Source organism: Rhodophyticola porphyridii (assembly GCF_003688285.1).
Lineage (GTDB): Bacteria > Pseudomonadota > Alphaproteobacteria > Rhodobacterales > Rhodobacteraceae > Rhodophyticola > Rhodophyticola porphyridii.
Window position 1 is genome coordinate 1 of sequence record NZ_RCNT01000006.1, and the last position, 54,873, is coordinate 54,873.

The 54,873-nt window shown below is 65.2% G+C and carries 57 protein-coding genes (1 of these 57 only partly in view); 38 read left to right on the forward strand and 19 right to left on the reverse strand.

Annotated features, from left to right (window positions below):
* Positions 1-303: 303 nt before the first annotated feature.
* Positions 304-612, forward strand: a complete 309-nt coding sequence (locus tag D9R08_RS12105; RefSeq protein ID WP_121898332.1) for a DUF4389 domain-containing protein — start codon at positions 304-306, stop codon at positions 610-612.
* A gap of 106 nt (positions 613-718) precedes the next feature.
* Here D9R08_RS12105 and D9R08_RS12110 read toward each other — a convergent pair whose 3' ends face one another.
* The 7 genes from D9R08_RS12110 to D9R08_RS12140 all read right to left on the reverse strand — a co-directional run bounded on the left by D9R08_RS12110 (position 719) and on the right by D9R08_RS12140 (position 6,237).
* Positions 719-970, reverse strand: coding sequence for a hypothetical protein (locus D9R08_RS12110; protein ID WP_121898333.1), 252 nt, complete (start codon positions 968-970; stop codon positions 719-721).
* 60 nt (positions 971-1,030) lie between these two features.
* A complete protein-coding gene (locus D9R08_RS12115) occupies positions 1,031-2,857 on the reverse strand; it encodes a M3 family oligoendopeptidase (protein ID WP_121898334.1) in 1,827 nt (608 codons plus the stop codon).
* 133 nt (positions 2,858-2,990) lie between these two features.
* Complete coding sequence (locus D9R08_RS12120) at positions 2,991-3,353, reverse strand: hypothetical protein (RefSeq protein WP_121898335.1); 363 nt, start codon at positions 3,351-3,353, stop codon at positions 2,991-2,993.
* A 31-nt stretch (positions 3,354-3,384) separates the two neighbouring features.
* The gene (locus D9R08_RS12125; protein WP_121898336.1) at positions 3,385-4,431 is read right to left on the reverse strand and encodes an endonuclease/exonuclease/phosphatase family protein; all 1,047 of its coding nucleotides are present in this window, start codon (positions 4,429-4,431) and stop codon (positions 3,385-3,387) included.
* A 7-nt stretch (positions 4,432-4,438) separates the two neighbouring features.
* Positions 4,439-5,122: a molecular chaperone DjiA gene (locus tag D9R08_RS12130; RefSeq protein WP_121898337.1), complete on the reverse strand. Its 684-nt coding sequence runs from the start codon at positions 5,120-5,122 to the stop codon at positions 4,439-4,441.
* A gap of 33 nt (positions 5,123-5,155) precedes the next feature.
* Positions 5,156-5,626 carry a GNAT family N-acetyltransferase gene (locus D9R08_RS12135; protein WP_121898338.1) on the reverse strand — a complete coding sequence of 157 codons (471 nt, stop codon included), beginning with the start codon at positions 5,624-5,626 and terminating at the stop codon, positions 5,156-5,158.
* Positions 5,623-6,237 carry a VOC family protein gene (locus D9R08_RS12140; RefSeq protein WP_121898339.1) on the reverse strand — a complete coding sequence of 205 codons (615 nt, stop codon included), beginning with the start codon at positions 6,235-6,237 and terminating at the stop codon, positions 5,623-5,625. Before D9R08_RS12140 ends, D9R08_RS12135 begins: the two co-directional genes overlap by 4 nt.
* A gap of 230 nt (positions 6,238-6,467) precedes the next feature.
* On the opposite strand from D9R08_RS12140, the gene D9R08_RS12145 reads away from it, so the two are divergent.
* The 5 genes from D9R08_RS12145 to D9R08_RS12165 are packed head-to-tail and all read left to right on the forward strand — an operon-like array spanning position 6,468 to position 11,003.
* The gene (locus D9R08_RS12145) at positions 6,468-7,043 is read left to right on the forward strand and encodes a 5-formyltetrahydrofolate cyclo-ligase (RefSeq protein ID WP_121898340.1); all 576 of its coding nucleotides are present in this window, start codon (positions 6,468-6,470) and stop codon (positions 7,041-7,043) included.
* A gap of 27 nt (positions 7,044-7,070) precedes the next feature.
* Positions 7,071-7,883, forward strand: a complete 813-nt coding sequence (locus D9R08_RS12150) for a TIGR00282 family metallophosphoesterase (RefSeq protein ID WP_121898579.1) — start codon at positions 7,071-7,073, stop codon at positions 7,881-7,883.
* A complete protein-coding gene (locus D9R08_RS12155; RefSeq protein ID WP_121898341.1) occupies positions 7,880-8,809 on the forward strand; it encodes a DMT family transporter in 930 nt (309 codons plus the stop codon). Before D9R08_RS12150 ends, D9R08_RS12155 begins: the two co-directional genes overlap by 4 nt.
* 21 nt (positions 8,810-8,830) lie before the next feature.
* On the forward strand, positions 8,831-10,609 hold the full coding sequence (locus D9R08_RS12160) for an SLC13 family permease (RefSeq protein WP_121898342.1): 1,779 nt from the start codon (positions 8,831-8,833) through the stop codon (positions 10,607-10,609).
* A gap of 19 nt (positions 10,610-10,628) precedes the next feature.
* Entirely contained in the window at positions 10,629-11,003 is a 375-nt protein-coding gene (locus D9R08_RS12165) for a hypothetical protein (protein WP_121898343.1), read from the forward strand.
* Positions 11,004-11,275: 272 nt separating this feature from the next.
* Here D9R08_RS12165 and D9R08_RS12170 read toward each other — a convergent pair whose 3' ends face one another.
* The gene (locus D9R08_RS12170; RefSeq protein ID WP_121898344.1) at positions 11,276-13,051 is read right to left on the reverse strand and encodes an SLC13 family permease; all 1,776 of its coding nucleotides are present in this window, start codon (positions 13,049-13,051) and stop codon (positions 11,276-11,278) included.
* 88 nt (positions 13,052-13,139) lie between these two features.
* Positions 13,140-13,883, reverse strand: a complete 744-nt coding sequence (locus D9R08_RS12175) for a 1-(5-phosphoribosyl)-5-[(5-phosphoribosylamino)methylideneamino]imidazole-4-carboxamide isomerase (protein WP_121898345.1) — start codon at positions 13,881-13,883, stop codon at positions 13,140-13,142.
* 188 nt (positions 13,884-14,071) lie between these two features.
* On the opposite strand from D9R08_RS12175, the gene D9R08_RS12180 reads away from it, so the two are divergent.
* Entirely contained in the window at positions 14,072-14,812 is a 741-nt protein-coding gene (locus D9R08_RS12180) for a YebC/PmpR family DNA-binding transcriptional regulator (RefSeq protein ID WP_121898346.1), read from the forward strand.
* A 43-nt stretch (positions 14,813-14,855) separates the two neighbouring features.
* On the opposite strand, the gene D9R08_RS12185 is transcribed toward D9R08_RS12180, so the two are convergent.
* Complete coding sequence (locus tag D9R08_RS12185; RefSeq protein WP_121898347.1) at positions 14,856-15,746, reverse strand: LysR family transcriptional regulator ArgP; 891 nt, start codon at positions 15,744-15,746, stop codon at positions 14,856-14,858.
* A gap of 92 nt (positions 15,747-15,838) precedes the next feature.
* Here D9R08_RS12185 and D9R08_RS12190 point away from each other — a divergent pair, with 92 nt between their 5' ends.
* From D9R08_RS12190 to D9R08_RS12210, 5 genes are all read left to right on the forward strand, one after another.
* Positions 15,839-16,444, forward strand: a complete 606-nt coding sequence (locus D9R08_RS12190; protein WP_121898348.1) for a LysE/ArgO family amino acid transporter — start codon at positions 15,839-15,841, stop codon at positions 16,442-16,444.
* 42 nt (positions 16,445-16,486) lie between these two features.
* Positions 16,487-17,410, forward strand: coding sequence for a DMT family transporter (locus D9R08_RS12195; RefSeq protein WP_121898349.1), 924 nt, complete (start codon positions 16,487-16,489; stop codon positions 17,408-17,410).
* Positions 17,411-17,637: 227 nt separating this feature from the next.
* Entirely contained in the window at positions 17,638-18,327 is a 690-nt protein-coding gene (locus tag D9R08_RS12200) for an HAD family hydrolase (protein WP_158598992.1), read from the forward strand.
* Positions 18,328-18,405: 78 nt separating this feature from the next.
* On the forward strand, positions 18,406-19,077 hold the full coding sequence (locus D9R08_RS12205) for a thermonuclease family protein (RefSeq protein WP_121898351.1): 672 nt from the start codon (positions 18,406-18,408) through the stop codon (positions 19,075-19,077).
* A gap of 81 nt (positions 19,078-19,158) precedes the next feature.
* Positions 19,159-19,398 (forward strand): YdcH family protein, encoded by a 240-nt coding sequence (locus D9R08_RS12210; protein WP_121898580.1) that lies wholly within the window; start codon positions 19,159-19,161, stop codon positions 19,396-19,398.
* Positions 19,399-19,589: 191 nt separating this feature from the next.
* Here D9R08_RS12210 and D9R08_RS12215 read toward each other — a convergent pair whose 3' ends face one another.
* From D9R08_RS12215 to D9R08_RS12225, 3 genes are all read right to left on the reverse strand, one after another.
* On the reverse strand, positions 19,590-20,060 hold the full coding sequence (locus tag D9R08_RS12215) for a CoxG family protein (RefSeq protein WP_121898352.1): 471 nt from the start codon (positions 20,058-20,060) through the stop codon (positions 19,590-19,592).
* 59 nt (positions 20,061-20,119) lie between these two features.
* Positions 20,120-21,517 (reverse strand): helix-turn-helix domain-containing protein, encoded by a 1,398-nt coding sequence (locus D9R08_RS12220; RefSeq protein WP_121898353.1) that lies wholly within the window; start codon positions 21,515-21,517, stop codon positions 20,120-20,122.
* A gap of 106 nt (positions 21,518-21,623) precedes the next feature.
* On the reverse strand, positions 21,624-22,841 hold the full coding sequence (locus D9R08_RS12225) for a multidrug effflux MFS transporter (protein WP_121898354.1): 1,218 nt from the start codon (positions 22,839-22,841) through the stop codon (positions 21,624-21,626).
* Between the two features lie 224 nt (positions 22,842-23,065).
* Here D9R08_RS12225 and D9R08_RS12230 point away from each other — a divergent pair, with 224 nt between their 5' ends.
* The 10 genes from D9R08_RS12230 (at position 23,066) to D9R08_RS12270 (ending at position 31,133) form a co-directional block, all read left to right on the forward strand.
* Positions 23,066-24,598 (forward strand): acyl-CoA carboxylase subunit beta, encoded by a 1,533-nt coding sequence (locus tag D9R08_RS12230; protein WP_121898355.1) that lies wholly within the window; start codon positions 23,066-23,068, stop codon positions 24,596-24,598.
* 209 nt (positions 24,599-24,807) lie between these two features.
* On the forward strand, positions 24,808-25,071 hold the full coding sequence (locus tag D9R08_RS12235; protein ID WP_121898356.1) for a DUF7218 family protein: 264 nt from the start codon (positions 24,808-24,810) through the stop codon (positions 25,069-25,071).
* Between the two features lie 34 nt (positions 25,072-25,105).
* Positions 25,106-25,498 carry a cupin domain-containing protein gene (locus D9R08_RS12240; RefSeq protein WP_121898357.1) on the forward strand — a complete coding sequence of 131 codons (393 nt, stop codon included), beginning with the start codon at positions 25,106-25,108 and terminating at the stop codon, positions 25,496-25,498.
* Positions 25,499-25,518: 20 nt separating this feature from the next.
* Entirely contained in the window at positions 25,519-25,899 is a 381-nt protein-coding gene (locus tag D9R08_RS12245; protein ID WP_158598993.1) for a DUF6497 family protein, read from the forward strand.
* 202 nt (positions 25,900-26,101) lie between these two features.
* Complete coding sequence (locus D9R08_RS19250) at positions 26,102-26,242, forward strand: hypothetical protein (RefSeq protein WP_199709347.1); 141 nt, start codon at positions 26,102-26,104, stop codon at positions 26,240-26,242.
* A gap of 135 nt (positions 26,243-26,377) precedes the next feature.
* On the forward strand, positions 26,378-26,728 hold the full coding sequence (locus tag D9R08_RS12250) for a hypothetical protein (RefSeq protein ID WP_147450672.1): 351 nt from the start codon (positions 26,378-26,380) through the stop codon (positions 26,726-26,728).
* Between the two features lie 33 nt (positions 26,729-26,761).
* Entirely contained in the window at positions 26,762-27,136 is a 375-nt protein-coding gene (locus D9R08_RS12255) for a hypothetical protein (RefSeq protein ID WP_121898360.1), read from the forward strand.
* Between the two features lie 265 nt (positions 27,137-27,401).
* Entirely contained in the window at positions 27,402-27,608 is a 207-nt protein-coding gene (locus tag D9R08_RS12260; protein ID WP_121898361.1) for a hypothetical protein, read from the forward strand.
* Positions 27,609-27,728: 120 nt separating this feature from the next.
* Positions 27,729-29,774: an acetyl-CoA carboxylase biotin carboxylase subunit gene (locus D9R08_RS12265; RefSeq protein ID WP_121898362.1), complete on the forward strand. Its 2,046-nt coding sequence runs from the start codon at positions 27,729-27,731 to the stop codon at positions 29,772-29,774.
* A gap of 120 nt (positions 29,775-29,894) precedes the next feature.
* Positions 29,895-31,133 (forward strand): Y-family DNA polymerase, encoded by a 1,239-nt coding sequence (locus D9R08_RS12270; protein WP_121898363.1) that lies wholly within the window; start codon positions 29,895-29,897, stop codon positions 31,131-31,133.
* 1 nt (position 31,134) lies between these two features.
* Here the strand turns inward: D9R08_RS12270 and D9R08_RS12275 are convergent, their stop codons facing one another.
* Entirely contained in the window at positions 31,135-31,527 is a 393-nt protein-coding gene (locus tag D9R08_RS12275; RefSeq protein ID WP_233557439.1) for a DUF4174 domain-containing protein, read from the reverse strand.
* A gap of 244 nt (positions 31,528-31,771) precedes the next feature.
* Between D9R08_RS12275 and D9R08_RS12280 the strand changes: the two genes are divergently transcribed.
* From D9R08_RS12280 to proS, 7 genes are all read left to right on the forward strand, one after another.
* Positions 31,772-32,698 (forward strand): hypothetical protein, encoded by a 927-nt coding sequence (locus tag D9R08_RS12280; protein WP_121898365.1) that lies wholly within the window; start codon positions 31,772-31,774, stop codon positions 32,696-32,698.
* Positions 32,670-34,802, forward strand: a complete 2,133-nt coding sequence (gene scpA, locus D9R08_RS12285; protein ID WP_121898366.1) for a methylmalonyl-CoA mutase — start codon at positions 32,670-32,672, stop codon at positions 34,800-34,802. The genes D9R08_RS12280 and scpA overlap by 29 nt, the downstream gene beginning before the upstream one ends.
* 90 nt (positions 34,803-34,892) lie before the next feature.
* Positions 34,893-35,960 carry an AI-2E family transporter gene (locus D9R08_RS12290; RefSeq protein WP_121898367.1) on the forward strand — a complete coding sequence of 356 codons (1,068 nt, stop codon included), beginning with the start codon at positions 34,893-34,895 and terminating at the stop codon, positions 35,958-35,960.
* Positions 35,961-35,963: 3 nt separating this feature from the next.
* Positions 35,964-36,641 carry a P-loop NTPase family protein gene (locus D9R08_RS12295; protein ID WP_121898368.1) on the forward strand — a complete coding sequence of 226 codons (678 nt, stop codon included), beginning with the start codon at positions 35,964-35,966 and terminating at the stop codon, positions 36,639-36,641.
* 41 nt (positions 36,642-36,682) lie between these two features.
* Positions 36,683-38,857, forward strand: coding sequence for an RNA degradosome polyphosphate kinase (locus D9R08_RS12300; RefSeq protein ID WP_121898369.1), 2,175 nt, complete (start codon positions 36,683-36,685; stop codon positions 38,855-38,857).
* A gap of 33 nt (positions 38,858-38,890) precedes the next feature.
* The gene (locus D9R08_RS12305; RefSeq protein ID WP_121898581.1) at positions 38,891-40,468 is read left to right on the forward strand and encodes a Ppx/GppA family phosphatase; all 1,578 of its coding nucleotides are present in this window, start codon (positions 38,891-38,893) and stop codon (positions 40,466-40,468) included.
* Between the two features lie 89 nt (positions 40,469-40,557).
* Positions 40,558-41,955, forward strand: a complete 1,398-nt coding sequence (proS, locus tag D9R08_RS12310) for a proline--tRNA ligase (protein ID WP_121898370.1) — start codon at positions 40,558-40,560, stop codon at positions 41,953-41,955.
* Between the two features lie 121 nt (positions 41,956-42,076).
* Here proS and D9R08_RS12315 read toward each other — a convergent pair whose 3' ends face one another.
* Complete coding sequence (locus tag D9R08_RS12315) at positions 42,077-43,711, reverse strand: ABC transporter substrate-binding protein (protein WP_233557441.1); 1,635 nt, start codon at positions 43,709-43,711, stop codon at positions 42,077-42,079.
* Positions 43,712-43,965: 254 nt separating this feature from the next.
* Between D9R08_RS12315 and D9R08_RS12320 the strand changes: the two genes are divergently transcribed.
* Positions 43,966-45,252, forward strand: coding sequence for a lipoprotein-releasing ABC transporter permease subunit (locus tag D9R08_RS12320; RefSeq protein ID WP_121898371.1), 1,287 nt, complete (start codon positions 43,966-43,968; stop codon positions 45,250-45,252).
* Positions 45,245-45,940 (forward strand): ABC transporter ATP-binding protein, encoded by a 696-nt coding sequence (locus tag D9R08_RS12325; RefSeq protein ID WP_121898372.1) that lies wholly within the window; start codon positions 45,245-45,247, stop codon positions 45,938-45,940. The genes D9R08_RS12320 and D9R08_RS12325 overlap by 8 nt, the downstream gene beginning before the upstream one ends.
* A 33-nt stretch (positions 45,941-45,973) precedes the next feature.
* On the opposite strand, the gene D9R08_RS12330 is transcribed toward D9R08_RS12325, so the two are convergent.
* Complete coding sequence (locus D9R08_RS12330) at positions 45,974-46,927, reverse strand: alpha/beta hydrolase (RefSeq protein WP_233557442.1); 954 nt, start codon at positions 46,925-46,927, stop codon at positions 45,974-45,976.
* Position 46,928: 1 nt separating this feature from the next.
* A complete protein-coding gene (locus D9R08_RS12335; protein WP_121898373.1) occupies positions 46,929-47,222 on the reverse strand; it encodes an SCP2 sterol-binding domain-containing protein in 294 nt (97 codons plus the stop codon).
* Between the two features lie 126 nt (positions 47,223-47,348).
* Between D9R08_RS12335 and D9R08_RS12340 the strand changes: the two genes are divergently transcribed.
* The 6 genes from D9R08_RS12340 to D9R08_RS12365 all read left to right on the forward strand — a co-directional run bounded on the left by D9R08_RS12340 (position 47,349) and on the right by D9R08_RS12365 (position 52,963).
* Positions 47,349-47,858, forward strand: a complete 510-nt coding sequence (locus D9R08_RS12340; RefSeq protein WP_233557443.1) for a tetratricopeptide repeat protein — start codon at positions 47,349-47,351, stop codon at positions 47,856-47,858.
* 52 nt (positions 47,859-47,910) lie between these two features.
* Positions 47,911-50,871: a helicase-related protein gene (locus tag D9R08_RS12345; RefSeq protein ID WP_121898375.1), complete on the forward strand. Its 2,961-nt coding sequence runs from the start codon at positions 47,911-47,913 to the stop codon at positions 50,869-50,871.
* A complete protein-coding gene (locus D9R08_RS19255) occupies positions 50,868-51,233 on the forward strand; it encodes an RNA-binding S4 domain-containing protein (RefSeq protein WP_199709355.1) in 366 nt (121 codons plus the stop codon). The genes D9R08_RS12345 and D9R08_RS19255 overlap by 4 nt, the downstream gene beginning before the upstream one ends.
* A 111-nt stretch (positions 51,234-51,344) precedes the next feature.
* Positions 51,345-51,680: a ferredoxin FdxA gene (fdxA, locus tag D9R08_RS12355; protein WP_121898376.1), complete on the forward strand. Its 336-nt coding sequence runs from the start codon at positions 51,345-51,347 to the stop codon at positions 51,678-51,680.
* 278 nt (positions 51,681-51,958) lie between these two features.
* The gene (locus D9R08_RS12360) at positions 51,959-52,474 is read left to right on the forward strand and encodes a CarD family transcriptional regulator (RefSeq protein WP_121898377.1); all 516 of its coding nucleotides are present in this window, start codon (positions 51,959-51,961) and stop codon (positions 52,472-52,474) included.
* A gap of 213 nt (positions 52,475-52,687) precedes the next feature.
* Positions 52,688-52,963 carry a glucose-6-phosphate isomerase gene (locus tag D9R08_RS12365; RefSeq protein WP_227284115.1) on the forward strand — a complete coding sequence of 92 codons (276 nt, stop codon included), beginning with the start codon at positions 52,688-52,690 and terminating at the stop codon, positions 52,961-52,963.
* A gap of 9 nt (positions 52,964-52,972) precedes the next feature.
* Here the strand turns inward: D9R08_RS12365 and cobS are convergent, their stop codons facing one another.
* A complete protein-coding gene (gene cobS, locus D9R08_RS12370; protein ID WP_121898586.1) occupies positions 52,973-53,728 on the reverse strand; it encodes an adenosylcobinamide-GDP ribazoletransferase in 756 nt (251 codons plus the stop codon).
* Between the two features lie 100 nt (positions 53,729-53,828).
* Between cobS and cobT the strand changes: the two genes are divergently transcribed.
* Positions 53,829-54,851 carry a nicotinate-nucleotide--dimethylbenzimidazole phosphoribosyltransferase gene (gene cobT, locus D9R08_RS12375; protein ID WP_121898378.1) on the forward strand — a complete coding sequence of 341 codons (1,023 nt, stop codon included), beginning with the start codon at positions 53,829-53,831 and terminating at the stop codon, positions 54,849-54,851.
* Here the strand turns inward: cobT and D9R08_RS12380 are convergent.
* Positions 54,848-54,873: the 3' portion of a monovalent cation:proton antiporter-2 (CPA2) family protein gene (locus D9R08_RS12380; RefSeq protein WP_121898379.1), read on the reverse strand. Its footprint extends 1,945 nt past the window's final position; 26 of the gene's 1,971 nt are visible here — the last part of the coding sequence; its start codon lies off the right edge, out of view; its stop codon occupies positions 54,848-54,850. The two genes, cobT and D9R08_RS12380, sit on opposite strands and share 4 nt — an antisense overlap.

Here is a 54,873-nt window from a genome sequence, read left to right on the forward strand (position 1 = left end):
CGGAGCGGGCGCGCGCGACCGGGGCTTCTCCCTCCCCGGGCCGCCGCGACCCGACCGCAGAGAAACGGCCCCCGCGGGTTTCCGCCCCGGGGGCCGTTTGCTCATGACGAAGCCGCAAAACCCACGCTGATAGAGAGAGCGTGGGCACACTGCCCCGGCGCGCGACTGCGGCGGCGCGCCCGCCAGTTTTCGCTCCGAATTGCGCGCGGACAGGGCTCTGCACCGGTCGATCCCGTCTTTGCGGTGGCAGATAGGGCCCGGGCTGAGGTATCATGGGTCGACCGCGCACAAGGAGAGATACGGATGCCGCTCAGCGAGGAAGAGAAAGTCAACGGTCGCCTGAACGGCGAGCAGAACGAGCCCAGCGGTCGCGAAGGGCTGGTCATGCGCTTTGTCTATATGGTGCTGATCTCCGTCATGCTGAGTTTTGCGCATACGGTTCTGGGCGCACTGACCATAATCCAGTTCGTCGTCATGGTGATCAATGGCGGCGAGCCGAATGCCCGGCTGGCCGAGTTCGGCACCGATCTGGGCATCTGGATCGCCAAGGCCGCCCGGTTCCAGACCGCCGCCAGCGAGGTCAAGCCCTGGCCATGGACCGAGCTGGACTAGATCCCGCGGCCCCGGTTCAGCGCATGGCGGACGGCGCGGCTGACCGGCCTTACAGGACGCCCCGGAGAGCGTGCCCACGCAGGTGTCGCCCGGCCGAGCGGCCTGACTACCGTCGCCGTCCGCCGCGGAGTCGGCGCCAGATCGGTCCGATGTCAAGCGCGGCCACGGCCACGCCAAGCGGGATCATCCAGAAGCCCAGAACCGGCAGAAACCCGAAAATCCCGCCCAGGATCAGAAGCAGTCCGAGGATGAGGCGCAAGCCCGGCGGGACATGCGACCGCACCCAGACCAGCGCGCGGGCAAGCCGCCCCCTGACGGTGCGCTTGACGGGGGGCGTGCGGGGCGGCGTATCAGGCATCGGGACAGCCCGGTCCGTGCAGCCCGGAAAGGCGCCGGTCACGCCGTTCCGGGACGCGGCTCACCCCTCCATCGCCTCCAGTTCGTCGATGAAGCCTTCGATCATGCTCAACCCCTTGTCCCAGAAGGCCGGGTCGCTCGCATCGAGGCCGAAGGGTGCCAGAAGCTCCTTGTGGTGCTTCGATCCGCCGGCCTTCAGCATTTCGAAATACTTCTCCTGAAAGCCCGGCTCGCCCTCCGCATAGACCGCATAAAGCGCGTTCACCAACCCGTCGCCAAACGCATAGGCATAGACGTAGAAGGGCGAATGCACGAAATGCGGGATATAGGCCCAGAAGGTCTCGTACCCTTCCATGAAGTTGAACACCGGGCCCAGCGATTCCGCCTGCACCGACATCCAGAGCGCGTTGATATCGTCGGGCGTCAACTCGCCCTCGCGCCGCGCGTCATGCAGCTTGCACTCGAAATCGTAAAACGCGATCTGGCGCACGACGGTGTTGATCATGTCTTCCACCTTGCCCGCCAGCAGCACCTTCTTCTGTTCCGGCGTTTCGGCGGCATCGAGCAGTTTGCGGAAGGTCAGCATCTCGCCGAAAACGCTTGCGGTCTCGGCCAGCGTCAGCGGGGTGGAGGACAGCAACTCGCCTTGCCCGGCCGCCAGCCGCTGATGCACGCCATGGCCCAGCTCATGGGCAAGGGTCATGACATCGCGGGGTTTCCCGAGATAGTTCAGCATCACATAGGGATGCACGTCGACAACGGTGGGATGGGCGAAGGCCCCGGGCGCCTTGCCGTCCTTCACCGCCGCATCGATCCAGCCATCGGTGAAAAACGGCTCGGCCAGATCGGCCAGGCGCGGGTCGAACGCCGCATAGGCGTCGGTCACGGTCGCGCGGGCCTCGTCCCAGGTGACCAGCCGGGTATCCTCCATCGGCAGGGGCGCGTTGCGGTCCCAGACCTCCAGCGTCTCCAGCCCCAGCCATTTGGCTTTCAGGGCGTAATAGCGATGCGACAGGCGCGGATAGGCGGCGACCACCGCATTTCTCAGCGCCTCGACCACTTCGGGTTCCACATGGTTCGCCAGATGGCGGCCCGCCTGCGGGCTGGGCAGCTTGCGCCAGCGATCCTCGATCTCCTTTTCCTTCGCAAGCGTGTTGTGTACCCGCGCGAACAGGCCCAGCCGGGTCTGGAAGGTCGCGACAAGCGCCCGCGCGCCGGCCTCGCGCCGGGCACGGTCCTGGTCGGTCAGCAGGTTCAGCGTCGCCTCGATGCCAAGGCGTTCGCCCTGCACATCGAAACTCAGCCCCGCGATGGTTTCGTCGAACAGTTTGTTCCAGGCCGCTGCGCCAACGGTGGACTGGTCGTGCAGAAACCGCTCCAGCTCATCGGAAAGCTGATAGGGTTTCATCGCCCGCATCCGGTCGAAAACCGGGCGGTAGCGCGCCAGATCAGCATTGCCGGCCATCAGCGTCTCGTAAGTGTCATCGCTGATCCGGTTGAATTCCAGAGAGAAAAAGACCAGCGGCGTGGTAAAGGCGGTGATCCTGTCCTGACAGTCGGACATGAATTTCGCCCGCGCCGGATCGGTGGTGTGCTGGTAGTAGCGCAGGCCCGCGAAGGACATGATCCGCCCGCTCACCAGATCGATCTTTTCGTAACGCTGCACGCAATCGAGCATCTCGTCTGAGTTCAGCCCGGCAAGCTTGCCCTCATAGGTCGCGGCGAAATCGGCGCACTCGCCCTCCAGCCAGGCCATGTCGCGGGTCAGTTCGGGCGCATCCTGCGCGGTGTAAAGATCGCTGAGATCCCATTCCGGCAGCTCACCCAGGGGCGCACCCCCGGTATCGGCGGCGGCATCGCGGGCAGGGGCGGGCAGGGGCAGGCGCATCGGAAAACCTCGGGGCTGGATCGCGTTCCCCCTTGATATGAGCCAGCGGGCGTTGAGCCTCAACCCCTCCGGGCGCAATTCCTCTCCGCGCGCGGCCTGGCACCCGGTCTGTCCGGAGGTGCGGAGGCGTGGCCTAAAGCTCCACCTCGCCCCCTTCGCCGGGTTCGGGCAGAACAGGCATGTCGTCGCGGCGGCGGATGATGATATCCCCGTTGGGCAGACGTTCGGGCGGATGATAGGCGGTCATGTCGTCCATCGCATCGGCCAGACCCTGCATGAAGGGCAGCATCTCCTGTTCCAGAAAGGGCTGGATCTCCTCCAGCATCGGCTCCATTTCCTCGCGCAGCCCTTCAAGGATCAGCTCCGCGCCCCGCGCGAACAGATCAAGACCTTCGCGAAAGTCGCTCTCGGGCTCCGCGCCGTCCTGCGCCAGGGCAGGGGCGGGCACGGCAAGCAGGCTCAGGGCGACGAGGGCTGCGGGGGCAAGCTGTTTCATGGCCCCAATATAGGGCACTTCACGGCGTGGTTTAAGGGGAAAGACCACCCGGTCCTTCAAGCTCCAGGACGACCGGGAAATGGTCCGACGCGGTCAGAAGCGCGCGCCCCAGCGTCTCGTCGCGCCAGCAATCGGGGTCGTCGAACGGGTGCCAGATGCGCCAGCCGCACGCCCGCGGGCGCAGATCGTGGCTGATCATCACGTAATCCAGCAGGGCCGACAGAAACCGGTTTTCATCGCGCAGATAGAACCGTGCGGTGGTGGGCTGGGCCGCGATCCGGCTTTGCAGCGCGCGGCGCGCATGGGGGTCGAACAGCTGCCTGTCGGGGGGCAGATCCTTGCCCAGAACGATCTCCACACCCGACCGGCCGAAGAGCTTCTCATATTCGTCGAGCCCCGGCCCGTCGTTGAAATCGCCCAGCAGGATCAGGGGCTCGCCCGCATCCAGATGATGATCGACGCGCGCGCGCAGCCAGATACACTGAGCGAGTTGCTTGCGGCGGTTGGCGATGGCGATCCGCATCAGCTCGTCATCGCCGCGCGCGCCATGCGGCGCCTTCGACTTCACATGGACCCCGATCAGGCGCAGCGCGCCCGCCGCCGTGTCCAGAGCCACTTCGAGCGGCGGTTTGGAAAACCGCACCAGATCCTCGGTCGCGTCGATATCGAGGTCGATCCGGAACGTCCCGTCGAAGCGCGGCGCGCCGTCCCGGCCCTTCTTGCCGGTGGCCGCACCGATCGGGGCGTGGCGCGCGGACATCACATCGGGGTCGTAGAGCAGGATCAGTTCCTGCTGGGTGTCATTGGTAAAGCCCGCCTGCGCGCTGCGGGCCCGCAGCCCGAAGCGCATGGCGAACCGTTCAAGTGCGGTGGCGCCGTTGCGGTGGCGGGAACTGTCGGGCGCCTCCACCACCAGCACCGCATCGACATCGAGCGCCTGAAACACATAGCCGAGTGCGGCGATCTGCGCCGAACGGGTCACGTCCTGCCGCCCGGACCAGCCGTCATCGTCCAGAAGCGCGCCGTCATCGTCGAACAGGTTGGCGAACCATTCCACGTTATAGGTGGCGATGCGCATCGCGGTCTCAGTCCCGGCGATGGGCGGAGATCTCCTCCCACGCCCGGTTGATGCTTCGCAGCCGCATCTCGGCGAGACGGATGGCTTCCTCCGGCACGCCCCGGCCCATCATCCTGTCGGGATGGGTCTCGCGCACCTGACTGCGCCAGACCGCGCGGATCTCCTCCAGCGACATGGTGCTGTCGACGCCCAGAACAGCATAGGGGTCGGGTGCTGCATCGGGCACGTGGCGCGCGCGCAGGGACGTGAAATCGCGCGGGCTCATCCCGAAGATCTCCGCCACCCGTTCCAGAAACATGTCCTCCTTGGGGTGATAGGCCCCGTCGGCGCAGGCGATGTGGAAAAGCCCCTCCATCAGGTCGGAAAGGACGGCAGGATTGTCGGCGAACATCCGCGCGATGCGCGCGGCATATTCCTCGAACCCCGCCACATCCTCCCGCGCCAGATTGAACACGCGCGACGCCGCCGCCTCTTCCTCGGTCGGCACCTGGAACACCTCGCGAAAGGCGGTCACCTCGTCGCGGGTCACCCGTCCGTCCGCCTTGGCCATCTTGGCGCTGAGCGCGATAACCGCGATGGTAAAGGCAACCGACCGTTCCGGCGGGCTGCGCAGCCTGTCGAAGACCGCGCCAAGCCCTTCGCCCTTGGCGAGTGCCGAAAGCGCATCCGTTATGCGGGTCCAAAGCGACATGGGAGCGCTTTTAGCGGGAAACCGCCGGGGATGTCAGAGGAATTTCTGCATCAGCACAAGATCGTGCCAGCGCCCGAATTTCCAGCCGGCCTGCGGGATATGGGCGACCTCCCGATACCCGAGCGCCGCGTGGAACCCGCGCGCGGCTGCGTTCTCCGCCGACAGGCCCGCGATCATCGAATGGATGCTCCGGCCCCGCGCATGCGCCTCAAGCGCGGCCATCAGCGCGCGGCCCTCGCCCCGGCCCCGCGCCGCCGGCGCGATATGGATCGAATGTTCCGCCGTCCGCGCATAGCCGGGCCCCGCCCGGAATGCACCATAGGTGGCGAACCCCGATACCGTGCCCGCGGTTTCCGACACGAAGAACGGCTGCGCGGCCAGAACATCGGTCACCGCGTCGGCGGTTTTCGGCACAGTCGTGAAGGTGGCCGTGCTGCCGGTGATGACATCGGTCCAGATCGCCGCGATCGCCGCGGCATCACCGGCGCGGGCCCCGCGGATCACAGGTCGAGCGGCCCGCGGGCGGTGTCGAACCGCAGGCCCAGATAGGGGCTGTCCTCGGCCACGATCTCCAGCCTTGGATCGCTAAATACCGGGGCAAGCGCCGCGCGCAGCGCCTCCGCCTGCGGATGGGCAAGGGTCAGCCCGGTCAGCCGCACGCCCCGATCGGGCAGGCGCGGGGCAGGGTGGGCCGCCCCCTCCCATTCGATCAGCGCCGGAAACAGCCCATCGAAGGGCAGCCTGCCATCCGCGGGTATCGCCATCCGCCAGCGCAGATCGGCCCGGCTCAGCGACCAGGCCACCCCGATCCCGTCGGGCGCGGCGGCGATGGCCGCATCCAGATCGGGCACCCGCGCAATCCACGCGCCCGGCCCGGTCGGGCCGCGGAACCGGTCCAGATCGAACCAGCGTGGCTGCCCGGGGGCGGCCCCATCGGGGTCTATCGCGATGACCTCCAGATATTCCTCGGGCCCCAGTGACAGCAGCCGGTTGTGGGTACCCATCTCCGCGTGGGTCCCGCCGGGCTCAAGCGGTACGCCGAAGGCCATCTCCGCCCAGGCCGTGCCGGTCGCCAGATCGGGCGTGGCGATGGCGATGTGATCTAGGCTCAGCATGGCGTGTCTCCCGGAATGATGCCCTCCTGCCTACCGCGCGCCGGGCGGTTTCGCAAAGCCTCGTGGCCGGGGCCGGGCCGTCCTTTCGCTGCGTCAGTCTCCCTGGTCATCCCGTCATCCGGCCCGGCCCGGTCCCGGCATGCGGCGTTTTTTTGTTGCGTTGCCGGGCATTCGGCGCGAACGCTCCTGCCCATGATCCGATGCCGTCCAGCCCCGGGATATCCGTGCCGATGACCCTGTCCGAGCAGAAAGCGGCGCTTCGCCGCGACGCCTATGCCGCGCGCCAGACCGCATTTGCCGAAGGTCACGGGCTGGCGGCCACCGCCGCGCTCCTGGCCGAGATCGGGCCAGTCTCCGGCCATGTCATCTCGGGCTACATGCCGATCCGGACGGAGCTTGACCCGATCCCGGCGATGACGGCGCTTGCCGCGCGGAACCTTGTCTGCGTTCCGGTGATCGCGGCGAAGGGCAAACCGCTGCGCTTCCGGGAATGGACGCCGGCCACGGAGATGGTCCCGGGCCCCTTCGGCGCCCGGATCCCGGCAGATGGCGACTGGCTGGAGCCCGATATCCTGATCGTGCCGCTTGTGGGGTTCGATCGCGCGGCCAACCGGCTTGGCTATGGCGGAGGGTTCTATGACCGGACACTGGCGCGTCTGCGGGCAAATGGCCCCGTCCGCGCCCTTGGCTTTGCCTTCGCCGCACAGCAATTGCCGCCGCTGCCGGTGGAGCCCACGGACCAGCCCCTTGACGCCGTCGTCACCGAAACGGGAACGATCCGCCCGCCAGAACCGCCCTTGCCGTGACGCGGCACAGGCCCTAAGCCGATGATCATGAGATGTTTGTTTCTGGGCGATGTGATGGGCCGGGCGGGCCGGGCGGCGGTGGTGGCCCATGTGCCCCGGCTGCGCGAAGACTGGCGGCTGGATTTCGTCGTGGTCAATGGCGAAAACGCAACCTCGGGCGCGGGGCTGTCGGCGGCGCATGCGAAAACCCTGCTGGAGGCCGGGATCGATTGTCTGACGCTTGGCGATCATGCGTTTGACCAGCGCGACATGCTGCAATTCATCGAGAGCGAGCCGCGCATCCTGCGGCCGCTGAATTTCTCCAAATCCGCGCCGGGCAAGGGTGCGCGGCTGTTCGATGCGGCGGGCGGGCGCAAGGTGCTGGTGGCCCAGGCGCTGGGCCAGGTCTTCATGAAACGCCCCTTTGACGACCCGTTTTCGGCGTTGCAAGGCACGCTGGCGACCTATCCTCTGGGCGGTCAGGCGCAGGCGGTGATCGTCGATATCCATGCCGAGGCGACATCCGAGAAGATGGCCGTGGGCCATTTCTGCGACGGCCGCGCCAGCCTCGTGGTGGGGACCCATACCCATGTGCCCACCGGCGACGCGCAGATCCTGCCGGGCGGCACCGGCTACATGACCGATGCGGGGATGTGCGGCGATTATCATTCCGTTATCGGGATGGAGAAGACCGAGCCGCTGCGCCGCTTCATCACCGGTATGCCGAAAGAGCGCTTCACTCCCGCCGCCGGGGAGGCGACCCTGTCGGGCGTCTATGTGGAAACCGATGACCGGACGGGCAGGGCCGGCCGCATCCAGCCGGTGCGCATCGGCGGCCGCCTGCAGGAGACGGTTCCGTGAAACGGCGCGATGCCGCGGCGCTTCTGGGCCTTCTGCTCTGCATCGGCGCGGCCTGGGGCATCACCCACCCGCTGACCAAGATCGCCGTGTCCGAGGGCTACCGCCATTTCGGCCTCATCTTCTGGCAGGTCGTCATCGGCGCCTTGCTTCTGGGAACGATCAACCTTCTGCGGGGCCGGGGCCTGCCGCGGGGCCCGCGCCATATCGCGCTCTATGTCATCATCGCGCTGATCGGCACGTTGTTGCCGAATTCGGCCAGCTATACCGCCGCCATCCATCTGCCCTCGGGCATCCTGTCCATCGTCATCTCGCTGGTGCCGATGCTGGCCTTCCCGATCGCGCTGGCATGGGGTCTGGACCGGTTTTCGGGCCTGCGGTTTCTGGGTCTGGTGCTTGGCCTCATCGCCATCGTGATGATCGCGGCCCCCGAGACGAGCCTGCCCGACCGGGCCATGGTCTGGTGGTTGCCCGTGGCGCTGATCGCGCCCACCTTCTACGCGATCGAGGGCAATTTCGTGTCCCGCTACGGCACCGAGGGGCTCGACCCGGTGCAGGTTTTGCTGGGCGCCTCACTGGTCGGCATCGTTCTGGCCGCACCGCTGGCGCTGATGACCGGGCAATGGATTTCGCCCCTGCCGCCCTATGGGCTGCCCGACCTTGCGATCCTCGCCCTGGGCACGTTCCATGCCATCGCCTATGCCGGATATGTGTGGCTGGTCGGGCGCGCGGGCGCGGTTTTCGCCGCGCAGGTCAGCTATCTGGTCACCGGCAGCGGCATCCTCTGGGCCAAGCTGATCCTGGGCGAAACCTACTCTCCCTGGGTCTGGGCGGCCATGGCGGTCATGTTCGCGGGGCTCTTTCTGGTGCAGCCGCGCCCGAAAGAGATGCTGGACGGCGGTGCCGGCATCGGGAATGATGCGCGCTGAGGCAGCCGCGCAGGGGCATCCATGATCGACCTGACCCTATCGGCCCAGACCCAGGCCATCGCGACGCTTGCGGTGGTGGGCCTGATGTTCGTGATGTTCATTCGCGAACGCTACCCGACAGAGGTGGTGGCCCTGGCGGGCGTGTCGCTTCTGCTGGTCACCGGGCTTCTGCCCTATGCCGATGCGCTTGCGGTTTTGTCCAATCCCGCGCCATGGACCATCGCGGCGATGTTCATCACCATGGGCGCGCTGGTGCGCACCGGATCGCTCGAACGGTTCACCGCCCTGGCGGAGTCGAAGGCCCAGACCCGGCCCTTCGTGGCGCTGGGCGCGCTGATGGCCTTTGTCGTCGTCGGATCTGCTTTCGTGTCGAACACGCCGGTCGTCGTGGTGATGATCCCGGTCTTCGTCCAGATCGCGCGCTCGCTCGGCCGCCCGGCCTCGAAACTGCTGATCCCGCTCAGCTATGGCGCGATCATGGGCGGCACGCTGACGCTCATCGGTACCTCGACCAATCTGCTGGTCGATGGCGTTGCACGGGCACAGGGCCTTGAGCCCTTCACGATTTTCGAGATCACGCCGATCGGCCTCGTCGTGGTGGCCTGGGGCATGCTCTATCTGGGCGTGATCGCGCCGCGCCTGCTGCCCGATCGAGGGTCGATGGCCGATATGCTGTCGAACCGGGGCAAGATGAAATTCTTCACCGAGGTGGCCCTGCCCGAGGACAGCGCGCTCATTGGCCAGAATGTCAATGAGGTCGACATCTTCAGCCGTGACGGCGTGCGCCTGATCGACGTTTTGCGCGGCGATGCCTCCTTGCGCCGGAACATGGCCGATGTGGAGCTTCGCGCCGGCGACCGGGTGGTTCTGCGCACGGAAATGTCCGAGGTTCTGGGCCTGCAGGCCAACAAGCAACTCCGTACGGTCGACAAGCTCAGCTCGGTCGCGACCCAGACGGTGGAGGTGCTGATCACGCCGGGCTGCGGCATGGTCGGCCGCTCGCTGGGCTCGCTGCGCCTGCGCCGGCGCTACGGCGTCTACCCGCTTGCGGTGCACCGGCGGAACCAGAATATCGGCCGGCAACTGGACGATCTGGTGGTCCGCGTGGGCGACACCCTGCTCCTGGAGGGCGACCCGGCGGATATCCAGCGGCTGGCCACGGATATGGACCTCGTCGATGTCTCCAAGCCGTCGGCCCGCGCCTATCGCCGCAGCCACGCGCCGATCGCGCTGGCCGCGATGGCGGGCATCGTGATCCTCGCGGCGCTCAACATCGCGCCGATCTTTCTTCTGGCGATCGTCGCGGTCGCGGTGGTGCTGCTGACCCGCTGCATCGACGCGGACGAAGCCTTCGCCTCCGTCGATGGTCGCCTGCTGGCGCTGATCTTCTCGATGCTCGCCATCGGCGCTGCGCTTCAGGCCACGGGCGCGGTGGCGCTGGTTGTGGGCGGGCTGGCGCCCTGGCTGGCCGATCTGCCGCCCTTCCTGCTTGTCTGGGCGATCTACCTGATCACCTCGATCCTGACCGAGCTTGTGTCCAACAACGCCGTGGCCGTGGTGGTCACGCCCGTCGCCATCGGCTTGGCGCAGGCCATCGGCGTCGATCCCCGCCCGCTGGTCATCGCCGTGATGATTGCTGCCTCGGCCAGTTTCGCCACCCCAATCGGCTACCAGACCAATATGCTGGTCTATGGTCCGGGCGGGTACAAATTCACCGATTTCATGAAGGTGGGCATCCCGCTGACACTGAGCCTCGGGCTTGTGGTCAGCGCCATCATTCCGCTCATCTGGCCCCTCTGACCCACAAGGACATTCCCCCATGCCCCGCGCCCTGATCCTCCCGACCGCCGCCGCCCTCGCGCTGGCCGCCTGCACCATCGGGCCGCCGCGCCCGCTCTCGGTATCGCTGACCGACACGACCATCACCGTGCCCATGTCGAACGGGACGACCTGCACCGACACCGCGCCGCCGGGCGCTGCGACCGGCTGGACCGGCCGGCTGCAAGGCTGCCCCACCGCCTATGCCTACACGGTGGAAATCGACGATCGCACCAACCCGGTCCGCTATGTGCTGGAGGAGATCTTCACCGCCCTCGGCGGCCCGGATGTCATCGCGCCGCTCGCCACGGTCACCATCACCGACAGCACCGGCCGGACACGCACCTTCGCCTCGCCCCCGCCGCCGGAAAACTGAAAGCAGGAAAACTGAAACCCGAAAGCGAAACAGGTCGGGCACCCGGTCAAACCGGATCGGGTTTTCCCGGGCGCCTTCTCCTGGTGCGGTCATCGGCTCCGCAGCCTGTACCGCCCGAAGAGTCTCGGTGATTCCGGTTAGCAAAGCGTGAAGGGCTCTTCTTCTGGTCAAAAATACCGCCGCCGGAGGCATCTTGTCTTTTCTGGCGCTACAGAGATTTCAATGCCTCCGGCGGCGGTATTTCGAACCAGAAGAAGCGGGAAACGTGCGACCTAGAGCGGCCAGAACACCAGAATAGCGGGGATCGAGACCGCCACGATGATGATCTCCAGCGGCAGGCCCATGCGCCAGTAATCGCCGAAACCGTAGCCTCCGGGCCCCAGGATCAGCGTGTTGTTCTTGTGCCCGATGGGCGTCAGGAAGGCCGAGGATGCGGCGATCGCCACCGCCATCAGGAACGGGTCGGGGGAAACGTCCAGCGTCTGGGCCATCTGGATGCCTACGGGCGCCGCGACGATCGTGGTGGCGGTGTTGTTCAGGATATCGCTGAGCGTCATCGTGACGACCATCAGCACGGTCAGGATCATCCAGGCCGGCAGCCCGTCGGTCAGCGCCACCAGGGCGCCCGCGATCAGCTCCGTGCCGCCGGAGGTTTCCAGCGCTGCGCCAAGCGGGATCATCGAGCCGAGCAGCACCACGACCGGCCATTCGATGTGATCGTAGATTTCCGACAGCGGCAGGATCCGGGTCAGCACATAGCCCACCACTACGACCCCCAGCGCGACCGGCAGGTAGACCAGCCCCAGCGACGCCGCCAGAACCGCGGCCCCGAAAAGCCCGATGGCGAGCCAGGTCTTGCTGTCCCGGGTCACGTTCAGCCCGCGATCGGCCAGCGCCAGCCCGCCCAGCCAGTCCACCACGTCATCGGTGGTGTCGGACGGGGCCAGCAGCAGCAGGATATCGCCGGGTTCCACCACGGTCTTGCGCAGATGGCTGGTGATCCGCTTGCCCTGCCGCGCGATGCCCATCAGGACCGTGCGCTTGCGCCAGGAGAGGCCCACCGATTCAGCGGTGCGCCCGACGATCCTGGAGCTTTCGGGCACGACCATCTCAATCAGGCTGACACCCTCGCCGATGGCATCCGCCGCCGGGTTGTCCGCGGGCACGATGGCCAGCGAAAAGGCGGTCCGGAATTCGTCCAGCGCCTCGGGCGTGGCCTCCAGCACCAGCACGTCATCGGGCTTGATCTCAAGGTTGCGCCCGGTTCCGAACCGCCGCTTGCCGTCCCGCATCAGGCCCAGAATGGCCACATCGGCCTTTTCCGCCGGGTCCAGCAACTCGCGCAGCCGGGTGCCGACCAGCTTGTTCTCGGCGGGAATGATCAGCTCGGCGAGATAGGGCGCCAGTTCACCAATGCGGTCACCGCCGACGCCGCTGTCGCGGGACGGGATCAGCCGCCAGCCGATCAGCGCGATGAAGAGCAGCCCGGCGATGGCCGCGATCCCGCCCACGGGCGCGAAATCGAACATCCTGAACGGCTCGCCCAGCGAATCCTGCCGGATCGTGGCGATGATGATGTTGGGCGGCGTGCCGATCAGCGTGACCATCCCGCCCAGGATCGTGGCGAAGCTGAGCGGCATCAGCGACACGCCGGGGCTGCGCCCGGCCTTGCGCGCGGTGGCGATATCCACCGGCATCAGCAGCGCCAGCGCCGCGACATTGTTCATGAAGGCCGAGAGCACGCCGCCGATCCCGCCCATGATCACGATATGGGTCTTGAGCGAGCGCGTGGCATCGACAAGCGTGCGGGTGATCAGGAACACCGCGCCCGACCGCACGAGTCCGGCCGAAACCACAAGAACCAGTGCAACGACAAGCGTCGCGGGATGGCCAAACCCGGCAAATGCCGCATCCACGGGCACGACCCCCAGCAGGACCCCGGCCATCAGCGCGGAAAACGCCACCAGATCGTACCGGAACCGCCCCCAGAGAAGCAATGCGAAGACCGCGCCGAAAAGGGTGAATAGGATGATCTGGTCCGTGGTCATAGGACAAGTCTTATGGCGAAGCTCCGGGCGTGCAAACCGCCAAACGTGCCCGATGCCGGATAAAATCTCCGTCCGAGAGATTTGCCCGTCAGATGAACTCGGGCATCGGGCCGCGGACGGCGCGCGCCACCGCCAGTGCCTCGGCAAGATCGACCGAGCGGTCGAAAAGCGCCCGCCCGACAAGCGCGCCCGAGACATGGGGCACGAATTTCAGCCGCGCGATATCGTCAAGGCTGCGCGACAGGCCCCGCGCGATCACCGGCGCGCGCGCGATGTCGGCCAGCCGCGTGACCAGCGCCAGCGAGCCGTCGCTGTCCTCCACATCGGCGTCGATATCGGTGACGATGATCGCGGCCAGCGGATCGGTCTCATAGGCCGACAGAAACGCCTCCGGCGTGATCGCGCTTGTCCGGCGCCAGCCTTCGGTCATCACCTTGCCCTGAAAGACATCCAGCGCGATCACGATCTGGTCGGGGTAGCGCCGCGCGGCCTGTTTCACGATATCGGGGCTGGTGACGGCCAGCGTGCCCACCACCACCCGGCCCGCGCCCATGTCGATCCAGCCCGCGATCGCGTCGAGCGAGCGCAAACCGCCGCCGAACTGCACCGGAATGCCGACGCTGCGGATGATCTCCAACACCAGATCGTGGTTCCCGGTGTCCCCGGCGACCCGGTCGAAATCGGTCAGATGCAGCCATTCCGCCCCGGCCCGCGCAAAGCTCTTGGCCTTGGTCACCGGGTCCACGTGCCAGATCTGCGGCTCTTCCAGCCGGCCCCGGTAGAGGCTCACGCAGCGGCCGTTCTGCAACTCGATCATCGGATAGATCATCATGGCGGACGCCTCCCCCTTGTGCCTCTGCCGCCCAGAATAGCAGATGTCGCCGCCCGTGCGGGATTTGAAAACGGCATTTCCAGACCATCCGCCGGCGTGAACGAGCGCGCCTGTTATCGGGGGATTGCCCCCCCGCCATGGCCTGCCGTATAGACGGGGCTGCCGAGATTTTTGCACGAGGGATACCGATGGCGGGCCATTCAAAATGGGCGAATATTCAGCACCGCAAGGGGCGTCAGGATGCGGTCCGCTCCAAACTGTTCTCCAAACTCGCCAAGGAAATCACCGTGGCCGCCAAGATGGGCGACCCGGACCCGGACAAGAACCCGCGCCTGCGGCTGGCGGTGAAGGAGGCGAAATCCCAGTCCGTGCCGAAAGATGTGATCGACCGCGCGATCAAGAAATCGCTGGGCGGGGATGCGGAGAATTACGACGAGATCCGCTATGAGGGCTATGGGCCGAACGGAGTGGCGGTGATTGTCGAGGCGATGACCGACAACCGCAACCGCACCGCCTCCACGGTGCGGTCGACCTTCGGAAAACATGGCGGAAATCTGGGGGAAACCGGATCGGTCGCGTTCATGTTCGACCGCAAGGGGCAGGTCAGCTACCCCGCCGATGCGGGCGATGCGGATACGGTGATGATGGCCGCGATCGAGGCGGGCGCCGAGGATGTGGAAAGCTCCGAGGACGGGCATGTGATCTGGTGCGCCGATACCGATCTGAACGAGGTCTCGACGGCGCTGGAGGCGGAACTGGGCGAAAGCGAGTCGACCAAGCTGGTCTGGCGGCCCACCACCACGACCGAGCTGGATCTGGACGGCGCGCAGAAGCTGATGAAGCTGATCGAGGCGCTGGAGGATGATGACGACATCCAGAGCGTCACCGCGAATTTCGAGATCTCCGACGAGATCATGGAGCAGCTTTAGCCGGCGCGCCCGCCCCCCGGCGGAGCGTACAGGGCGGGCCTCGTCAGTCGGCGGTGACCGGATGCAGCCGGTCCGCCGCGGCCTTCCGAATGGCCCGGGTCAGCGGCCTCAGCGCGTTGGCCATCTGCCGCGGCACCTGCCAGCTCAGCGCCACGTCGAACACCTGATCGGGCCCAAGCGGCACCAGCGATCCATCGGCCAGCGCCTCCTCCACAAGGCTTTCGGGGTTAAGGCCCCAGCCGATACCCAGCTTTGCCGCCTCGACGAAGCCGTGGCTCGACGCGAAGAAATGGGTGGGCAGCGCCACTTTCTCCCCCGTCACCTGCTCGGCCCAGCGCTGTTGCAGCCGGTCCTTGGGGTTGAAGGTCAGCGCCGGGGCCTCGGCCAGCGCCTTGGCGGTCACGCCGTCGGCGAACCAGGTTTCGGCGAAGCCCGGCGCGCAGGTCGCGATGTAGCGCAGCGCCCCCAGCGGGAACACGTCGCAGCCTGGCACCGGCACGTTGCCCGCGGTCACCGCCGCCGAGACCGCCCCGCGTTTCAGCCAGTCCGCCGAATGGTCCTGATCGTCGATCTCCAGATGATAGAGATACCCCGGCACCGCAGCCAGCGCGGGCAGGGCCCATGTCGCAAGGCTGTCGGCATTCACCGCCAGACGCAGGGGCGTCGCCGGGTCGGGCAGCAAGCCCCCCAGATCCGCGGCAAGGGTCTTTTCCAGCAACCCCACCTCCTCGGCATGGCGCAGCAGCCGCGCGCCCGCGGGGGTGGCGCTGGCGGGCCGGGTCCGGCGCACCAGAACCGTGCCCAGCTTCTCCTCCAGCGCCTTCACCCGCTGGGACACGGCCGACTGGGTGATGTTCAGCTGCGCCGCCGCCCCGTCGAAGGAGCCGCTGCGCAGCACGGCGGAAAGCGCCATCAGGGCGTGAGTGTCTATCATTCGCAACTCTAATGTGGGTGCAGAAAACGTAACTGGCCTTATGGAACCCTATGGCCTAACCGGGGCGGGTTGCCAAGAGAAAGCGCCTTTGCATGACCGCCGCCTTTTTTCCCGGATTTGCCCTTGGCTTCAGCCTGATCCTCGCCATCGGGGCACAGAACGCCTTCGTGCTCCGGCAGGGGCTGCGGCGGGCCCATGTCTTCGCCGTCTGCCTGACCTGTGCGGTATCCGATGCGGTGCTGATCACGCTCGGCGTCACCTCCTTCGCGGTGGTGGCCGAGGCCTTGCCGTGGCTGGCGCCGGCCTTTCGCTATGGCGGCGCGGCTTTTCTGATCGTCTATGGCGCCCGCGCCTTTCTGGCCGCGTGGCGAGGGGCGGACGCGTTGCAGGCAGGGCGCAGCGGCGCCGGCAGTCTGCGCGCGACGGTGCTGACCTGTCTGGCGCTGACATGGCTGAACCCGCATGTCTATCTCGACACGGTGATGCTTCTGGGCTCGGTCTCCACCCAGTATGGCGACGCGGCCGCGTGGTTCGGGGCGGGGGCCGTCGCCTCCAGCTTCGTGTTCTTCTTCGGGCTTGGTTATGGCGCAAGGCTTCTGGCGCCGTTCTTCGCCCGGCCCCGCGCCTGGCAGATCCTCGATCTTCTGGTCGGGATGGTGATGTGGGCGATCGCGGCGAAACTGATCTTTCTGCTCTGAGTCCGCTTGCGGCCCGCGTGCCGATGGGGTTCTTTGGGGCCCATGGCCGATGCCGTCCAAATCCCTGAAAAACCTGCCGCCCGCCCCGTGATGGGCGTGTTCTGGATGTTGGTCACCGGGGCCTGTTTCGTTGCGGTCACCGCCATTGTGAAGGTCGTGGGCAACGAGGTGCCGCCGGCGCAATCGGCCTTTCTGCGCTATGTTCTGGGGCTGGTGTTCCTGATCCCGATGATCCGCCCGATCCTGCGCGCGCGGCTCAGCACCCGTGCGCTGAGGCTCTTCGGCATCCGCGGCGTGGCCCATACGGCCGGCGTGATCTGCTGGTTCTACGCGATGACCCAGATCCCCATCGCCGAGGTGACGGCGATGAACTATCTCAGCCCGGTTTACGTGACGCTGCTGGCGGTCGTCTTTCTGGGCGAGCGTCTGGCGGTCCGGCGCATTCTTGCGGTGGCTGTCGCCCTTCTGGGCGCGCTGATCATCCTGCGCCCCGGCTTTCGCGAACTGGGGCCGGGGCATTTCGCGATGCTGTTCACGGCTGCCAGCTTCGCCATCGGATATCTGATCGCCAAGATCATGGCCGATGAGGTGGAGGCCACGGTCGTGGTGGGCATGCTGTCGATCACGGTCACGATCTGTCTGGCGCCTTTCGCATGGGCGGTCTGGGTGCCGGTGACATGGGACCAACTGGGCTGGCTGTTTCTGGTCGCCGTCTTTGCCACGGGCGGGCATTACACGATGACGCTGGCATTCGCCGCGGCGCCGCTCACCGTGACCCAGCCGGTCACCTTTCTGCAACTGGTCTGGGCGACCGCGCTCGGCGCGCTGGTCTTCTCCGAGCCTGTGGATATCTGGGTGATCATGGGCGGCGGGCTGATCATCGCCGCGATCAGCTTCATGACCTGGAGAGAGGCCGTCCTGCGCCGTCGGGCGGTCACCCCGTCGGTTCCCCAGACAAAGATCTGAGCCAGGTTAACACTTTGTTAACACTTGACTGTTTCGGGGTGGCAGCGGCGACTTGCGAGTGGCCGCCCCCGCCGCCGGCAGGTTTCCAGCCTGCCCGGAAATTGGGCAGCCTCCGTCGCCGTCGCCCATTGCGGAACCAATGGCGCATGCCGCGGCGCGGCAAATGCGGCGGGGATGTTGCGCGCCGCCTGCCCCGGGGGTGCCATGATCCCGGCAGGAGACGTTTCATGACACCAAAAGCAGTCATTTTCGGAGGGATCGGCAGCCTCGCGGAATGCGCCGAACTCGACCGCGCGGCGTGGAACGCCGCCTTCCGCATTCACGGGGTGCCCTGGGAATGGTCCTGGGACACCTATGCGGAGCTGATGCGCCCCGGTGGCGACAGGCAACTGGCCGCGCGCTTCGCCGATCACCTGCGCGTGACCGTCGATGCCGCCCGGCTCGACGCAACCCATCAACGGGTGTTCGCCGCGCGCCTCTCGGGGGGCATTCCGCTCCGGCCGGGGGTGGATGGCGTGCTGCGGTGGGCCGCCCGGGCCGGGCTGACGCTCGCCCTTGTCAGCCGGTCCGAGGCGGCGCCGGTCCAGGCCCTGCTGAAGGCCACAGCCCGGGCGCGGGGCGGCATTCCCTTCGACATGACGGTATTGCGCAGCGACGTGGAGCGCATGGCCCCCGATCCGCAGGCGATGGAGCTTGCGCTGGACGAATTGTCGCTCGCGCCCGAACAGGCGGTGGCCATCGTCGATACGCCCGTCGCGGCGGAGGCGGCGGAAACGCTCGGCATCCCCTGTCTGGGCTTTCCGGGGCTGCTCGCCGCCGAGGGCGGCTTTGCCGAGACCCTTGCCCGGGCCTCGATCCTGAGCGTCGCCACGGTGCTGGAGGCCTGGCGCGGCCTGCCCATGGCGGCGGCCGAATAGCGCCGAAACCCGCCTCCAGATTAACACTTCGTTAAGATTTCGCTTGAAGCCGCGCGCGGCTTGGGCAACCTCTCGGACATGGGATTGTGTTCACGATTTGTTTGCGCCGCCGCACTCTTCCTCTGGGCGGTGTCCGGCGCCGCCGCGCGGGAGGTGAGCGGACCTGCCCGGGTCATCGACGGCGACACGCTGGAGGTGGCGGGCGTGACCGTTCGGCTGTTCGGAATCGACGCGCCGGAACGCGACCAGCCCTGCGCGCGCGGCGATGGCGGCCTCTGGCCCTGCGGCGATTGGGTCGCCGCCCGGCTGGATGCGCAGATCTCGGGCATGCGGATCACCTGCACCGGCGCGCGGACCGACCGCTACGATCGCCTGATCGCGCGCTGCGACGCGCCTGCGTCCGGCGATCTGGGCGCATGGTTGGTCGGCACCGGCATGGCCCGGGCCTATCGCCGCTATTCGCTCGACTACGTGCCGCAGGAAGAGATGGCGGAACGGGCGCGGCGCGGGCTCTGGGCCGGCCTCTGGGCCGATCCGGCGACCCATCGGGCGGCGCAGGCTCAGGAGCAGCCACCTGCCGACACCGGCGGCTGCCTGATCAAGGGCAATATTTCGGACAGCGGGCGGATCTACCATCTGCCGGGCAGCCGCTCCTATGCCGCCACGCGAATCGATGCGGCCACGGGCGAACGCTGGTTCTGCTCCGTGGCCGAGGCGGAAGCCGCCGGCTGGCGCGCGCCGCATGGCTGATTTGATTTCCCTCAATTGCACCTGCCGATGAGGGTGCTACCACGTGACTCGGACCGCAACAGGACGCAGAAGGAAACACCGATGAGCCACACACCCCACGAACTGGCCGAAGAATTCCCCGACCAAGTGGACAAAATTCACGAACTGAAAACCTCGGATGCGCATTTCGCAAAGCTGATGGATGCCTATCACGAGATCAACCGCGCGGTGCACCGGGCCGAAACCGGCGTGGAACCCTGCGAGGAACTGGCCGAGGTCCAGATGCGCAAGGAACGTCTGGCGCTGAAAGACCAGATCGCGGCCATGCTGTCGAAAGCCTGAGCACGGGTCTGAGCTTCGGGCCGGGGGGGCGTCTTCTCCCGGCCCGCCAAGACCGTCACCGGAAAAAAAGCAAGCGCCGTTCCGGAGAGGTTCCGGTGCGTTATGTCCGGCGGGGTCGGGCGCGGCCGCTTTGCCGTCGCCAAACCCGCATGGGCGCAAGGGGCGGGTGGCCCGGCCCGCACGGGCCTTTTTCAGTCCGCGGCCGCGGACTTTGCCCCGTCGCCTTCCACATGGTCCTGAAACCGTTCAAAAAACTGATCCGCCATGCGCCGCGCGAAACTGTCGATCAGGCGCGAGCCGAGCTGTGCGATCTTGCCGCCGACCTTGGCATCCACATCATAATGCAGATCCGTCCCGCCATCGGCCGCATCGCTCAGCACCACCTTTGCGGCGCCCTTGGCAAATCCCGCGACACCGCCCTTGCCCTCGCCTGAAATCGTGTAGCTGGTGCCGGGCACCACATCGCTCAGCACCACATCGCCCTTGAAGGTGGCCTTCACCGGGCCGACCTTCTGCTTGACCACGGCGGAAAACCCCTCCTCGGGCGTCCCGGTCAGCTCTTCACAGCCGGGGATGCACTCTTTCAGCGTCTGCGCGTCGTTCAGCGCGGCCCAGACGGTGGCCCGGTCTGCGGCGATGGTGCGGGTGGCATGCAGTTCCAACGGACCTCTCCTTGTGTTGGTGAGACCTGTTCAGAAGTACGGTGCGTGCCGGGCTCCGGTCAACGTTCGATCTCGTAGGGCAGGATATCTCGGTGGTTCGGGTCGATCCGCAGTTTGCGTTCCAGCGGCGGCACAGAGCGCTGGTGGCAGCCCGTTCGCTCGCAGATCCGGCAGGAGATGCCGATCGGCTGGAAGCTTTCCGCGCTTTCCAGATCCAGCCCGTCCGCATAGACCAGCGCGCCTGCATGTTTCACCTCGCAGCCGAGCGAGATCGCGTAGCGGCGCATCGGCGCGTTCCATCCGCCCCCGGATTTGGAGACGTCCCGGGCCAGAATCACATAGCGTGCCCCATCGGGCGTTTCGGCCAGTTGCCGAAGGAACTGCCCCGGCGTTTCGAAAGCGCGATGCACGTTCCACAGCGGGCAGGCGCCGCCGAAGCGCGCGAATTGCAGCCGGGTGGCCGAATGCCGCTTGGTGATCGTGCCGGCCTGATCGACGCGGGTGAAGAAGAACGGCACCCCCTTGGCGCCCGGGCGTTGCAGGGTCGAGAGCCGATGCGCCACCTGTTCGATCGACGCGCCGAACTGGATCGAAAGGCGTTCCAGATCGTGGCGGGTTTCGGCCGCCGCCTCGGCAAAGCGGGTATAGGGCATCAGCACCGCGCCCGCGAAGTAGTTGGCCATGCCGATCTGCGCGATGGACCGCGCGGTGTCGGACTGGAACCGGGCCAGATCCAGCGTCGCGCCCAGCAATTGCGCCTGATCCAGCAGCGCGAATTGGTGCAGCAGCTGAAACCGCTGCGTCTCGGGCGCGGCGCGGGGCGACAGGGTCAGCGTCCGGCTGCCCGGATCGTAATGGCGCAGGCCCGTGCCGGCCTCGTGGCGGATCGTGATGCCGCGCGCGCGCAGCCTGTCCTCGGTGTGATGGGCCAGATCGGCCCCGGCCTGCGCGGCGAACCGTTCGGCGGCACGATCCACCGCGTCGATGTAATTGTCGCAGTAATGGAAGAAATCCCGCACCTCCTCCCAGGGGGAGGGGGCGGTATCGGCCCCGTCGCGGCCCAGCGCCTCGTCCAGCGAGGCCAGCCGCTCATGGGTCTGGCGATAGCTGCGATGCAGGTCCAGGAAGGCGCGCGCGAGCGCCGGCGCGTTCGACGCTGCCAGCCGCAGATCGGCGAGCGGCGGGGCGGTGTCGGTGAAGACCGGATCGGCCAGCGCCTCCCGCATGTCCGAGACCAGACGCTCCGCATCGCCCGTGCTCAGTTCGGTGACGTCGAAGCCGAATTCCTGCGCAAGCCCCAGAACCACGGTGGTGGAGACCGGGCGGTTGTTGTTTTCCATCTGGTTCAGATAGGGCAGGGAGACACCCAGCTTGGCGGCGAAGTCCTTCTGGGTCAGTCCAAGCCGGGTGCGCAACTCGCGCAGCTTTGCACCGGCGTAAAGCTTTCGAACCGCCATCGGAGCCCCCCGCTTTGCAGAATCTGGAGATCGGTTTGCAAACTCTGGGGGAGACCAGACCTCGCAGACCCGGCCTTGGCAAGGGGATTCTGGGCGCGTGCGGGCGTCAGATGCCGCTGATCTGCCGCTCCCGCCGGATCGTATAGGCGATCGAGGCGACGGCGAGAATCGCGGTGACCAGCATGATCCAGATCAGCGGAAATGCTCCGTTGCCCATGGTCAGAAGCGTGCCGGCCAGCGCCGACAGCGCTGCGCCGCCGCCGATCATGAAGGCCCCGCCAAGGCCCGAGGCGGTGCCTGCCAGATGCGGCCGCACCGACAGCATGCCGGAGGTGGCATTGGGGATGACCATGCCGTTGCCCAGACCGACGAAGGTCATGAACCCGAAGAAGATGACGGCGGTCTTGAGCCCGGCCAGAAACAGCAGCAGCAGCACCGTTATCCCCACGGCGGAAATCAGGCAGCCCCAGAGGATCATCGTGTTGATGCCCACGCGCACCGAATACCGGCCCGAGACGAAATTGCCGAAGAAATACCCGACCGCTGGCGCGCCGAAGAAGAAGCCGACCATCGCCGGGCTCAGCCCGAACACCTCGGAGCCCACATAGGGCGCTCCGCCCACATAGGCGAAAAACGCGCCCGACGCGAAGGCGGCCGCCAGGCAATAGCCCCAGAAGCGGCGCGCCGTCAGCAATTCGGGATATTCGGCGAACTGGGCACGGATACTGCCCGCCCCGGCGCCTGCCGTTTCCCCCAGATCGCGCCAGATCAGCGCCCAGACCAGCGCGCCGAGGCCCGCGAGAACCCAGAAATTCGACTGCCAGCCGAAGGATTCCTCCAGCCTGCCGCCAAAGACCGGGCCCACCATCGGCACCACCGCCATGCCCATGGTCACATAGCCGATCATCGAGGCCGCCTGATCCTGCGGAACCATGTCGCGCACCACCGCGCGGCCCAGAACCATGCCGACCACCACGGTGGCCTGGATCATACGGAAGAACAGGAAGATCTCGATCGTGGTCGCGAAGATGCAGCCGATCGTGGCCAGCACGAAAATGCCGATCCCCCATAGCAGCACCGGCCTGCGCCCGTACCGGTCCGAGATCGGGCCGATGAAAAGCTGCAGCACCGCGTTCATGCCCAGATAGCCCGACACCGACAACTGGATCAGCCGGTAATCCGTGTCGAAATAGGTCGTCATGTTGGGAAGCGACGGCAGAAACAGATTCATCGACAGCGCGCCGAGGCCGGTCAGCACGATAAGGGTAAAGATATGCGGGGGGGTCGAACGGTCGAGAAACCGGACCACGGGGCGGGATGTCATTGCCCCCGTCTACGCCCGCGGGCCGGGGTTGTCCATGAGCGCCGGTGCACAAGCGCCTGTGCGCCACCTGCCATGCACCGGGAAAGGCGGCGAATTTGCTGATTTGCAATATTACAGATCGCGTAGCGCAGTAATTTGCAAATATTCCAATTCGCCCTGTATTTGCGCGTTCTCCCTCTGTAGTCTCCGCCGAAACGCGCCATGCGGATACCGGAGGGACCCACGTGAAAGACATCCTGCAAGAGCTTGAACACCGTCGGGAGGAAGCCCGCCTTGGCGGCGGCCAGACCCGCATCGACAGCCAGCACGCCAAGGGCAAGCTGACCGCGCGCGAACGGGTCGAACTTTTGCTCGATGAAGACAGCTTCGAGGAATACGACATGTTCGTCACCCATCGCTGCACGGATTTCGGGATGGAGAAATCCAAACCCCGCGGGGATGGCGTGGTTACCGGCTGGGGCACGGTGAACGGCCGCATGGTCTATGTCTTCTCTCAGGATTTCACGGTTCTGGGCGGCTCCGTGTCGGAAACCCATGCCGCGAAGATCTGCAAGATCATGGATATGGCGATGCAGAACGGCGCCCCGGTGATCGGCATCAACGACTCGGGCGGTGCCCGTATCCAGGAGGGCGTCAGCTCGCTGGCGGCCTATGGCGAGGTGTTCCAGCGCAATATCCGCGCCTCAGGTGTCGTGCCGCAGATCTCCATGATCATGGGGCCCTGCGCCGGCGGGGCCGTCTATTCGCCCGCGATGACCGATTTCATCTTCATGGTGAAGGACAGCTCCTACATGTTCGTCACCGGCCCCGATGTGGTGAAGACCGTCACCAATGAACATGTGACCGCCGAGGAACTGGGCGGGGCTACCACCCATACGCGCAAATCCTCCGTCGCCGATGGCGCGTTCGAGGATGATGTGGAGGCGATGGCCGAACTGCGCCGTCTGATCGACTTCCTGCCGCTCTCCAACCGCGAAAAACCCCCGGTACGCGCCTTCCACGACGATCCGGACCGGATCGAGGAAAGTCTAGACACGTTGATCCCTGACAATCCGAACATGCCCTATGACATGAAGGAACTGATCCTCAAGGTGGCCGATGAGGGAGATTTCTTCGAGATCCAGGAGGAGTTCGCGAAAAACATCATCACCGGGTTCATCCGGCTGGAGGGACAGACCGTGGGTGTGGTCGCCAACCAGCCGCTGAACCTTGCCGGGGTTCTGGATATCGACAGTGCGCGCAAGGCCGCCCGCTTCGTCCGCTTCTGCGACGCGTTCAGCATTCCGCTGCTCACCTTCGTCGATGTCCCGGGCTTCCTGCCGGGAACCGGGCAGGAGTATAACGGCGTCATCAAGCATGGCGCCAAACTGCTCTTCGCCTATGGCGAGGCGACTGTGCCGAAGGTCACGGTGATCACCCGCAAGGCCTATGGCGGGGCCTATGTGGTGATGGCGTCGAAGCATCTTCAGGGCGACATAAACTATGCCTGGCCCACCTCGGAAATCGCGGTGATGGGGGCCAAGGGCGCGGTGGAGATCCTGCACCGGACCGATCTGGGCGACCCGGAAAAGATCGCCGCCCATACCGCCGAATACGAAGACCGGTTCGCCAACCCCTTCGTGGCCGCCGAACGCGGCTTCATCGACGAGGTGATCCAGCCCCGCAGCACCCGCAAGCGGGTCTGCCGCGCCTTCGCCGCGCTGCGCACCAAGCAGGTGGAGATGCCGTGGAAGAAGCACGATAATATTCCGTTGTGAGGCCATGATGCGCCGTCCCGCCCTGTCAAAGCCCCCGGAAAAACCACGATCGGCGCAGCTGGGCCGTCTCCGCGCCTGTGCGGCGCGCTCTGCTGTGATTGCGCGGTTCGCGGGGCGCGGAGCCGCGCGGGTCGGGTTCGGGGGCGCACCTGACCGTTGCGCAGGAACCAGGCCCCGGATGCCGGTGTTGTCTCCGAAAGGAGAGTTTCATGAGCAAGGATCACGGCAAGTCCATCAAGGACGACGACACATACGAAGCCCTGCGCGACAAGGGCATGTCCAAGGAGAAGGCCGCGCGGATCGCCAATGCGCAGGCCAACGACGACATGGCCCCCTCGAAAAAGGGCGGCAAGGCTCCGCCCTACGAAGAGTGGACCAAGGAGGAGCTTTACGACCGTGCGCAGGAGATCGGCATCGACGGGCGCTCGGACATGAGCAAGGACGGGTTGATCGAGGCGCTGCGCAACCACTGACCCAGCCGCCGCACCGGGCAAGCGGGGCGGCGCGATGAATGCGGCGTTCACCACTTCGCACGCCGATACATCCCCCTTTGCAGGCGAGGGCCTCCGCGCTTTCTTCGACTATGGCGGGCTTGGCATCGCGGAGGCGACGGATGGCAGATGCGGCGCGCAGGTGGTCCGCGCCGTCCCCGGACGGAAAAGTCCCGGCGACTGGCCCTCCCACAGGCTCGAATTCCGGATGGTCTACGTGACCGGCGGCCGGATCCTGTTCGAGTATGAGGGGGAGGGTGAGCATCTGTCGCGCGCGGACTCCTGCGTTCTCGGGCCGCCCGGTATCCGCAACCGGGAACTCCCTCATTCGGGTGACATGGAGCTGATCCAGATCACCGCCCCCGCCGCGTTCGAAGCCGATCCCGAGGAGGTGCCGGAAGGGTCATGACCGGGCGAATTGATATACCATTGTTATACCTCTCAGCGCCGATCCTGGCCGTTACGGCGGCCTCTGCGGCGGCGCAGGAGGCGGTCGCGCCCTCCGGTATGGCCATGGAACTGCACGAGACGCTTTACGAGGAACAGCCCTTTTCCGGGGAGCTCTGGGCGGTGCTCCGCGTCCTCGCCCCCGGCATCGCCGACAGCTCCGCCGACCCTCAGGAAGACCTTGACTGGCTGTGCGCCGAATGGGGCGTGGCCGCCGCCCGGAACGCGCCAGAGCCGCCTGCGCAGGTTGTGGTGCAGGTCATGGACCGCATCGTGCCGCGCGGAGAGCCCGCGCCCGATGCCACGCAGTTTTTCGCCGGGTACGTGATCGAGAACGACACCTGCATATGGGAGGGTTTCTGATGACTCTACAACATGTTGCGGGTCAGCGTTCATGTGGACAAGTTTATGATGCATGTCCGCCACAGACCCGCGGGGCGCACCGAAACCGGTATGGTGCGGCAGCTATTCAGGGTATTGTCGGAGATGGTCGCCTTCGCGTGACCGAACCAATGGGTGTGCCCGGGGCCAACCCGGATACGCCCGCACATAACAGGAGAGCGAGATGTCCAAGAGCATCAAGGCCCTTCTTGCCCTGGGTCTTCTGGCAAGCGTCGCCGCTTGTGCGCAGGCCCCGCAGGAAGAAATCATCATTGTCGAGCCGGCACCGATTGTCGAGGAACCGGTGTACAGCAAGTACAACTGACCGTGTCCCGCCCGGACGGGCCAACCCGCCCGTCCGGCACATTACGGTAACGAAAACCTCCGCGTTTATTGAACCTATTCCCCGATTCGGTCGAACAGAGTATTGTGTGACCATTCATTTTAAGGGGAGAACCTCATGGTTAATGTGCGATTTATGGCTTTGGCCGGCACGGCGGCTATCGTTTTGGCGGCCTGTGCGCAACCGCCTCAGCCGCAGGCGGCGCGGGCCGTTCCGCTTTACGCAAAATCCGGCGCAGCGCTTTGTGTCCCGAGTGAGCCTTTGCCCGGCACGAACTATCCGCCCGATCTCGTTCTTTGCGAAGAGATCTGTGCCGAAGATCCCGTCGCGGGGGCCAATGTGGCAATCTGCCCGCCGCTTGTGGATCGCGGCCGTCAGCGCGGCGTCGACGATGAAGATGACGACAGCAGCACCCAGACGGGCACAAGACCTACGGGCCAAGGGACGCCTACGGCCGGTATCCCCTAGGGCTGCCGCACATCTGACAGGGGGGAGGGCGCGATGATCAAGCATCGCGGCTTCCCCGGTCGCCTTCCGGGCACGGATTACCAGTTCACCATTCGGCGGCAAAACAAGGCCGGCGCGACGCCGCTGGTGCGGCGGGAGCGCTATGCTGACCGACGGCCTGCGGATCGGCGGGCGGATGCGGCCTTCGTCGAGGCTCTCTGGCTGTATTTCGGGTCGGAGCCTTTCGAACGCGGCAATCTGGATGCGGGCCGGCTCAGCTGGCTTTTCGGTCGCGAGGTGCTTGCCGCAGAAGACCCGTTCGATCCCGAAAGCTATGACGCGCTGCTGAGGCTGGACGAGGGCCGCGCGCGCGCCGCTTTTCCCGAAGCCTTCGACGGTACGGGGATCTGGGAGGGCGGATCGGCATGAAGCTGCCTATACCCGTTCTGGCTGCGCGAAATCCGGCTCAAAGCAAAACCGCCCCGAACTTGTCCTTTTGGACAGGTGGAGCCTGTGCCACGGTTGAATTGTCGGCCCCTGTCCCCAGCTGTTTCCGGGCCGATCGTGACAAGACGTGTTACCCTTCCCCTTCAAAGCGGTCGGCCAGTTATTTGTGCCGACCGCCTTTTTTTAGGTCGCGTAATGGGATAGGGTCCGGTTACAGAGGCATCATATCGACAGGAGAAGACGCAAAATGCGCGGAATCCATAAACTCACTCTCGCACTCGTTGCCACATTGGGCCTGTCGGCCTGTGTGTCATCGGATCTGGAACGTGCCGCCGTCGGCGCGGCTGTCGGCGGTGTCGGCGCCGCAGCGCTTGGCGGCAGTGTCGCGACCGGCATCGTGGTCGGCGGCGCGGTCGGCGCGATCTGTGACGAGGTTACAAACATCTGCCGATAGGGCGCGGCACACAGGCACCGAGTTCAACGATCTGACAGAAGGCCGCCGGGGCAGGACCCCGGGCGGCCTTTTCTGTGCTGCAAACGGGCGAAACAGCCTGAAAAGAAGGGACAACACCTGATGTTCAAGAAACTGCTGATCGCAAACCGCGGCGAGATCGCCTGCCGCGTGATCAAAACGGCCAGAAAGATGGGGATCACCACGGTCGCGGTCTATTCCGACGCGGACCGGAACGCGCTGCATGTGAAGATGGCCGACGAAGCCGTGCATATCGGCCCCGCGCCCGCCGCCGAAAGCTACATCGTCATCGACAAGGTGATGCAGGCGATCCGCGACACCGGCGCCGAGGCCGTCCATCCCGGCTACGGGTTTCTGAGCGAGAACAGGAAGTTCGCCGAGGCGCTGGAGGCCGAGGGTGTGGCCTTCGTCGGCCCGCCTGCCACCGCGATCGAACAGATGGGTGACAAGATCACCTCCAAGAAGATCGCGGCGGATGCGGGTGTTTCGACCGTACCCGGCCATATGGGGCTGATCGCCGATGCCGAGGAGGCGGTGAAAATCTCTGGCGAGATCGGCTATCCGGTGATGCTGAAAGCCAGTGCGGGCGGTGGCGGCAAGGGCATGCGCATCGCATGGGACGAAAGCGAGGTGCGCGAGGGCTTTCAGGCGTCGAAGAACGAGGCGGCGTCGAGTTTCGGTGACGACCGGATGTTCATCGAGAAATTCGTGACCCAACCCCGGCATATCGAGATCCAGGTTTTGGCCGATGCCCATGGAAATGCCGTCTATCTGGGCGAGCGGGAATGTTCGATCCAGCGGCGGAACCAGAAGGTGATCGAGGAGGCGCCAAGCCCGTTTCTGGACGAGGCGACCCGCAAGGCGATGGGGGAGCAGGCCGTAGCACTGGCGCAGGCCGTGGGATACACCAGCGCGGGCACGGTGGAATTCATCGTCGATGGCGAGCGAAACTTCTATTTTCTGGAGATGAACACCCGGCTTCAGGTGGAGCATCCGGTGACCGAGCTGATCACCGGGGTCGATCTGGTGGAACAGATGATCCGGGTGGCCGCCGGAGAGCCGCTGCCTTTCGGCCAGAAAGACGTGACCCTGACCGGCTGGGCGATGGAAAGCCGCCTCTATGCCGAAGACCCCTATCGCGGGTTCCTGCCGTCGATCGGGCGGCTGGTCCGTTATCGTCCGCCGGAAGAGATCGCCGCCGGGCCGCTTCTGGCCAATGACAGATGGCAGGGAGAGGCGCCCGAGGGCGAAACGGCGGTGCGCAATGACACCGGCGTTTTCGAGGGGGGCGAGATCTCCATGTATTATGACCCGATGATTGCCAAGCTGTGCACCTGGGCGCCGGACCGGGCGGGCGCGATCGAGGGGATGCGCAACGCGCTGGACGGGTTCGAACTTGAAGGGATCGGCCACAACCTGCCGTTTCTGGCCGCCGTGATGGACCATCCGCGCTTCACCTCGGGCGATATCACCACGGCCTTCATCGAGGAGGAGTATCCCGACGGGTTCGAGGGCGTGACGCCCGAAGGCAACGACCTGCAGCATCTGGCCGCCGTGGCCGCCCATATGAAGATGCTGAAAGAGGACCGCGCCGCCCGGATAAGCGGCACCATGCCCAACCATTCCCGCCGTGTGGCGAGCGACTGGGTGGTCTTCGTCGGCAGCCAGTCCTTTCCGGTTCACATCGACGAGACCGATTTCGGCACCGAGGTCACGTTTGAGGACGGGAGCCATCTCAAGGTCAATTCCGACTGGCATCTTGGCGACAGGCTGTTCAAGGGCACTGTCGGTGACCGCCCGATGATCGTGAAGACGGAGTTCATCCGCGGGGGTGCGCGGCTGCGATATCGCGGCGCCGATCTGAAAGTGGTGGTCCGCACGCCGCGTCAGGCCGAACTTGCGGCGCTGATGCCGGAGAAACTGCCGCCCGATACCTCGCGGCTTCTGCTCTGTCCGATGCCGGGCCTGATCGTGAAGGTCGATGTGTCCGAGGGCGATGAGATCCAGGAGGGGCAGGCGCTGTGCACCGTCGAGGCGATGAAGATGGAGAACATTCTGCGCGCCGAGAAGAAAGGTGTCGTAGCCAAGATCAACGCCGGTCCGGGCGACAGCCTGTCGGTGGACGATGTGATCATGGAGTTTGAATGACGGCCTTGGGGCCGAATAGCCGCGTGCCTGGGGCAGACGCCGGGGCACGCAGCTTTCGATTGCAAATGTTCCCGTTATGTTCTAATTCTGACGACCCGGAAACTGCGCCCGAGTCACCACATGCCTCAGCGTGTATCGACCCTGTTCTTCGACATGGACTCCTATTTCGCCGCGGTCTGCCAGGCGGAGGAGCCTGCGCTGATAGGCCGGCCCGTGGGCGTGGTGACGACCGATGCGCCGGGGGCGGCGATGATCGCGGCCAGCCGCGAGGCGAAAGCCTGCGGCGTGAAGTTCGGCACAAAGGTGGCCGAGGCGCGGCGCCTTTGCCCGGGGATCGTGTTTCGCCCGGCGCAGCACGATGTCTGCGTGGAGTATCATCACCGGATCCGCGACGCGGTGGAGACGGTGCTGCCGATCCATACCGCCCATTCGGTGGACGAGTTTTCCTGTTTGCTGGATCGCTCGCAGCAGGATCTCGCGGAGGCGCTGAAGACCGGCGCGGCGGTGAAACGGGCCGTTGCCGAACAGGTGCATCCGTCGCTGACGGTCTCGGTCGGGGTCGCCCCGAACAAGCTTCTGGCGAAGGTCGCGGCCGAGATGGCCAAGCCGGACGGGCTGGACTGGATCACGGCGGAGACCCTGCCGGAGAAGATCCTGCGCCTGCCCTTACGCGAATTTCCCGGCATTTCCCGGGGCATTCTGGCGCGGCTGGAGCGGGCGGGCATTCGCGATACGCAAAGCCTCTATGCGCTGACACCGAAAGCGGCCCGGCATCTTTGGGGAAATGTGGAAGGCGCGCGGTTTCTCACCCAGTTGCAGGGCGGCACGGTGGTCTACCCGCCGACGCGACGCAGTTCGCTCGGCCATGGCCAGCGTCTGGTGATGCAGAACCGGACGCCGCAGGCGGCCCGGCTGGTGGCGCGGCGGCTGCTGATCAAGACCGCCTCGCGGCTCAGGCGGGAGGGGTTGCTGGCCCGGTCGCTTCACGTCAGTGCCAGCTGCGACCGCCACGGGCGGCAATCGGTCGGCGATACGATCATGGCGACACAGGACACGTTCACGCTACTCAAGACGTTCGAGCGATACTGGCGAGGGTTGACGCTTGCGGACCCGCGCAGCGTATCGGTGATGGTCGGCGGGCTGATCCCGATGGCGTCGCATATCGCCGATCTGTTCGAAACGCGGGAGGCGGGCCAGCAAAGCACGCGCGAAAGGCTGTGTTCGATGATCGACGGGCTGAATGCGCGCTTCGGTCAGGATACCGTGCGTTTCGGCGAGCTTCCCCCGCACAAGGTGCCCTTCACCGGCGCGAAAATCGCCTTCCAGAGGGTGCCGGAAAGGTCGGAATTTCACGAATAGATCACTGCGTCTCTTCAATGCGGATCGGCATGTTGTCGATGGCGCGGATGATCTCGCGCACGTCGCGGGGCGACGGGCGGCGAAGATTGACGGCGCCGTCCTTGTCCATCAGCACCAGCGCAAAGCCACGCGGGCGCAATTGGCGGCGGATTTCGGACTGCGCGTCGGGATCGGTATCGAAGATGATCACCACATCGCGTTCCAGCAATGGCCCCGGACGTTCGGCCAGAAGCGCCAGCTGTTCGCGGAACCGGGGATCGGCCTCGGTATCGGCAAACACGACGATCGGCCGGGAGATCCAGAGAAAATCGTTCAAATCCAAGTCAATGGCGGACCGCGGTTCAAGCGGGTCGACGGCTTCGGGGGTTTCCCCGGTTACGTCGCTCTGGGCCATGGCCACATCCTGCGAAAGGGCTGGAAACCCGGGAAACACTGCGAAACCAAGGGCTAAGGTAAGGGCTAGAGTACTGCGCATCGATCCTCCGTCACTGGCAGATATAGGGGGTCGGCGGGTGAAAGCGAAGGCTTTCGTAACGTATTCTGCATCGGATCGTGGCAAACCTGCGATTTACCGTGTCTTTAGCTCTTCGACGGCATGGTGGCCGCTCCAACGCATTGATTTGCAAAGGGGCAAACATATGGACGTCGTCCTTCACATCGGTGTGCACCGCACCGGCACCACCACTGTCCAGCGGGTCATGGGCGCAAGCCGGGAGACGCTGGTCGCCGGGCGCATCGCCTATTGGGGGCCGAAGCGTCTTCGGGGGGGCCTGTTTCAGGGTCTGTCCGATGATCCGTCGCAGATGTTGCCTTGGCAGGCGCGGCGCCGGAAGCGGATGGCCGGGCGGATCAATCTGGCGATGGAAACGCACCGGCAGGAGGGGATGCGCACACTTCTGGTGAGCGAGGAAAACATCGCCGGCATGCTTCGGCCCAATCTGACCCGGCGAAGCCTTTACCCCGATGCGGATACCCGCCTCGCCCGCCTTGCGGAGGCGTTCGGCAAGAGATGCATCCGGGTGGCGATCGGCATTCGCTGCTACGACCGGTACTGGTCCTCGGCACTGGCTTTCGCGCTCGCCCGTGGCGGCCCGCCGCCTACATCTCAGATGTGCAGCGCGCTTGTCGCGCAGCCGCGCCGGTGGCGCGACCTTGTTCATGCCGCCGCACAGGCGTTTCCGCAGGCCGAAATCGTCGTCTGGACGCATGAGGCCCTCGCCGCGCGGCCGGAGCAGCAGGTCGCGGCCTTGCTGGGCGGGCCGGCGCCGCGTCTGAAAGCGATCCGCGACTGGCACAATGCATCGCCCACCCCAGCTGCGCTGCGCGAGGTCATGATGGATCGCGGCGAAGACCCGGGCGTGATTTCGGAAATGTCGGGAAAGTTCATGCCGTTCACGGCGCTTCAAAGGTCCGCGCTGCGCGCTCACTACGCCGAAGATCTGGGCTGGCTGCGCGGCGGCGCGGACGGGCTCGCCCGCTATATCGACGACCCCGCGACAGATTGGGGCGCGACAGGACAAGGAAGAGGACATCTGAATGACGGAGAATATCGACGCCTGGCGTGACCTGGCCGCCAAGGAGCTGCGCGGCCGCGACGTGGAGGACCTGACCTGGGAGACGCTGGAAGGCATCCGGGTCAAGCCGCTTTACACCTCGGCCGACGCCAGGGATCTGCCCCATATGGGCAGCGTTCCGGGCGAGGCGCCGTTCACCCGCGGGGTGAAGGCCACGATGTATGCGGGCCGGCCCTGGACGATCCGGCAATATGCGGGATTTTCCACGGCGGAAGAATCCAACGCGTTCTATCGCAAGGCCCTCGCGGCGGGGCAGCAGGGCGTTTCCGTCGCCTTCGATCTGGCCACCCATCGCGGATATGACAGCGATCACCCGCGCGTCGTGGGCGATGTGGGCAAGGCCGGGGTCGCGATCGACAGCGTCGAGGACATGAAGATCCTCTTCGACGGCATCCCGCTCGACAAGGTGTCCGTCTCGATGACGATGAATGGCGCGGTGATCCCGGTTCTGGCGAATTTCATCGTGGCCGGCGAAGAACAGGGCCATGACCGCGCGGTTCTGTCGGGCACCATTCAGAATGACATTCTGAAAGAGTTCATGGTGCGCAACACCTATATCTACCCGCCCGAACCAAGCATGCGGATCATCGCCGATATCATCGAATACACCTCGAACGAGATGCCGAAATTCAACTCGATCTCGATCTCGGGCTATCACATGCAGGAGGCGGGCGCGAACCTCGTGCAGGAGCTTGCCTATACGCTGGCCGACGGGCGCGAATATGTGCGCGCGGCGATTGCGCGCGGCATGGATGTGGACAGGTTCGCCGGGCGGCTCAGCTTCTTCTTCGCCATCGGCATGAATTTCTTCATGGAGGCCGCCAAGCTGCGCGCCGCGCGGTTCCTTTGGCACCGCATCATGACCGAGTTCGGCGCGAAATCCGACCGCTCCAAGATGCTGCGGACCCATTGCCAGACTTCCGGGGTCTCCCTGCAGGAACAGGATCCGTACAACAATGTGGTGCGCACCGCCTACGAGGCGATGAGCGCCGTTCTGGGCGGAACGCAAAGCCTGCACACCAATGCGCTGGACGAGGCCATCGCCCTGCCGACCGAGTTCGCGGCCCGTATCGCACGGAACACCCAGTTGATCCTGCAGGAGGAAACCGGCGTCACGAATGTTGTCGATCCGCTTGCGGGCTCCTACTATGTGGAAGCGCTGACCGCCGAACTGATCGATCAGGCCTGGGTGCTCATCGAAGAGGTCGAGGAGATGGGGGGCATGACCAAGGCCGTGGCCTCCGGCATGCCGAAACTGAGGATCGAGGAAAGCGCGGCCCGGCGTCAGGCGCTGATCGACCGGGGCGACGAGGTGATTGTCGGTGTCAATAAGTACCGGTTGGACAAGGAAGACCCGATCGACATTCTCGATATCGACAACGACGCGGTGCGCGCGGGACAGATCGCGCGGCTTGAGCGTATCCGCGAGACGCGCGATGCAGGCGCCTGCGAGGGCGCGCTTCTGGCACTTGAGCAGGGGGCGGCCTCCGGGCAGGGCAATCTTCTGGAACTGGCGGTGGAGGCCGCGCGCGCGCGCGCCACAGTGGGAGAAATCAGCATGGCGATGGAAAAACCCTTTGGCCGCCATCGCGCCGAGGTCAGAACGCTGGCGGGCGTCTACGGTGCTGCCTATGAGGGTGACGAGGGCTTCGCGGCTATTCAGGCCGATGTGGAGAGCTTCGCCGAGCAGGAAGGTCGCCGCCCGCGCATGCTGGTGGTCAAGATGGGCCAGGACGGCCATGACCGGGGCGCCAAGGTGATCGCAACCGCCTTCGCCGATATCGGCTTCGATGTGGATGTCGGCCCGCTGTTCCAGACCCCGGAAGAGGCCGCGCAGGACGCCATCGACAATGATGTGCATGTTGTCGGCATCTCGTCGCAGGCCGCGGGCCACAAGACGCTGGCCCCGAAACTGATCGAGGCGCTGAGGGCTAATGATGCGGGCGATATCATCGTGATCTGCGGCGGCGTCATCCCCCATCAGGATTACGAGTTCCTGCAAGATGCCGGTGTGAAGGCGATTTTCGGGCCCGGCACGAACATCCCCGAGGCGGCCCGGGATATTCTGAAACTGATCGGGCAGGCGCGGGGCTGACACGCAATCCTGAAAGCGCGGGTGGGCCTTTGCCCTTGCCCTGACCCGGTGCCTGTCGCATCTAGGTAGGACAAGGGAAAGGTGCGTGCCATGGCATTGCCGGTGAAACAGCAGATGATCTATTGGGGCATCGCGTTGGCGATGTTCTTCGTCATCCTGTGGGCGCTTGGAGATGTTATCCTGCCATTTCTGGTCGGAGGTGCTATTGCCTATTTCCTCGATCCCGTGGCCGACTGGCTGGAGCGGAAGGGGTTCACGCGGATCTGGGCGACGGTTCTGATTTCGCTGGTCGCGATCCTCGTGGTCGTGGTGGCCGCCCTCATCGTGATCCCGCTTCTGGTCAGCCAGTTGACCGGGCTGATCGCGGCGGCGCCGGAACTGTTCGAACGGCTGCGCGACTTCCTGACCACGCGGTTTCCGCAGTTGATGGATGAAAACTCACCGCTCCGCGACTCTCTGGCGGCGATCAGCGAGACGCTTCAGTCCCGCGGCGGGGAACTGGTGAACGGATTGCTCAGTTCAGCCATGTCGGTGCTGAACTTCATCGTCTTCATCGTCGTCGTACCCGTGGTCTCGTTCTATCTGCTGTGGGATTGGGACCGGATGGTGGCGCGCGTCGACGACCTGTTGCCCCGCGATCACCGCCCGGTAATCCGTCGTCTGGCCAAGGAGATCGACCGGACATTGGCCAGCTTCGTGCGGGGGCAGGGGACCGTATGCCTTATCCTCGGCACATTCTACGCGGTGTCGCTCATGCTCGTCGGACTGCAATTCGGCGTTGTGGTGGGATTCGTCGCCGGGCTGATCTCCTTCATCCCGTATGTGGGGGCGCTCTTCGGCGGGGCCCTGGCGCTCGGTCTGGCGCTGTTCCAGTTCTGGGGCGAATGGTGGTGGATTCTGGCTGTCGCCGCGATCTTTCAGGTCGGTCAGCTTGTCGAAGGCAACATCCTGACACCGAACCTTGTCGGCGGCTCGGTCGGGCTGCATCCGGTCTGGCTTATCTTCGCGCTGTCCGCCTTTGGCTCCGTATTCGGCTTTGTGGGGCTTCTGGTGGCGGTTCCGGTGGCCGCAGCGATCGGGGTGTTGATCCGTTTCGGGGTGGAACAGTACAAGCAGAGCCTGCTCTACCGTGGTCTGGATAATCCCGGAGACGAGTGACCCATGGCCGAGCAGCTGGTTTTCGACCTCCCGCCTCGCGCGGCGATGGGTCGGGAGGATTTCTTTGTTTCCCCGGGCAATGCCGCGGCGGTGGCGGGCATCGATGGCTGGCAGGGCTGGCCCTTCGGCAAGATGTTGCTGGTCGGGCCGGAGGGTGCGGGCAAGACCCATCTTGTCCATGTCTGGGCCGATATCGTCGGCGCGCGGGTGATCAAGGCCCGCGATCTGACCGATGCCGCCGGGGAGACGCTGGCCCGGGCCCCAGGGGTCGCGGTGGAGGATGTGGACGAGATTGCCGGACGAGGCGATGTGGAAACCGCGCTTTTCCACCTCCACAATGCCCTGGCGCAGCGCGGTGCGCCGCTTTTGCTGACCGCACGCGCCGCGCCCGAGAGATGGGGGCTGGACCTGCCCGATCTGGACAGCCGGATGCGTCAGGCCGGGGTTCTGCGCCTTGCCCCGCCCGATGACGCGCTGCTCGCGGCGGTGATGATGAAGCTGGCGCTGGACCGGGAGATGCCGCTGAAACCGCGTATTCTGAGCTATGCCCTGACGCGGATCGAACGCTCTTTCGCGGCGGCGCAGGCCTTCATCACGGCGCTGGATGCCATGGCTTTGGCGGCAAAACGCCCGCCCACGCGAAAGATGGCCAAGGCTATCCTTGCGGAAGACAAGGATTAAATGTCACGCTCATGTCACATACCGGACCTAACGCCGAGCCCATGACAAACGCAGATTTTCTGACCGCTCCTATCCCTGCCCCCGTTTCGCTTCCCGAGGCGCAAACCAAGGGGCCGCAACGTTTTTTCAATCGTGAGCTGAGCTGGCTGGCGTTCAACTGGCGGGTGCTGGAAGAGGCCGGCAATACGCGCGTCCCGCTGTTGGAGCGTGTGCGGTTCGTGTCGATTTCGGCCGGCAACCTGGATGAATTCTACACGGTGCGCGTGGCTGGCCTGAGGGAACTGGCGCTGGAAGGCAACGCGATGCCATCCGATGACGGCCGCAGCCCGACCGAGCAACTGGCGCTGATCAACGAGGATGCCCGCGCGCTGATGCAGAGCCAGCAGAAAGCCTGGGTCGCTCTGCGCAAGGAGCTCGAAGGGGAGGGGATCAGGGTCATCACCCGCTCCGCGCTGTCCGCGGCGGACCGGAAACATCTCGAAACGGTGTTCCTGACCCAGGTCTTTCCGGTGTTGTCGCCGTTGGCCATCGACCCGGCCCACCCGTTTCCGTTCATCCCGAACGAGGGCTTCTCGCTAGCCTTGCAGATGAAACGCGAACGCGACGGGCGCTCCTTGCAGGCGCTGCTGCCGATCCCCGGTCAGATCGACCGTTTTGTCCGGCTGCCCGCGCCCCCGGGCGAGGCCCGGTTCCTTCCGATGGAGGAGTTGCTGCTGCTGCATGTGGGCGCGCTTTTCCCCGGCTACAAACTGACGGGCTCGTGTAACTTCCGGGTCCTGCGGGACAGCGATCTGGAGGTGGAGGAAGAAGCCGAAGACCTTGTGCGCGAGTTCGAAACCGCGCTGAAACGGCGCCGCCGGGGAGAGGTCGTTCGCCTGCAGATCTCTCACGGGGCGCCCGCCGATCTGCATGACGAGATCACCGAAAACCTGCATGTGCGCGGGGACGAGGTGGTGGAGGTGAAGGGCATGATCGGCCTGATCGGTCTGAAAGAGCTGGTCATCGACGACCGGCCCGATCTTCTGTGGCCCAGCTTCATGCCCCGGGTGCCCGAACGGGTGCAGGATCACGAGGGCGACATGTTCGCAGCGATCCGGCAGAAGGACATGCTGCTGCACCATCCCTACGAGACGTTCGACATGGTGATCCGGTTTCTGGCGCAGGCCGCGCGGGATCCCAATGTGGTCGCGATCAAGCAGACGCTCTATCGAACGTCGAACGAAAGCCCGATCGTGGATGCGCTCTGCGAGGCAGCGGAAAACGGCAAATCGGTCACCGCACTGGTGGAATTGAAGGCGCGGTTCGACGAGGCGGCGAATATCCGCCAATCCCGCAAGCTGGAGCGGGCGGGTGCGCATGTGGTCTATGGCTTCATCAACTACAAGACCCATGCCAAGATCTCGACCGTGGTCCGGCGCGAAGGCGACAGGCTGGTCACCTACACCCATTACGGGACCGGCAACTATCACCCGATCACGGCGCGGATCTACACCGATCTCAGCCTTTTCACCTGCGACGATGCCCTTGGCCGCGACGCCACGAAGGTCTTCAACTATATCGGTGGATATGCAGAGCCCGAGGGTCTGGAGAACCTTGCCATCTCGCCGATCAGCCTGAAATCCACCATCCTGGAAAACCTCCGCGCCGAGGCGGAGCATGCGAAGGCGGGCCGATCCGCGATGGTCTGGGCCAAGATGAACAGCCTGATCGATGCCGATGTGATCGACGCGCTCTACGACGCGAGCCAGGCCGGCGTGAAGATCGATCTGGTGATCCGCGGGATCTGCGGATTACGCCCCGGGGTGAAGGGCTTGAGCGAGAATATCCGCGTGAAATCGATTGTCGGGCGGTTTCTGGAGCATTCGCGTATCGTATGTTTCGGCAACGGTTTTGGCCTGCCCTCGAAAAAGGCGAAAGTCTATATCAGTTCGGCGGACTGGATGGGCCGCAATCTCAATCGGCGGGTCGAAACGCTGGTGGAATGCAAGAACGCCACCGTGAAGGCGCAGATCGTCAGCCAGATCATGGCGGCGAACCTTGCCGACGTGGCGCAAAGCTGGGTGCTGTGTGCCGATGGCAGCTTCCAGCGGCCCGATCTCTCGTCGATCGAGAATCCGTTTTCCTGCCACCGGTTTTTCATGGAAAACCCCTCGCTGTCCGGTCGGGGCTCCGCCGGAGCCAAGGATGTGCCTGAACTGACGCATTCCAACGATTGACGCATGGCGCACGGCCATGCCATGCCTGTGGATATGACGGGGGATGCAACGCCAGTGCTGGATCGCGACACAGCCGAGCCACATCCTGATTGGGGGCCGTTCGGCGCGCCATTGTTCGATGGCCCACAAGCACGTGCACTCAGCCGGGTCGGAGTAATCGATATCGGGTCGAACTCGGTTCGTCTGGTGGTGTTCGACGGGGCCGCGCGCTCCCCTGCCTATTTCTTCAACGAAAAGATCCTCTGCGGGCTTGGCGCCGGATTTGCCGAGACCGGCCGGCTTAACCCCGATGGCCGTGCCCGCGCGCTGATCGCGTTGAAGCGATTTGCGGCATTGGCCTTGGGAATGGATGTCTCGCCCCTTTTGACAGTTGCGACCGCAGCGGTGCGCGATGCCGAGGATGGCGGCGAGTTCCGCGCCCAGGTAGAGGCAGAAACCGGGCTGCACATGATCGTCGTCGATGGCGAGGAGGAAGCGCGGCTTTCGGCGCAGGGTGTGCTGCTCGGCTGGCCGGGGGCGCAGGGGCTGATCTGCGATATCGGTGGCTCGTCGATGGAACTGGCCAAGCTTGAAGGCGAAGGCAGGGTCGGGCGGTGCGAAACCTCCGATCTGGGCCCGCTGAAACTGATGGGCATCAAGGGCGGCAAGAAGGCCGTACGCGCCCATATCAAGGACCGAATCGGGCAGTTGGCCTCCGATTTCGGAGACCGGCCCGAGCGGTTGTTTCTGGTCGGCGGATCGTGGCGGGCAATTGCGCGGATCGACATGGAACGGCGCGGCTATCCGCTGAAGGTGCTGCATGAATACCGGATGACGCCGCGCGCGATCATGGAAACGATCAAGTATATCGAGCAGACCGATACCGACACCCTGCGCGCCCAGACCGGAACCAGTGAGGCGCGAATGCGGCTTGTGCCGCTGGCCTCCGAGGTGTTGCGCGTTCTGGTGCGCAGCTTCAAGCCGCGCGAGGTGGCGATCTCCAGCTACGGGATCCGTGAAGGACTGCTATACGAACAGATGAATGACGAGCTTCGCCGGCGCGACCCGCTGATCGAGGCCGCGCGTCACGCCGAGGCGCAGAACGCGCGCCTGCCGGGCTTCGGACGCGCGCTCTACAAGTTCGTCGAACCGCTTTTCGCCAGCGCCCGACCCGAGCGCAAGCGGCTGGTCCGGGCGGCCTGCCTGCTGCATGACGTCAGTTGGAGAGCACATCCCGACTATCGCGCCGAGGTTTGCTTCGACAACGCGACGCGGGCCAATCTGGGCGGGATGACCCATGCGGAACGGGTGTTTCTTGGTCTGGCGCTGCTGCACCGGTACAAATCCAGCCGTTCGGGGACGAATTTCAACACCGAGCTTTTGAACCTGCTACCCGAGACGGATGTGATCCAGGCGGAAATCCTTGGCCGGGCGATGCGGTTCGGGGCCATGTTCGCGCTGGACAGGCCCACCGATCACGGGCGTCTGAAGCTGTTTCCGAAGAAGAAGCTTCTGAGGCTTCATCTGCTGACCGCTTCGGGCTGCGACCTGTTCGGAGAAGTGGCCGAGGCGCGGTTTCAGGCGCTGGCGGGCGCGATCGGGGTCGAGGGCGTCGTCATCCGGGATGTCTGAGCTTCGCAGCATTGTGCCGCCGTCGTCTCTTGCCCGCCGAAAGCCAATCGCGTAGGCCGTGTTGGACGTGATCTGATGTGAGAGAGCCAATGCGCCTGAGCCGTTATTTCCTGCCCGTACTGAAGGAAACCCCCGCCGAGGCGCAGATCGTCAGCCATCGGCTGATGTTGCGCGCGGGCATGATCAAGCAGGCCAGCGCGGGCATCTATTCCTGGCTGCCGCTCGGCTTTCGCGTGCTGCGCAATATCGAGCGGATCGTGCATGAGGAACAGCAGCGCGCGGGCCATATTCCGATGCTGATGCCGACGCTGCAACCGGCGGATCTGTGGCGCGAGAGCGGGCGCTACGAGGCTTATGGCGAAGAGTTGCTCCGCGTGCGGGACCGCCATGACCGGGACATGCTTTACGGCCCCACGAACGAGGAGATGATCACCGACATCTTCCGCTCCCATGTGAGCAGCTACAAGGATCTGCCGCTGACGCTGTACCACATCCAGTGGAAGTTCCGCGACGAGATCCGCCCGCGTTTCGGCGTCATGCGCGGACGCGAATTCCTGATGAAGGACGGCTATAATTTCGATGTCTCCAAGGAGGCCGCGCTGCACGCCTATAACCGGCATCTGGTCAGTTATCTCAGGACCTATGAGCGGATGGGCTTGCAGGCGATCCCGATGCGGGCCGATGGCGGCCCGATCGGCGGCGATTATACGCATGAATTCCTCGTGCTGGCCGAAACGGGCGAGTCGGAAGTGTTCTACGATGCCGAGATCACCGATCTGCGCTTCGGGGAGCGGGAGGTCGATTACGACGATGTGGCAGAATGCCAGGCTGTGCTGGAGGAGTTCACCAGCCGATACGCGCGTACCGACGAGACCCATGACGCGGCGCTGTTCAACCAGATCCCCGAAGCCCGCCGACGGGTGGCGCGCGGGATCGAGGTGGGGCAGATCTTCTATTTCGGCACCAAGTATTCCGACGCGATGGGCGCGACCGTGCAGACCGCCGATGGCGGAAAGGTTCCCGTTCACATGGGCAGTCACGGGATCGGTGTCAGCCGCCTGATGGGTGCGATCATTGAGGCGAGCCATGATGACAAGGGCATCATCTGGCCCGAAGCCGTGACGCCGTTCCACTGCGGGATCGTCAACCTGCGGCAGGGCGATGCGGGCACGGATGCCGCCTGTGCGGAGCTTTACACGGCGCTGAAGGCCAAGGGTCTGGATCCGCTTTATGATGACCGTGAAGAACGCGCGGGCGCGAAATTCGCGACGATGGACCTGATCGGACTGCCCTGGCGGATCACCGTAGGGCCGCGGGGGCTGGACAAGGGTGTCGTCGAACTGACCTGCCGCAAAACCGGCGAGAGCGAAGAGATGACCGCCGAGACGGCGGTGTCAAGGGTGGCCAGGATCTACGCGCCGCATCACGCCCATGTGGCCCATCACGTGGAGCCGATGGCGCAGCGGAGTTTTCACACCTGGTTGTGACCCGGTAGTGGCCCTTGCCGGGTTTTCCGCGCGGGGCCATCTGCCGGGATGCCGGGCCTGCTGGCAAAAAACGGGCGGCGCAGATCTTTGCGCCGCCCGCCGATTGAGAAGCTGCGATGTCTCAGGCCGCAAGGCCCAGATAATGCAGATGTATCTCGTAGATCGGGTGGGTGTCGCCGCCCACCACCTCCTCGCGGTGGTGGCGATAGACCGAGCGCCAGTAAGGCTGGATGATCACGCCTTCATCGCGCAGGATCTGCTGGATACGGGCCATCACCTGGCTGCGGGCATCCGCATCGGCAATGGCCGAGGCTTCGGCCAGAAGCTGGTCGAACTCTGCGTTGTCGAACCCGGTTTCGTTCCATGGCTCGCCTGACTTGTAGGCCAGCGTCAGGTTCTGGACACCCAGGGGCCGGTGGCCCCAGTCGGTGGAACTGAACGGATACTCGGCCCAATCGTTCCAGAACGTGTTGCCGGGATAGATCGTCCGGTTGACGGTAAAGCCCGCATCCCGAAGCTGAGCGGCCAGCGCGTCGGTGGTGGGCCGCCGCCAGCTGTCGTCAATGGAGATCAGCTCATGCTCGAAATCCAGTTGCCCGGCTTCCTCCATCAGACGGCGGGCTTCCTCGGGGTTGTATTCCGGCGGGCCGATATCGGCATATTCCGGATGGATCGGGCAGACATGGTGATTTTCGGCGACCGTGCCGCGGCCGTCATACCCAAGCGCCAGCAGCACGTTGTTGTCGCAAGCCAGCGCCAGGGCACGCCGCACGCGCACATCGTCATAGGGCGCGTTGGTCTGGTTTGTCCGCAAAACCAGCGAGTTGGCCGAGAGCGCCTCGGATCTGGTCCAGCCGATGGTATCGAACACATCGACGAAATTGCCCACGGTCTCGTAGAGCATGTCGATCTCGCCGGCCTCGGCGGCGGCCAGATGGGCGGATTGGTCGGTGCCAAGGTCGATGAACTCGATCCTGTCAAGCGCGGCGCCGTTTTCCGCGTCCCACCATGTGTGATCAGGGTTCTTTTCCAGAACGGCCCCGACGCCGACCTCGTAGGAGACCGGCAGATAGGGGCCGGTGCCGACCGGGTTGTCGAGCGGATTGCCGGAAAACCCGTTCTGCACGATGGCCGACGGGTAGTCGGACATGGTCGGGATGATCGTGATGTCGGGGAAGGCGAGGTTCAGGATCACGGTATGTTCATCTGCGATCTCGATCACGCCATCGGCGATCCGGCCGGTGTCCTCGTTTATCAAGGCGCCCATGCGCGACGACATCGAGTTGCCTTCCATATCCCGGTTACACCAGCGGCTGATGTTGTAGGCCACGTCTTCGGCGGTGAACGGCGTGCCGTCATTCCAGGTGACGCCCCGGCGCAGGTTCAGCGTGTAGCGGGTTGCGTCTTCGTTCACGTCCCAGCTTTCCAGAAGTCGCCCCGAGAAGACGCCGTCACGGCTGTATTCCACGAGATATTCAAGCCAGCCGCGGCCGATATTCGCGATCTGCGGCCAGTCGAAGGTGGGTGGATCCTTCATGGCGCGCACGTCCTGCTGGATGCGGATCGTGCCGCCTTGGCGGACATGCGCGTCGGCGCGGGCCGGTCGCGCCGATCCGATCAGAGCATAGGCGGCGGGGATGGCGACCCCGAGCGCGGTGGCACGGGTCAGGAACTCGCGCCGGTCCATCGTTCCCTCGGCGACTTCCCGGGCGTAGGCCACGGCGGCAGGATGCACGGTCTGTGCGGTTTTTATCATGTCTCTGGATCTCCCGTTGAACTTCTTCGAGCGCGCCCTTGCCCGGATGTAACCCGAGCAGGTCTGGGATTGCGGGCGCAGGCATTGGATGGCCCGGCGGACCGGCACCGTTTCATGTCGAAAAACGACACAACCGATTAAAAGCGACGCGGCTCTCACGTGCAAGTTGTATTGCAGGCGGCATGAACTCCGCTTGACCCCTGTCCCCAAAGCACCCAGTTTGCGCCAAAGAATAATGAGCAGGGGGAGCCAGTATGTCTGGCCGCACCAAACCGTTTTCGGGCTTCGAGTTCATGATCGCCTGGCGCTATCTGCGCGCGCGCCGCGCCGAGGGCGGGGTCAGCGTAATGACATGGATCAGCTTCATCGGCATCGCTCTGGCGGTGATGGCGCTGATTGCCACGCTCGCGGTCCGCTCCGGGTTCCGATATGAATTCGTCGGCACGATCCTTGGCGCAAATCCGCATATCTCGGTACTGAGCGCCGCCCGCCTTACCGAAAGCGGGCAGACCGTGCGCAGCCTGCCCGATTATGCCGAACTGGCCGAGCGCCTCTCGACGGTGGAGGGCGTGGTGCATGCCGCCCCGGTGGTGACGGGCCAGGTGATGGCCTCGGCGCAGGGACGCAATGCTGGTGTCGTGGTCAACGGCATCCATGCCCGCGATCTGGCGCAGGTGCCCCTGATTGCGGAGCCGGAGCGGTCCTGGGGCGATCTGGCCCGCTTCGATGACGGGATCGCGATCGGCTCGGGCGTGGCGCGCGAACTGGGCGTTACGGTCGGCGACCGCATCCGTCTGATCTCTCCGGACGGCGCTCGCACTGCGTTCGGCACCAGCCCCCGCGTATCCGCCTATGAGGTGACCTACATCTTTCAGGTGGGGCGCTACGATATCGACGCCACCCGCGTCTACATGCCCTTCGCTGAGGCGCAGATCTATTTCAACCGGGACGGGGTCGCCGACGAGATCGAGGTGATCGTGGAGGATCCCGATAACGTGAATCGTTATACCCTGCCGATCCTGCAGGCGGCGGGACGCGATGTCGTGCTGTGGACGTGGCAGGACAGTTCGGGCGCCTATCTGCAGGCGCTCCAGATGGAAGATAACATCATGTTCGTGATCCTTTCGATCCTCGTCCTGATCGCGACGATGAACATCGTTTCGGGCCTGATCATGCTGGTGAAGAACAAGAGCCACGATATCGGCATCCTGCGGACCGTGGGCTTGAGCGAGGGCTCGATCCTGCGGGTGTTTTTCATCTGCGGCTCCTCCGTCGGGCTGGCGGGCACGGTTGTGGGCGTGGCGCTCGGCTGCGCCTTCGCCATCTGGATCGATCCGATCTTCTCTTTCGTGAACTGGGTGGCGGGGGGCGGCGTCTGGGATCCGTCCGTGCGGCTTCTGTCGCAGTTGCCCGCCCGGCTGGAATGGGGCGACGTGGCGTCGGCGGTGACGCTGTCGCTGGGCCTGTCCTTCGTCGTCACCATCTTTCCGGCGCGTCGGGCGGCCCGGATGAACCCGGTAGAGGCGCTGAGATATGAGTGAGGCGGTGCTGCGGCTCGACGGGATAGAGAAGGGCTACAATCACGGAAAGCCGAATGAGATCCGCGTGTTGCGGGGCGCCTCCGTTCTGGTGCACCCGGGCGAGGTGGTGGCGCTGGTGGCGCCTTCGGGGGCCGGAAAATCGACCCTTCTGCATATTGCGGGGCTTCTCGACACGCCTGATGCGGGCGTGGTGGAGATCGGAGGGGTGGATCTGGGCCGGGCACCGGACCGGGCCCGAACCACGGCGCGGCGCGCCCAGATCGGGTTCATCTATCAGTTTCATCATCTGCTGCCCGAATTTACTGCGGCGGAGAACATCATCCTGCCGCAACTGGCCCATGGAATATCGCGCGGCGCGGCGGAGGCTCATGCGCAGGAGTTGCTGGAGAGCGTCGGCGTGGGGCCGCGCTCCGGGCACCGGCCCGCCGCAATGTCCGGAGGAGAGCAACAGCGGGTGGCGTTTTGCAGGGCGCTGGCGAACCGGCCCGCGCTGCTTCTAGCGGACGAGCCGACCGGCAATCTGGACCCGGAAACCTCCGAACGGGTGTTCGGCGCCTTGATGGGGCTTGTGCGGGGCAGGGGGCTTGCCGCGCTTATCGCCACCCACAACATGGAGCTTGCCGCCCGGATGGACCGGGTGTTGCGGCTCGACAATGGCGTTCTGGTGGATGCGGGCGTGACGACCTGAGCGTCGGAAAAGGCCAGTGCCGGCCCCGAGGCGTTACGACTTGCCCTCGAACCAGTCCGCGATCGAGGCAAGAATGCCGTCGCGCATGCTTGGTGCTTCCATCAGCACCTCATGCTCGGCGCCATCGATCACGTCCAGACGGCCGCCGGGCCAGCGCGCCATCCGCTCCTTGATCGCGGAGGGTTCCACGATCCGCTCCAGCGCGCCCAGGATGGTCAGGGCATCGACAGGCGGGGCGGGCATCGCCATCAGCGCATCGGTTTCGCGAAGGGCCGCGTTGACCCAACGGATCGACGGCCCGCCAAGGGCCAGATCCGGATGTTCTGCAACCTGCCGGGACATATAGTCGAAATTATTCCGGTCCGAGGTCAGTGGATTGCCGTCGAACACCATCGCCTCCGCCGGGCCGGTGGTGGGGGCGAAGCGCGTATCGAGGCCAAGCGGGCCGCTCAGTCCCATCACGATACCCGAGATCGAGCGCAGGAAGGGCGACATCTGGATGCCCCACATGGGAGCCGTGAAAACCGCCCTGTCCACCGGTATTCCATCATGGAGCGCCCTGAGCCCGATCGCTCCGCCCATGGAATGGCCGATCAGATACCAGGGCTTCGGCGGCGCGATCTGGTCAAGCACCTGACGCACGGCGGCCACGTCCTGACGATACTCGTCAAAGCTGACGACATGGCCCATGTCGCGCCGGTGCGCGGGCCGGTCCGCCAGACCCTGACCGCGCCAGTCGATGGCGACCATCCCGAAACCGCGGACGGCCATGTCACGGGCGAGACGTCCGTACTTCTCGATATATTCGGTGCGACCGGGGAACATCAGGATCGTGCCCTTGCTGCCCCCCGGCCAGTATCCCACCCTGATCCGGGTCCCGTCCTCCGCTGTGACCCACCAGGCCGAGGCTTCCTCCGGGCCGTCTGCCACATCGGCAAGATAGGGCGCGGGGTCGATCGATGGCGGGGTCGGGTCGGGTCGCATCATGTCAGCTGAGCGCACTGCCCAGGCGCATCGCGGTGCCCATGTCGCCATCGACCTTCAGCCGTCCGCCCATGAAGGCTGCGGTGGGGTTCAGATCACCCGACAGGATATCCTGAAATGTGCCGGTATCCGCGGTCATCGTCACATCGGCTTCGGCGCCGTCGTCGGTAGCGCGTACCCCGGCGCCGTCGACCATCACCGCACCTTCGCCTTCGATCACGAATTTGGCGCTGCCGTCGAAACCGTCGCCGATTTTCGCGCTCAGGGCCGCCACCGCTCCATCGATTACACTGCTCATCCGAATTCTCCTTCCAGTCGATCACGCGGCTTTGTTCTGGAACCCGCGCGTCATAGTGCTAATGTTGGATGCAGAATGAGAGTATTTCGCATCATACACAACACTCTCCTTGCGGCAGTTTTGGCCATGTCGGCGGGAACCGGCGCGGCCCTTGCCCAGTCCGAGCGTCTGGACGAGTTGTTCGACCGTCTGCAGATGCCCGATCTGAGCAACTGGGAGATTGTCGAAGACGAGATCTATCAGCGCTGGTCGATCTCCGGCTCGGCTTCTGCGGATTATCTGCTGATGCGGGGACGCGAGGCGCTGGAAGCCGGAGATCTGGATGCGGCGCTCGACCATCTGACTGCCCTGACCGATCATGCGCCGGATTTCGCCGAAGGATGGAATGCGCGGGCCACCGCCTATTACCGCCTCAACCTTTACGGCCCTTCCATCGCGGATGTGCAGCGGGTTCTGGCGCTGAACCCGCGCCATTTCGGGGCGCTGACCGGTCTTGGCATGATGCTGGAGGAGATGGGCGAGCTAGAGGCAGCGCTGGTCGCATTCGAAACCGCGCAATCTATACATCCGCATCGTCCGGACATATCTCAGGCCGTGGATCGGTTGAACCGGATGCTGGGGGGCGAGACCCTCTGAACTTCAGATAAAAGGCCGAAAGGGGCCGCCCCGTTCCGGGCGGTCAGGCAGGATGGCAAGCAGTATCTCGGGCCAGGGGCGCATCGCCGCCGTTCTGGGCCCCACAAATACCGGCAAGACCCATTACGCGATCGAGCGGATGCTTGCGCACCGGACAGGGGTGATCGGCCTGCCGCTGAGGCTGCTTGCGCGGGAGGTCTACGACAAGATCGTCGCGCTGCGCGGGCCATCGGTGGTGGCGCTGGTTACGGGCGAGGAGCGGATCGTGCCGCCACGGACGCAATACTGGGTCTGTACGGTGGAGGCGATGCCGCAAGGCAACGGCACCGACTTTCTGGCAATCGACGAGATCCAGCTTTGCGCCGATCCCGAGCGCGGGCATGTTTTCACAGACCGGCTGTTGCATGCGCGCGGGATGCACGAGACGCTGTTTCTGGGCGCGGACACGATGCGGGCGGCGATCGCGGCCCTCGTGCCCGGCGTCCAGTTCATGCGGCGGGAACGGTTTTCCGAGCTGACCTATACCGGGTCGAAGAAGATCAGCCGGACGGCGCCGCGATCCGCCATCGTCGGATTCTCGGTTGAAAACGTCTATGCCATCGCCGAGCTTCTGCGGCGGACCAAGGGAGGCGCTGCCGTTGTCATGGGGGCGCTCAGCCCGCGTACCCGGAATGCGCAGGTCGAGCTGTACCAGAACGGCGACGTCGATGTGCTCGTGGCGACGGACGCCATCGGCATGGGGCTCAATCTCGATATCCGGCACGTGGCCTTTTCGGGCCTGCGCAAGTTCGACGGCCGCAGGATGCGGGAGTTGATGCCGAACGAACTGGCGCAGATCGCGGGGCGCGCCGGGCGTTATACCGAACCGGGCACCTTCGGCGTGACGGGCGAGGCGGGGGCGATCAGCGAGCCGGTCGTCGAGGCGATCAGCAACCACCGTTTCGCCCCGGTGCGCAAACTCCAATGGCGCAACTCCCGGCTGGAGTTTGGCACCGTCCAGCGGCTGATCGGCTCGCTGGAGGAACGGACCGAGGATGAATGGCTCGCGCGCGCGCGCCCGGCAAATGACCTGATGGCGCTGAAGGCGATTTCCGGCCAACCCGACGTGGCCGCGCGGATCGACGGCGCGCGGGACGTGAAGCTTCTTTGGGATGTCTGCCGCATCCCCGATTTCCGGGGGATCAGTCATGCCGAGCATGCCAGCCTTCTGGCCGGTATCTTCGACCATCTTCATGACCTTGGGCGGGTGCCGGATGACTGGCTGGCGCGTCAGGTCAAAAGAATTGATCGAACCGAAGGCGACATTGACGCGTTATCGAAACGGTTGGCGTATATCCGCACATGGACCTATGTGGCGCAGCGGAAGGGCTGGGTTGACGATGAATCCCATTGGCGAGACGCCACCCGTGCCGTAGAAGACCGCCTGTCGGATGCTCTGCACGAGCGGCTGACGCAAAGATTTGTCGACCGGCGCACCTCTGTGCTGATGCGCCGGTTGAAACAGAAGGAGAGCCTTGTGGCCGAGGTGAATGACAAGGGTGAGGTGACCGTGGAGGGCCAGTTTGTGGGCCGTCTGGAAGGGTTCCGGTTCCGTCAGGATGCATCCGCAACCGCCGATGAGGCGAAGACCCTGCAGCAGGCGGCGGTGGCCGCATTGCGCCCGGAATTCCACTTGCGTGCAGACCGCTTCTACAACGCGCCCGAGACCGAGTTCGACTATACCGAACAAGGCGGGCTGATGTGGGGCGATCAGGCCGTGGGCAAGCTGGTGGCCGGCCCCGATGCACTGAAACCCGTGGCCGAGGCCTTCGTGGATGACGAGGCCGGGCCGGAGGTGATGCAGAAGGTGCAAAGGCGCCTGCAGCATTTCGTCGACCGCAAGGTGGCCGCTCTGTTCGAGCCGCTTCTCGCGATGTCGAAGGACGAGGCGCTGACCGGTCTGTCCCGCGGTTTCGCTTTCCGCATGGTCGAGGCGCTTGGGGTGCTGCCCCGGGCCGATGTGGCCGACGACGTGAAGGCGCTTGATCAGGATGCGCGCGCGCTCTTGCGCAAGCACGGCATCCGGTTCGGGCAGTTCACGATCTTCCAGCAGATGCTGCTGAAGCCCGCGCCCACGCGGCTGCGACTTGTACTATGGGGGTTGGCGAAAGGGCTGCCGGAGTTTCCCGAGAGCCCGCCGCCCGGGCTGGTGACGATCCCCGCAAACGCCGATATGCCCGATGGCTATTATACGATGTCGGGTTACCGGCCCGCGGGGGCACGCGCGATCAGGATCGACATGCTGGAGCGGCTGGCCGACATGCTGCGCCAGCAGGATACGCGCGGCGGGTTCGAGGCGACACCGGACATGCTGTCGATCACCGGCATGACGCTGGAGCAGTTCGCCGATCTGATGGGCGGCCTCGGCTACAAGGCCGAACGTGGCGAGCGCGCGAAAGTCAAACCCGCGCCAGTGCCCGCGCCCCAGCCGGAACCGGCAGCGACCGACGCGGCGGAGACGATGGACGAAGAGTTGACCGGTGTGGCCCCGCCGACCGGTTTGGAAGGCGCGGATACGCCCGACCCTGCACCGGTGGAGGTACCGGGCGACACACCCGGCGAAGGAACCCCGGACACGCCGCAGGAAACGCCTGTGGAACAGCCGCCAGAAACGCCGCCCATGCCGCCGCAGGAAGTGCCCGCCGAGACCCCGCCGCCCGAAACCGAAGCCAGCCGCGATGCGCCTGCGACCGACGCCGCGACCGCCGATGCCGCTCCCGAGATGGAGGTATTCTATACCTTTGCCTGGGCTCCGCGCCGCCGCGCCAACCCGCAGGGGCAACGCCGTGGCGAGGGCGGTGCCGGCAAGCCGCCGCGCGGCAAGAAGGGCAAGCCGCCGGGCAAGCCCGGTGGAAAGCCGCGGGGCAGCACCAAACCGCAGAGCTTTTCCGCAAGGCCCGAGCGCAAGAAAGACCGGATCGACCCGGACAATCCCTTTGCCCAGGCTCTGGCGGGCCTCAAGGACAAGTCCTGACCGAGCCGGTCAAAGGCAGGCTGGACAAGTGGCTCTGGCAGGCGCGGTTCTTCAAGACCCGTGGCCTGTCGACCAAGGCGGTGTCCGCCGGGCAGGTGCGGGTCAACGGCGAAAAGGTGCAGAAAAAGGCCATGTCCGTGGGCCCCGGCGATGTGCTCACCTTTCCGCAGGGGCGCATGATCCGCGTGGTGCGGATCAGGGCGCTTGCCACACGGCGCGGCCCGGCCAGCGAGGCGCAGGCGCTCTATGACGATCTGACGCCGCCGGCCGAACCCGTTGCCGCCCGGGTCGGGGCGCGGCCCACGAAAAAGGCGCGCCGGGACATGGATGCGTTGCGCGGCGACGGGTCTGATAGTCTGTAATGCAGGTGTCAGGTAGGATTGACACATAACGCCACGACTAGGCCAGAGCCGTCTTGCAACTTCGCTCCGGCTTGCGTAGCTAATATCTGATCGAGACAGTCGAGTTTGCCCATGACCTATGTCGTCACCGACAATTGCATCGCCTGCAAATACACCGATTGCGTGGAGGTTTGCCCCGTGGATTGCTTCTACGAGGGCGAGAATATGCTGGTGATTCACCCTGACGAGTGCATCGATTGCGGCGTCTGCGAACCGGAATGTCCCGCCGATGCGATCCGCCCGGATACCGAACCCGATATGGAGACATGGGTGGAGTTCAACCGCAAATGGTCCGAGGCCTGGCCGGTGATCATCACAAAGAAGGATCAGCTTCCTACAGCCGAAGAAATGGACGGCAAGCCCAACAAGATGGAGCTGTTTTCGGAAGCCCCCGGCGAGGGTGGTTGACTGATTCGCTGCGGCGGCGCAGGGTGAGACCTGTCCGAACCGTGTTGCAGCGCAGCAAAACCCCGTGAAAACAGGGTATTTCGCGTCTGTGATCGTCACGGATTTTGAACCGGCCGTATTTTGTGCTATATATCTGTTACAAATATGGTGATGACACGTTCAGCAGGTGTGCCAGCCTGCCATGACAAATCAGGACATAAGAGCTCCGGCTGTGGGAAGGCAGACTTTCCGCGGTTGTTTTTGTCGCCTGATCGCAAGGGTCCGAAAGGAAGAATTATATGAGTAAAGCACGCAAGTCGCAGGATTTCAGCCCGAACGAATACGTGGTCTATCCGGCCCACGGGGTTGGGCAGATCGTGTCGATCGAAGAACAGGAAATCGCAGGGCTTGTACTTGAGCTGTTCGTGATCTCCTTCGAGAAGGACAAGATGACCCTGCGCGTCCCGACCGCAAAGGCGACCGAGGTCGGTATGCGGTCGCTTTCCAGCCCCGACGTGGTCACCAAGGCGCTGGACACGCTGAAGGGCAAGGCCAGGGTCAAGCGCGCCATGTGGTCCCGCCGCGCGCAGGAATATGAGCAGAAGATCAATTCCGGCGATCTGATTGCGATCGCGGAGGTGGTGCGCGACCTGCACCGCGCCGATGACCAGCGCGAACAGAGCTATTCCGAGCGTCAGCTTTACGAAGCGGCCCTTGAGCGGCTGACCCGTGAACTGGCGGCGGTGAACGGTATGGATGAGACAGGCGCTCAGAAGCGCGTGGACGATGTTCTGGCTGCCCGCGCCGCGGCCTGATAAATATTGAAAATCAAATGTTTGGCCTGCCGCATGACGTTGCGGCGGGCTTCTTTTCGCTTGCCGCGTGGCAGGAAAACGCCGATCATCGCGCAGGTGCAATATGCCACTCGCCTCGCTTTCGCAGGTGGGAGATGATTGAACCTGCTTGAGGGGTGGTTCGACCCATTGGTGTACCGGGGCTCGAACCCTCGAAATTGGAGAGGACATGTCATGTCGAAACTGTTTATAAGCGCCATTCTGGCCAGCACCTTCGCGCTTGCGGGCTGCCAGCTGAGCAATCAGGACCGCGCCAATCTGGGCCTTCTGGGCGGCGCTGCTGGCGGGGTTCTGCTGGCCGATGCGCTGGATGCCAACCCCGAAATGACCATCGTGGCCGGTGTGGCCGGTGCCGCCGCGGGCACGATGATCGCGCGCAGCACGCAGCAGAACCGCTGCGCCTATGCCACCGGTGACGGCCGGAGCGTCTACTACGCTGCCTGCCCGTAAAACGCCGGCCTAGATCAGGGCGGTCACGATGACCGTCAGGGCGGCGATCTCGGCCAGTTGCTGGCTGGCCCCCAGGACGTCGCCCGTCTGACCGCCGATCCTGGCCCGTGCCAAGAGGCCCAGCCCTGCGGTCACCGCATAAGCCATAATCAAGGCCATCGCCCCGGCCCAACCGGCAAGGGCGATGGCGATCACCCCGGCAATGGCTGCGGCCAGAGCGGCGGTCCGTGCCGCCGGGCGCCCGACGCTTTGCGACAGGCCGTCTTTGCGCGCCGGGCGCAGCATGGCCATCAACGCCACCATCGGGGCCCGGCTGATCACCGCCGCCGTGATGAGCGCGACCGGCCCCGCCACCGCCGCCACGCCAATCAGCGACCAGCGCGCCAGAAGGCCAAGGCCCAGGGCCAGCACACCATATGTGCCGATCCGGCTGTCGCGCATGATCTCCAGCCGGCGCTCCACGGTCCAGCCCCCCCAGAACCCGTCAGCCGTATCGGCCAGACCGTCTTCGTGAAGCGCGCCGCTGGCGAGGATCATGATCGCCAGCGCAAGGGCAGCGGAAATGCCGGGCGGCAGACCCAGCCATCCGCCGACCCAGAGAACGAGCGCGCCGAACCCGCCGAGAACGAGCCCCGCCAGCGGCCAGGCCCATGCCGCCTGCGCACCGCGGGCCGGATCGTCCCCGCGCGCCGGCAATGGCAGCCGCGTCAGCAGGACCATGGCGATCCGGAGATCGGCAGGGTGAACAAGACGTTGATCGGTCATATCACCATCGGGCATCCGGTGGGCCTTTCTGTCGCGTGGCGCTTGGGCAAGGCTGCGATAAACACGAAACACAGGCCCTCCGCAATGAAAGACGCACCAGATGACCGATACCCCCGAGACTCAGGCCGCCCTGCGCGAGATGCTGGACCGCGCCCCCGAGCCCGATGCGGATGCGATCGCCGCCGCCCGGGCGCGCAATGGCCAGTTGACCAAACCCCCCGGCGCTCTTGGCCGGCTGGAGGAGCTGGCAATCTGGTACGCGGGCTGGCGCGCCGACCCGCGCCCGCGGATCGCAAAGCCGCAGGCGCTGGTCTTTGCGGGCAATCACGGAGTGGTGGCGCGCGGTGTCAGCGCCTTTCCCGCCGAGGTGACCGTCCAGATGGTGGCCAATTTCGAGGCCGGTGGCGCCGCGATCAACCAGCTTTGCAAGGCCGCGGGCGCCGATCTCAGCGTGCATGCCATCGATCTTGACCGGCCCACCGCCGATTTCACCCAAGGCCCCGCCATGAGTGAAGCCGACCTGATGGAGGCCATCGCGATCGGCTGGGAGGCGGTCGATCCCGGCGCGGATCTGCTGATCACAGGCGAAATGGGGATCGGCAACACCACATCGGCCGCGGCCATCGCACATGCGCTTTTCGGCGGCACGGCAGGGGACTGGACGGGGCGGGGCACCGGCGTTGACGATGCGGGGCTGGCCCTGAAAACCACGGTCGTGGCGGAGGCTCTTGTGGCAAATCCGACAGCTGCGAGCGACCCGCTGGAGGCGCTTCGCTGTCTGGGCGGGCGTGAACTGGCGGCGATGGCGGGGGCCATCGCGCACGCGCGGGTATTGCGCATTCCCGTCGTTCTGGACGGGTTCATCTGCACGGCCGCCGCCGCCACCCTGGACCGGGCGGTGCCGGGAGCGCTGGATCATGCGGTGGCGGGCCATTTATCGGCCGAGCATGCCCATGCCCCGATGCTGGCCGCGCTTGGCAAGACGCCGATCCTGTCGCTTGACATGCGCCTGGGCGAGGGGACCGGGGCCGCGCTGGCGATCCAGATCCTGAAAGGTGCGCTTGTCTGCCATTCGGGCATGGCCAGCTTTGCCGAGGCGGGTGTGGCCGCCGGCCAACCCTAGCTCTCGCCGGTGGCCGGGGTCG

What these genes read in the sequence shown, in the direction of transcription:
- D9R08_RS12290 (WP_121898367.1), top strand. Translation starts at nt 34,893, where the DNA reads ATGGCATTGCCGGTGAAACAGCAGATGATCTATTGGGGCATCGCGTTG.
- scpA (WP_121898366.1), top strand. Translation starts at nt 32,670, where the DNA reads ATGACGGAGAATATCGACGCCTGGCGTGACCTGGCCGCCAAGGAGCTG.
- D9R08_RS12160 (WP_121898342.1), top strand. Translation starts at nt 8,831, where the DNA reads ATGATCGACCTGACCCTATCGGCCCAGACCCAGGCCATCGCGACGCTT.
- D9R08_RS12195 (WP_121898349.1), top strand. Translation starts at nt 16,487, where the DNA reads ATGGCCGATGCCGTCCAAATCCCTGAAAAACCTGCCGCCCGCCCCGTG.
- D9R08_RS12220 (WP_121898353.1), bottom strand. Translation starts at nt 21,517, where the DNA reads ATGGCGGTTCGAAAGCTTTACGCCGGTGCAAAGCTGCGCGAGTTGCGC.
- D9R08_RS12280 (WP_121898365.1), top strand. Translation starts at nt 31,772, where the DNA reads ATGGACGTCGTCCTTCACATCGGTGTGCACCGCACCGGCACCACCACT.
- D9R08_RS12125 (WP_121898336.1), bottom strand. Translation starts at nt 4,431, where the DNA reads ATGCGCATCGCCACCTATAACGTGGAATGGTTCGCCAACCTGTTCGAC.
- D9R08_RS12275 (WP_233557439.1), bottom strand. Translation starts at nt 31,527, where the DNA reads ATGGCCCAGAGCGACGTAACCGGGGAAACCCCCGAAGCCGTCGACCCG.
- D9R08_RS12200 (WP_158598992.1), top strand. Translation starts at nt 17,638, where the DNA reads ATGACACCAAAAGCAGTCATTTTCGGAGGGATCGGCAGCCTCGCGGAA.
- D9R08_RS12105 (WP_121898332.1), top strand. Translation starts at nt 304, where the DNA reads ATGCCGCTCAGCGAGGAAGAGAAAGTCAACGGTCGCCTGAACGGCGAG.
- D9R08_RS12175 (WP_121898345.1), bottom strand. Translation starts at nt 13,883, where the DNA reads ATGATGATCTATCCGATGATCGAGTTGCAGAACGGCCGCTGCGTGAGC.
- D9R08_RS12360 (WP_121898377.1), top strand. Translation starts at nt 51,959, where the DNA reads ATGAGTAAAGCACGCAAGTCGCAGGATTTCAGCCCGAACGAATACGTG.
- D9R08_RS12315 (WP_233557441.1), bottom strand. Translation starts at nt 43,711, where the DNA reads ATGATAAAAACCGCACAGACCGTGCATCCTGCCGCCGTGGCCTACGCC.
- D9R08_RS12150 (WP_121898579.1), top strand. Translation starts at nt 7,071, where the DNA reads ATGAGATGTTTGTTTCTGGGCGATGTGATGGGCCGGGCGGGCCGGGCG.
- D9R08_RS12165 (WP_121898343.1), top strand. Translation starts at nt 10,629, where the DNA reads ATGCCCCGCGCCCTGATCCTCCCGACCGCCGCCGCCCTCGCGCTGGCC.
- D9R08_RS12190 (WP_121898348.1), top strand. Translation starts at nt 15,839, where the DNA reads ATGACCGCCGCCTTTTTTCCCGGATTTGCCCTTGGCTTCAGCCTGATC.
- D9R08_RS12145 (WP_121898340.1), top strand. Translation starts at nt 6,468, where the DNA reads ATGACCCTGTCCGAGCAGAAAGCGGCGCTTCGCCGCGACGCCTATGCC.
- D9R08_RS12180 (WP_121898346.1), top strand. Translation starts at nt 14,072, where the DNA reads ATGGCGGGCCATTCAAAATGGGCGAATATTCAGCACCGCAAGGGGCGT.
- D9R08_RS12340 (WP_233557443.1), top strand. Translation starts at nt 47,349, where the DNA reads ATGTCGGCGGGAACCGGCGCGGCCCTTGCCCAGTCCGAGCGTCTGGAC.
- D9R08_RS12185 (WP_121898347.1), bottom strand. Translation starts at nt 15,746, where the DNA reads ATGATAGACACTCACGCCCTGATGGCGCTTTCCGCCGTGCTGCGCAGC.
- cobS (WP_121898586.1), bottom strand. Translation starts at nt 53,728, where the DNA reads ATGACCGATCAACGTCTTGTTCACCCTGCCGATCTCCGGATCGCCATG.
- D9R08_RS12300 (WP_121898369.1), top strand. Translation starts at nt 36,683, where the DNA reads ATGACAAACGCAGATTTTCTGACCGCTCCTATCCCTGCCCCCGTTTCG.
- D9R08_RS12330 (WP_233557442.1), bottom strand. Translation starts at nt 46,927, where the DNA reads ATGATGCGACCCGACCCGACCCCGCCATCGATCGACCCCGCGCCCTAT.
- D9R08_RS12260 (WP_121898361.1), top strand. Translation starts at nt 27,402, where the DNA reads ATGCGCGGAATCCATAAACTCACTCTCGCACTCGTTGCCACATTGGGC.
- D9R08_RS12295 (WP_121898368.1), top strand. Translation starts at nt 35,964, where the DNA reads ATGGCCGAGCAGCTGGTTTTCGACCTCCCGCCTCGCGCGGCGATGGGT.
- cobT (WP_121898378.1), top strand. Translation starts at nt 53,829, where the DNA reads ATGACCGATACCCCCGAGACTCAGGCCGCCCTGCGCGAGATGCTGGAC.
- D9R08_RS12240 (WP_121898357.1), top strand. Translation starts at nt 25,106, where the DNA reads ATGAATGCGGCGTTCACCACTTCGCACGCCGATACATCCCCCTTTGCA.
- D9R08_RS12140 (WP_121898339.1), bottom strand. Translation starts at nt 6,237, where the DNA reads ATGCTGAGCCTAGATCACATCGCCATCGCCACGCCCGATCTGGCGACC.
- D9R08_RS12320 (WP_121898371.1), top strand. Translation starts at nt 43,966, where the DNA reads ATGTCTGGCCGCACCAAACCGTTTTCGGGCTTCGAGTTCATGATCGCC.
- D9R08_RS12120 (WP_121898335.1), bottom strand. Translation starts at nt 3,353, where the DNA reads ATGAAACAGCTTGCCCCCGCAGCCCTCGTCGCCCTGAGCCTGCTTGCC.
- D9R08_RS12130 (WP_121898337.1), bottom strand. Translation starts at nt 5,122, where the DNA reads ATGTCGCTTTGGACCCGCATAACGGATGCGCTTTCGGCACTCGCCAAG.
- D9R08_RS12365 (WP_227284115.1), top strand. Translation starts at nt 52,688, where the DNA reads ATGTCGAAACTGTTTATAAGCGCCATTCTGGCCAGCACCTTCGCGCTT.
- D9R08_RS12345 (WP_121898375.1), top strand. Translation starts at nt 47,911, where the DNA reads ATGGCAAGCAGTATCTCGGGCCAGGGGCGCATCGCCGCCGTTCTGGGC.
- D9R08_RS19250 (WP_199709347.1), top strand. Translation starts at nt 26,102, where the DNA reads ATGTCCAAGAGCATCAAGGCCCTTCTTGCCCTGGGTCTTCTGGCAAGC.
- D9R08_RS12225 (WP_121898354.1), bottom strand. Translation starts at nt 22,841, where the DNA reads ATGACATCCCGCCCCGTGGTCCGGTTTCTCGACCGTTCGACCCCCCCG.
- D9R08_RS12265 (WP_121898362.1), top strand. Translation starts at nt 27,729, where the DNA reads ATGTTCAAGAAACTGCTGATCGCAAACCGCGGCGAGATCGCCTGCCGC.
- D9R08_RS12210 (WP_121898580.1), top strand. Translation starts at nt 19,159, where the DNA reads ATGAGCCACACACCCCACGAACTGGCCGAAGAATTCCCCGACCAAGTG.
- D9R08_RS12270 (WP_121898363.1), top strand. Translation starts at nt 29,895, where the DNA reads ATGCCTCAGCGTGTATCGACCCTGTTCTTCGACATGGACTCCTATTTC.
- D9R08_RS12335 (WP_121898373.1), bottom strand. Translation starts at nt 47,222, where the DNA reads ATGAGCAGTGTAATCGATGGAGCGGTGGCGGCCCTGAGCGCGAAAATC.
- D9R08_RS12115 (WP_121898334.1), bottom strand. Translation starts at nt 2,857, where the DNA reads ATGCGCCTGCCCCTGCCCGCCCCTGCCCGCGATGCCGCCGCCGATACC.
- D9R08_RS12110 (WP_121898333.1), bottom strand. Translation starts at nt 970, where the DNA reads ATGCCTGATACGCCGCCCCGCACGCCCCCCGTCAAGCGCACCGTCAGG.
- proS (WP_121898370.1), top strand. Translation starts at nt 40,558, where the DNA reads ATGCGCCTGAGCCGTTATTTCCTGCCCGTACTGAAGGAAACCCCCGCC.
- D9R08_RS12235 (WP_121898356.1), top strand. Translation starts at nt 24,808, where the DNA reads ATGAGCAAGGATCACGGCAAGTCCATCAAGGACGACGACACATACGAA.
- D9R08_RS12205 (WP_121898351.1), top strand. Translation starts at nt 18,406, where the DNA reads ATGGGATTGTGTTCACGATTTGTTTGCGCCGCCGCACTCTTCCTCTGG.
- fdxA (WP_121898376.1), top strand. Translation starts at nt 51,345, where the DNA reads ATGACCTATGTCGTCACCGACAATTGCATCGCCTGCAAATACACCGAT.
- D9R08_RS12250 (WP_147450672.1), top strand. Translation starts at nt 26,378, where the DNA reads ATGGTTAATGTGCGATTTATGGCTTTGGCCGGCACGGCGGCTATCGTT.
- D9R08_RS12170 (WP_121898344.1), bottom strand. Translation starts at nt 13,051, where the DNA reads ATGACCACGGACCAGATCATCCTATTCACCCTTTTCGGCGCGGTCTTC.
- D9R08_RS12255 (WP_121898360.1), top strand. Translation starts at nt 26,762, where the DNA reads ATGATCAAGCATCGCGGCTTCCCCGGTCGCCTTCCGGGCACGGATTAC.
- D9R08_RS12305 (WP_121898581.1), top strand. Translation starts at nt 38,891, where the DNA reads ATGACGGGGGATGCAACGCCAGTGCTGGATCGCGACACAGCCGAGCCA.
- D9R08_RS12325 (WP_121898372.1), top strand. Translation starts at nt 45,245, where the DNA reads ATGAGTGAGGCGGTGCTGCGGCTCGACGGGATAGAGAAGGGCTACAAT.